Raw genomic sequence first — 57,671 nt, forward strand, 5'->3', positions numbered from 1 at the left:
CGGCGCGACAGCAAGGACGCCTGGGTGACGGGCCTGCTGTTCCTGATGACCGGCCTGGCCATCGTGTTCTACCTCAACCAGCCGCCCCGCGAGCCGCGCGAGCGCGACTACACCTTCACCGGGGCCACGTTTGCCTTTTCCATCTGGATAGGGCTGGGCGTGCTGGGCCTGGCCGAGCTGCTGGGCAAAGTGGTGAAGGCCGACGGCCTGCGCGCCGGCCTGGCCCTGGCGGCGGGCCTGATTATTCCGGGCATCATGGTGGCCCAGGGCTGGGACGACCACAACCGCTCGGGCCGTTACAACTCGGTGGACTCGGCCAAAAACCTGCTCAACTCCTGCGCCCCGAACGCCATCCTGTTCACCAACGGCGACAACGACACCTTCCCACTCTGGTACGCCCAGGAGGTGGAGGGCGTGCGCACCGACGTGCGCGTGGCCGTCCTCAGCTACCTGAACACCGACTGGTACATCCAGCAGATGAAGCGCCGCTCGTACAAGTCGGAGGGCTTCCCCATCAGCATGGGCGACGCGGCCTACGCCCAGGGCACCAACGACATGCTGCCCTTCGCCGCCAACCCGGCCGTGCAGAGCGTGAACCTCAAGGAGTTTATTCAACTGGTGAAGGACGACAACCCGCTCCTGCAGGTGCAGTACCAGGAGGGCGGCCCGGGCATGATGTCGTTTCCGACGCCCAACTTCTACCTGCCCGTCGACACGGCGGCCGTCAAGAAGCTCGGCATCATCCCCAAGGGCCGCGAAAAGCAGCTCGTCGCCCGCATGGACTGGAGCATGGGCAAGCGCGCCATCGAGAAGAAAAACCTGGTGATTCTGGACATGATTGCCACCAACAACTGGCGGCGGCCCATCTATTTCAGCAGCACCGTGGCGCCCAGCGACTACATGAACCTGCAGCCCTACTTCCAGATGGAGGGCATGGCCTACCGCTTGCTGCCGCTGAAAGACCCCAACTACGACCCCCGCAGCGGCGACGACGGCTACGTGGAAAAGGCCATCACCGAGCAGCACCTGCTCCGGGATTTCAGCTACCGCGGGCTCGACAACCCCAATATTTTCTACGACGAAAACAGCCTGCGCTTCCCGGCCAACTACCGCGACAAATTCGCGCGCCTGGCCTCGGCCTACCTCGCCGACGGCAACGTGGCCAAGGCCAAGGAAGTGGCCGATAAATGCCTGGCACTGATGCCCGACAAAGCCATTCCGTACGACGTGTATTCGCCCCAGCTCGTGCCCGCGCTGGTAGCGGGCGGCGAGAAGAAAAAAGCCGACGAAATCCTCGACACCATGACCCGCCGCTCGGAGCAGATGCTGGCCTACTACGCCGGCCGGCCCGACGGCAGCTTGTTCGAGGACGACCAGCGCAATTACCTCGTCAGCCTGCAATACGTGTACCGCGCCGCCGAGCTGAGCGGCGACAAGGCCCGCAGCGAAAAAGCCGTGGGGCTGATGAACCAGTACTACCCGCGGTAGGCGACGGACAAGGAGCCAAGAAAGGGTCGGTCCGCGCACTGCGGGCCGACCCTTTTTCATTCGGGGTCAGGCAGGTTGTCCAAGTCGTTTTGGTCGCGCGGCCGGCCGGCGGCACGCTTGGCTTGCAGCAAGTGCTGGAAGTGAATCAGGCGAACGGTCAGGCTCTCCACCTCCTTATCTGTAGCCCGAGTGTAGGCGTCGGCAAAGTCCAGTCCTTTCAGGCTGGTCATGACATCAATGGCGACTGGGGGACGGCCGAAGGTGAACACGTCGAATTTGGTCTGGTGCAGAAAATTCTCGGCCGTCATGTCGAAGATTGGCATTCCAAACGCTTGGAAGGCTTGTACCAACTGCGCGTAGTTAGCCGACGTTTTGTCCACCCAAATGTCCAGGTCGCCAGTGGTGCGGCTGTAGCCGTGCAGGATGACGGAGTAGCCGCCTACCAATACATAGCGAACATTGTTTTGCTGCAGTGCTGCCAAAAAATCACGAAAGTCCGGGTTGAAGATGTTACCCATCGCGGCGGTGGGCGTGGACCCGGCACGAAAACACGGTGCGGTCCAGACGCGGCGGGTTGTTGAGGTCGTAATTAAACGCCACGCTGTTGAGGTACATGGCCGCGCGCAGGCGTTCGGTGGGCGTGTTGGGCTGGTGCGCGCGGTGGTAGGCTTCGGCTTCCGCGTGGGTACCCGCGTGGAAGGCCGTTCGGTCGAGGCGAAAGGACATGAGGCGAAGGCAATGAAGAAAGCCTTATTTGGCACCAAATTTACGCAAGCGAATGGCCCGCCCTTGAGTTGCCAATTGGCAGCCGACGCGACCTTTCCATATAGTTCGACCCATGAGAGGCATAGCTAAAGTAACTGGAGTAAGCGGTTTGCTGCTGCTGCTGGCCGGCAGCTTCAGTTTCCAGGAGGCCGCCTTCACCCCCCTGGCCCCGCGCCCCGACTACGCCGGCCTCTACCGCGACGGGCCGCGCCTGGCCGTGGACACCCGCCGCGAGGGCGACAGCTTGCGCCTCTACCTGCGCCTGCCCGCCCCCGCCCGCCTGGGCCCGGGCCACAACTTGCGCCTAGCCGTGTGGCCCAGCTACGAAGCCAAGCAGCCGCTGTGGCAGGACAGCGTGCCGCGCCGCCAGCAGCGCCCGCGTCCCGACGGCGACGGCGGCGTGCGGCTCAGCTTCTGCGTGGCGGCGGCCCGGGTGCCCGCCGGCGCCGTGCTGGAGCTGAGCACGGGCCGCGTCGATGCCAAGGAAGATTACCAGGAGCCCACCACCACTGCCTGGCTCCGCCTGACGGAGGCCCACCTGGCCCGGCCGTTCGTGCTTACCGACTCGGTGGGGCAGCCGCTGCTGCGGCGCTACGTGCGGGCCGGTGAAACCTTTGGCGTGGACAGCTACGGCCTCTACCAGCCCGTGCGCTGGAAGCGCTACGCCGTGAACCCTACCCCGGCCCTGCCGCCCATGACCAACCCGGCGGCCCTGCCCGCCGGGCCGCGCGTGCTGCCGGTGCTGGACTCGGCCGAAACCCGGCCCGGCGAGCCCCTGCGCTTCGACGAGCCCGGCCTGTATGCCCTGCGCGTGGGCGGGACCGGTGGCGCCAAGCTGCGCACGCTGGCCGTAATGGTGGCGGCCAATGCCTACCCCGCCCTCACCACCGCGGCCGAGCTCATCGAGCCCCTGCGCTACCTCACCACCAGCCAGGAGCGGCAGAAACTGACCGACGCGCCCGACCCCAAGCGGGCCGTGGACAAGTTTTGGCTCGACATCGCCCAGGGCAACCAGAAGCTGGGTAAGGACTTGATACGGCGCTATTATGGCCGCGTAACGGCGGCCAATGCCCTCTTCGCCGCGCACAAAGCCGGCTGGCTCACCGACCGGGGTTTGCTGTACGTGGTACTGGGGCCGCCGCCCAGCGTGCGGCGGCTGTTCAACGGCGAGGAGCGGTGGTTCTACCCCGAGGGCAGCCAGAGCGGCGGGCCCGTCAGCTACACCTTCCGCCCCCGGCCGAGTACCTTCGCGCCTGACTACTACGAATTGGTGCGCCGGCCCGAGTACGAGCTGCTCTGGTACGCCGCCGTTGAAAAATGGAGACCCCCCCCGACCGCCCTGACCGGCCCGAACGCCCCCAACGACCCGCGCGCCCGGTAGCCGGCCGCCGCTTCTACGACGGCGCCAACCGCCCCGTCACCCCCAAACAGTTCCGCCCCGACCGCAGCGGCAGCGAATTCGACGAGCGCCCCGCCCGCCCCCGGGGCCGCGGCGGTAGCGACAACCGCGACGACGCCCCCACCGACCGCCCCGTGGGCCGCGCGGAGCGCGGCGAGGCCCGCCCGCCCTACCGCGAGCGCAGCGGCGCCAGTGCCGACGACCGGCCGCGCTACGAAAACCGCCCCGCCGCCGACCGCAGCATCGACATGCTCTTCGGCCTGCGTCCCATCCTGGAAGCGTTGAGCGCCGGCCGCACGCTGGAGAAAATCTTCCTGCTGCGCGGCACCAAGAACAGCCTCGTGGCCGACATCTCGGCCGCCGCCCGCGCCGCCGGCATCCCGGTGCAGCAGGTGCCCGCCGAAAAGCTCGACGGCCTCACCCGCAAAAACCACCAGGGCGCGGTGGCCTTCGTCTCGCCCATCGACTACGCGCCGCTCGACAGCATCGTGTCCGGCCTGTTTGAGGAGGGCAAGGTGCCGTTTCTGCTGCTGCTCGACCGCATTACCGACGTGCGCAACTTCGGCGCCATTGCCCGCACGGCCGAGTGCCTGGGCGTGCAGGCCATCGTGGTGCCCGGCCGCGGCGCCGCCCAAATCAACGGTGATGCCCTGAAAACGTCGGCCGGCGCGCTGAATATTCTGCCGGTGTGCCGGGAGAATAGCCTGCACGAAACCATCCGGTTCTTGCAGCAATCGGGCGTGACCGTCGTGGCCTGCACCGAAAAAGCGGAGGAAGCCGTGGGCGCCGCCGACGTGGACTTTACCGGCCCCGTGGCCATCCTCATGGGCTCGGAGGAAGACGGCATCTCACCCGACCTGCTGACCCTGGCCGACGTGAAGCTGAAGGTGCCCATGAGCGGCCAGATTCAAAGCCTGAACGTGAGCGTGGCCGCGGGCATCATGCTGTTTGAAGTGGCCCGGCAGCGGGTTTAAGTTTATTTTATGGGCCAACTCATTGCTACTGCTCATCCTTGGCAGAAGATTGAAGGCACTTACATCAGCCTAAATGAGTATGGTTGGAAACATGACCATATGTTAGCTCTGGTCAGGCACATTCAGGCCACTAATTTATCGAGGCGGCTTTTTGCTGTGACTTCCCTGGACAACCTGGTTGTAAGCGGTTATATTCCTTTTGAGTTTGGTCACGAAACGCTCCATATTAGATTTGACCGCACCAATCAAGCCTTCCTTTTCGATTACTGTCTTCGGCATCTGAGAGAGCCGGAATTCCACCGCGTTTATCCAGCGGAGCTGGGAATCAAAAAGTTTGACCAATTTATCAAATGGATAGGCTGGTAAACCGACAACAAAAAAGCCCGCTCAGTGAGCGGGCTTTTTTGTTGTCGGTTAGTCCGGCTCCCCTCTCTTTTGGAGAGGAGTAGGGGGTGAGGTTACCGCCCTCAATTATACCCGTTGCCCTTCTTGGCCTTCACGTCGGCCACGAAGTCCTTCACGCGCTGCTCTTCGCTGCGCTTGCAGATGAGCAGCACGTTGTCGTACTCGGCCACGATGTAATCCTCCAGGCCCTGCACCACCACCAGGCGCTCGGACGGGGTTTTGATGACGCAACCGCTCGTGTCGTAGAGCAGCACGTCGCCGCTCACCACGTTGCCGTGCTCGTCGTGCCGGCCGATGCGGTGCAGCGAGTCCCAGGTGCCCACGTCGCTCCAGCCGAAGTCGGCGGGCAGCACGTACACGTTGTCGGCCTTTTCCATCACGCCGTAGTCGATGCTGATGTTGCGGCAGCGCGAGTAAGCTTCGCTGATGAAGGCTTCTTCCCGGGGCGTACCCAGCGCGTCGGCGCCTTCGTCAAACACCTCGGCGATGTCGGACAAGTACTGCCGGAAAGCCGCCAGAATCACGTCGGCGCGCCACACGAACAGGCCGGAATTCCAGAGGAAATCGCCGCTGTCGACGAACATGCGGGCCAGCTCCAAATTGGGCTTCTCGGTGAAGGTCTTCACCTTGTGCAACCCGCCGCCGGGCAGCGACTGGTCGTCCATGTACTGAATGTAGCCGTACCCGGTGTCGGGCCGCGAGGGCTGGATGCCGAGGGTGATAAGCACGTCGTTGGCCCGGGCCGCCGCCACGGCGGTGCCGATGAGGCGGCGAAACTCGTCTTCGCGCAGCACGGCGTGGTCGGCCGGCGTCACGATGATGGTGGCCCGGGGGTCGCGCTGGGCGATGCGGTAGCTGGCGTAGGCAATGCACGGCGCGGTGTTGCGGCCAATGGGCTCGCCCAGAATCTGGTCGGCCGGCAGCGTCGGCAGGTGCTCCTGCACCAGGGCCACGTAGTCGCGGTTGGTGACTACAAACACGTTTTCGGGCGGGCACAGCACCGCAAATCGGTCGACGGTGAGCTGAAGCATGGAGCGGCCCACGCCCAGCACGTCGTGAAACTGCTTGGGGTGATGGGTGCGGCTAAACGGCCAGAACCGGCTGCCAATGCCGCCAGCCATGACGATGAGGTAGGTGCTGGTCAAGGGGTGAATGGGTGAATGGGTGAGTGGGTGAATGACCCGGTGGGCCGCTATTCGCCCCGTTCACCTGGTGAAAATCAAGGGGTGGGAATCAGTAACAAAATTGCACGGGAAAATCTGAAGACCCGGCCACCACCCACACCGCAACGGCCGGTAAAATACCCATTCATTCATTCATTCATTCACCCAGCGCCTCTACACCAGACCCTCGCGCAGCAAGTCGTGCAGGTGAATGAAGCCGGCAAACTGCCCGTCTTCCGTGACTACCAGCTGCGTAATGTTGCGCTGCTGCATCCGCGCCAGGGCTTCGGCCGCGAAGTCTTCCACGTCAATGGTGGCCGGCTGCGGGGTGAGGATGTCGCGCGCGCTGAGCCTTTCGAGGTCGGAAAAGCTGCCCAACATGCGGCGCAGGTCGCCGTCGGTGATGATGCCGGCGAGCTGGCCGGCGGCGTCGAGCACGGCCGTGGCGCCGAGGCGCTTGCCGGATATTTCCAGCAGCACGTCCTTGAGGGGCGCGCCTTCGCCTACTTGAGGGCGCTGGTTCTGGCGGCTCAGGTCGCCCACTTTCAGGTAGAGGCGCTTGCCCAGGGTGCCGCCGGGGTGCAGGCGGGCAAAGTCGGCGGCGGTGAACTGCCGGCTTTCGAGCAGGCACACGGCCAGGGCGTCGCCCAGGGCCAGGGCGGCGGTGGTGCTGGTGGTGGGGGCCAGGTTGTTGGGGCAGGCTTCTTTCTGCACCGGGGCGTGCAGCACGTAGGTGGCTTGCTGGGCGAGGTAGGAGTCGGCGTTGCTCACCAGCGCGGCCAGCGGCACGCCCTTGCGGCGCAGCAGCGGCACGAGCACCTTGATTTCGGGCGTGTCGCCGCTCTTGCTGATGGCCACCACGAAGTCCCCGGGCTGAATCATGCCCAGGTCGCCGTGGATGGCGTCGGCGGCGTGCATGAACAGGGCCGGCGTGCCGGTGCTGTTGAGCGTGGCCACGATTTTGCCCGCGATGTGGGCGCTTTTGCCGATGCCCGTGACCACCACCCGGCCCTTGAGCTGCAAAATGGCCCGCACGCAGTTCGCAAAGTCGGGCGTGGCGGCCAGCGCGGCGGCCACGTCGTGCAGGGCGGCGGCTTCTTCGTGCAGCACCTGCCGGCCAATGGCCACCACGTCAATGGTGACCGGAAGGGCTTGGGCGGCAGCGGGCGAGTTGGCGGAATTGACGGGAGCGGGCATGGGAGCAGCAGTGGGTGAGGCCGCAAAATTGGGGCGTAGAAAGTAAGCCGGGGACCGGGAGCACGCGGCGCGAACGGCGCGGGCCCGCCCGGCGTTGCGGCGGCCCGGGCGCGGTTCTCACGTTATTAATCCAATTGGCGGCGCGTGGCCAACCCGCTGTTTCGACGGTCGCGGCATGGCCCGACCGAACCGCAGGCCGGTTCCGGGCTTTGGGGCGGCTCATGCCATGTAAAGAAATTGTTTTCCACAATTCATGAAAAACACCATTTTTCACGCAAAAAAACTGGGCCCATGCTTATCTTCGTTAAGAACCGCGCGTCTGCACGCCGCCCACCTGAGTTATCGTCCTATGTCCCCTGTTGCCATCCAAGAAGCCCCGGCCGTCGTGGCCGATTTGAAACATACGCTAAAAGAAGTATTTGGCTACGGCCAGTTTCGGGGCACGCAGGAGGCTGTTATTCAAAACGTTTTGGCGGGGCACAACACCTTCGTCATCATGCCCACGGGCGCGGGCAAGAGCCTGTGCTACCAACTGCCGGCCTTGGTGATTTCGGGCACGGCCATCGTCATCTCGCCCCTCATCGCCCTGATGAAGAACCAGGTCGACCAGCTCAGCGCCTTTGGGGTGAACGCGCAGGTGTACAATTCGACGCTGACCAAAACAGAGATGAACCGGGTGAAAAAAGACGTCATGAGCGGCGAGGTGCGGCTGCTGTACGTGGCCCCGGAAAGCCTCACCAAGGACGACACTATTGACTTCCTGCTGAAGTCGACCATCAGCTTCGTGGCCATCGACGAGGCCCACTGCATCTCGGAATGGGGCCACGACTTCCGGCCCGAATACCGCAAGATTCGCGGCATCATCGACAACCTGGGCGGCAACGTGCCCATCATTGCCCTCACGGCCACGGCCACGCCCAAGGTGCAGCTCGACATTCAGAAGAACCTGCAGATGGACGACGCCAGCGTGTTCAAAACCAGCTTCAACCGCACCAACCTCTACTACGAGGTGCGGGCCAAACACAACACCAAGAAGCAGCTGATTCAGTACGTGAAGCAGCACAAGGGCAAGGCCGGCATCATCTACTGCCTGAGCCGCAAGAAAGTGGAGGAAATTGCCGAGCTGCTGCGCGTGAACGACGTGCGCGCCCGCCCCTACCACGCCGGCCTCGACCAGCAGGTGCGCATCGACAACCAGGACGCGTTTCTCAACGAGGAGTGCGACGTGATTGTGGCCACCATTGCCTTCGGCATGGGCATCGACAAGCCCGACGTGCGCTTCGTGATTCACTACGACGCGCCCAAGAGCATCGAGGGCTACTACCAGGAAACCGGCCGCGGCGGCCGCGACGGCCTGGAAGGCAACTGCCTGATGTTCTACAGCTACGACGACATTCTGAAGCTGGAGAAGTTCAGCAAGGACAAGCCGGTGACCGAACGCGACAACGCCCACCAGCTGCTGGCCGAAATGACCAACTACGCCGAAAGCGCGGTGTGCCGCCGCCGGCAACTGCTGCACTACTTCGGCGAGGTGCTGGACACGGACTGCGGCTTTTGCGACAACTGCCGCCACCCCAAGGAGCGGTTCGAGGGCGAAGCCGCCGTGGGCCTGGCCCTGCGCGCGGTGGTCCAGACCGAAGCCCGCTTCAACCTCACGCACATCGGGCAGGTGCTGCTGGGGCTGAGCAACCCGCACATCGAGAGCTACGCCCACAACGCGCTGCCGGTATACGGGCAGGGCCAGGCGCTGGGCGACGCGCAATTCTGGCACTCGGTGCTGCGCCAGTGCCTGCTCAACGGCTTTCTGGAAAAGGACATTGATAGCATCGGCCTGGTCCGCATCGCGGACAAGGGCCTTGATTTTATTGAGCATCCGTACTCCATTACCCTCACCAAAGACCACAATTTCGACGCCGAGCAGAAGGCCGACGAGGAAAAAGTGGAGGTGCAGCAGGCCGCCGGGCACGACGAAGCGCTGTTTGTGCAGCTCCGGGAATTGCGCAAGCAGGTGGCCAAGCAAAAGAACCTCCCGCCCTACGTTCTTTTTCAGGACCCGAGCCTGAAGGAGATGGCCACCACCTACCCCACCACGCTGCACGACCTCACGCACGTGTCGGGCGTGGGCCAGGGCAAGGCCCAGAAGTTTGGGGCGCCGTTCGTGGCCGCCATCAGGCAGTACGTGGAGGACAACGACATCGAAACCGCCGAGGACGTGGTGGTGAAGTCGGCCGTGAACCGCTCCAAAATCAAAATCTACATCATCCAGCAAATCGACAAGAAGATGATGCTCGAGGACATTGCCTCGTCCAAGGGCATCGCCATGGCCGAATTGATGGAGGAAATCGAACACATCTGCTACTCCGGCACCCGCCTCAACCTGGGCTACTACCTCGACGAAATGGTGGAGGAAGAGCGCCAGGAAGAAATCTACGACTACTTCATGACGGCCAGCACCGACAACATTGCCGTGGCCATGCAGGAAATGGGCGACGACTTCACCGAGGAAGAGCTGCGCCTAGTGCGCATCAAGTTCATCAGCGAGGTGGCGAACTAGCCCATTTTTCAGGTTCGTGTACACCTTTCACCTTACCCCCAGCCCCTCTCCCGCGGAGAGGGGGGCCAACCGTAGGTCGGGAGCGGCTCCCCTCTCCGCGGGAGAGGGACTGGGGGTGAGGTGAAGTGGAAAGCAGAACGTATAAACTGACCTGGAAACGGCTATAACTTCCCGCGTTTCGTAGCGCCAAAGCCGTGACATTGCGAAAGCCGCTCTCGAGTAGGAGCGGCTTTTTCATTGGCTGCTCGCAAACTGATAAGTTGAACCCTCCCCACCCAACCGCGTATTGGGAAGTACGCCTATGGTGCTGTTTAGCTGATATTTCTGGGGTTATATATGTGGGTTGTTTTTGCTTTGCTGGCGGCGCTGATTTCCGCCGTGGTGGTAACGTTGTCGAAAGCGGGCATCAGGAATGTCCCGCCGAGTCTGGCCTTTGCGGTGCAGGCGGTGCTGATTATTATCGTGTCCTGGGGCACGGTGCTCTGGCAGGGATTATTGCCCGAAATTGGCCGCATTGAACGCAAAACGTGGCTTATTCTGGTTACGGCGGGCATCCTGACGGCTACGTCCTCGCTGCTGGCGTTTCGGGCGCTGTCCATTGGCGATGCCTCGCGGGTGTCGCCGATGACCAACGTGGCGCTGGTGTTTTCGGTGACGCTGGCGGCTATTTTTCTCAAGGAAAAGCTCACGTGGCAGGTGGTGCTGGGCGCAGCCTTGATGGTGAGCGGCGTGCTGCTCATTGTCTTTGCAAAGCCCGCTGAGAAGGCCGAATCGAGTAACAACAAAAATGGCCGCCCCGAAACCGGAACGACCATTCACGAATCCAAGCCGGCGGCTCGGGCTTAGCAATACTCTGCGAAGGCGCCTTGCAGGTTGTTGACGATGCGCATGGCGTCGGAGCCTTCGATGTGGTAGCGCTCAATCATGTGCACCAGCTCGCCGTCTTTGAACAAGGCAATGCAAGGGGACGAGGGCGGGTACGGGAGCAGGTGCTCGCGCATCTTGGCCACGGCGTCGGTTTCCATGCCGGCAAACACGGTCACGAGCTTGCCGGGCTTTTTGTCGGCGCTGGCCAGGGCCATTTTCAGGGCTGGGCGGGCCTTGGCGGCGGCGCAGCCGCACACCGAGTTCACGGCCACCAGCACGGTGCCTTCGTTCGAAGCGAGGGCGGTGTCAACTTCTTCCGGGGTCATCAACTGCTCAAATCCCACTTCGGTCAGGTCTTGGCGGATGGGCGCCACCATGTATTCGGGATAAACTGCCATTGTCGTATGAATGAGTAAAAGCGGCGGGGCCGCGTGCGGCACAAAAGTACAACCGGCTAAAGCAACCCGGCGGCGGGAAAGTTCGGCGCGGCGCGGCGCGCCCCGGATAACTATTTTGCCGCCAACTGCTTTTACCAAACCGCCGCGGCTGCGCGGCCCGTGCTTTTCGTCTACTTTCCCCTTTGTTTCTCATGGACACTACCGTAGCAACTTCTTTCCGCCGAATTTTTCAAGTCATCGATGGCAACAAGAAGGCCGTGGGCGACGGCTTCCAGGTGACGAGTCCCATGCCGGGGCCGCGCATCCGCCAGCTCAGCCCCTTCCTGCTCATCGACCACATTGGCCCGATGGCCATTGCCCCGAGCGAGCAGCCGCTGGGCTCGCCGCCCCATCCCCACCGCGGCTTCGAAACCGTGACCGTCATGTACCAGGGCGTACTCGCGCACCGCGACACGGCCGGCCACGCGGGCAACATTGGCCCCGGCGACGTGCAGTGGATGACGGCCGGCGCCGGCCTCATGCACGAGGAGCTGTACGAGAAGGAGTTCACGCGCAAGGGCGGCACGCTGGAGGTGGTGCAGCTGTGGGTGAACATGCCCAAGAAGGACAAAATGGCGCCGGCCAACTACCAGGACATCCCGTCCTCGGCCATCAAGACGCTGCCCACGGCCGACGGCCAAGGCACCATCCGCGTGATTGCGGGCAGCTACGAAGGCGTGCGCGGCCCGGCCACCACCTTCTCGCCCCTGACCATGCTCGACGTGCACCTGCCCAAAGGCGCCGAACTAACCCTGAGCCTGCCCGCTGCCTACAACGTGGGCCTCTACGTCGTGAAGGGCGCCGTGCTGCTCCACGGCGAGCGCCCCGCCGCCACCAAGCAGTTGGTGGTGCTGGGCTGGAACTCGCCGGACGCCCACCTCACCGCCACCGAGGACAGCATCGTGCTGGTGCTGGCCGGCGCGCCCATCGAAGAGCCCCTGGCTACGTACGGGCCATTCGTGATGAACACCAACGAAGAACTGGTGCAGGCCATTGCCGACTTCGAGAACGGGGCCATGGGCAAGTTTGAGGACCACGACTAGTGGCCGTTTGGGAGTTTCACCCCGGCCCCGGTTCGACTAAGGCGCGCAGCCTAAGGAGCGGGGCGCCGGCAGTTCCTCCTGCCCGCCCTGGCGCCCGGGGCCACGACGCGAGACACGTTTTTTGCTTCCCTGCAAGACGAAAAGAACCGCGGGAAAGAAGCCCGGGGCACCGCCGCGCTGGGCCACCTGCACCACCCGTTGCGCCGGGTCTCTTCCGAAAAATACCCGCCCGCCAGCCTGGCGCTGCTGCAAGAAATTCAACTCGCCGGCGACATTTTCTTTTGGTGCGCTAGCCGCCTTCGACCGCAGAGACGTAGGGTTGGATGTGGCGCGAGGCCCCGCTTCGCGCCACCCGCGCGCGAACCCGAAAACCGCCCTGATTCTCCGCAGCTCCGGGAGCGGCTCCCACGGCTTTGCCCGCCCGCAACACGAATCAGCCGGCGGCCGCTTGTGGAATACTCGTGCCGACGCAAACCTGACTCCCTAGCCCTGGGCCGGCAGCAGCCCTTCCTCGCCGGGCAGCTCGCGCAGCGCCCGCTCCACGGCGAGCAGCAGCAGCTCCACGGCCGGGGTCAGCGCCGCCGGAGCAGGTGCCTCGCCGCCCGCGGTGGCGGCCTGGTGCAGGCGTTCGAGCAGGGCCACGGGTTCCGCGGTGCCCACCACGGCCAGGGCCTGCAGGTTGGGCTTGATGTGGTGCACCAGGCGGGCCACGGCGGGCCAGTCGGCGGCGGCGGCGGCCCCGCGCAGCTGGGCCAGGCTGGTGGGCATATTGGCGAGAAAGGAGCGGAGGATGCGCTCCACGAACACGGGGCGGCCCTGGGCCATGTGGCGCAGTTGGGTAAGGTCGTAGGCCGGGACGGCGGCGGGCAGCAGGGCTTCAATCTTGCGGTACAGCTCTTCCTCCTCGAAGGGCTTGGCCAGGTAGTCGTTGAACCCATTGGCCAGGTAGCCGTCCACGTCGGCCCGAAAGGCATTGGCCGTGAGGGCAATGACCGGGGTGGCCGCCCGCTTGGCATCGGCCATCTGGCGCAGGCGCTGGGTGATTTCCACGCCGTTCATGCCGGGCAGCTGGATGTCCATCAGCACCACGTCGTAGGTCTGTTCGTCGAGCTGGGTCAGGGCGGCCGGGCCGTCGGTGGCCTCGTCGAGGCGCACGCCCCAGGGCTCCAGCATCATCCGGGCCACCAGGCGGTTGATGTCGTTGTCTTCCACCAGCAGCACCCGCGCGCCCACGAGGTGGCCGGTGTCGTACGCGGCCGCCTCGTCCGGCCGCTCGGCCGCCGCCGGGGCTTTGGGCAGGGTGAGGGTGAAGGCGAAGGTGCTGCCCTCGCCCACCGCGCTGGCCAGGGTGAGCTCGCCCCCCATCTGGGCCACCAGCGCCCGCGAAATGCTCAGCCCCAGGCCGGTGCCGCCGTGCCGCCGGGCCGTGTCGGCGTAGGCCTGGGTGAAGCTTTCGAAGATGTGGGCCTGCTTGTCCGGGTCGATGCCGGGGCCGGTGTCCTGCACGCTGAAGCGGACGGTGAGCGAGTCGGCGGTTTCGGCAAGCTGCTCGCCCCGCACCGTGACGCGGCCTTGGGCGGTGAACTTGACCGCGTTGCTGACCAGGTTAATCAGGACCTGGTTGAGGCGGTGGGCGTCGCCCAGCACCCAGGGCATCGGGCAGGTGTCGCGCAGCGACGTGCCCACGAATTCCAGGCCCTTTTCCTGCGCCTGCAGCGCCAGGCCCTGCACGGCGGCGCCCATCGAGTCGCACAGGTTGAAGGCCTGCTCCTCCAGCTCCAGCTGGCCCGCCGTGATTTTGGCCATGTCGAGCACGTCGTTGAGCACGCCCAGCAGGTGCTGGCCCGACTGCTGAATGACGTCCACCAGCTCCTGCTGGCGCGGGTCGAGGCGGGTTTTGGCCAGCTGGGCCGTCATGCCCAGCACCCCGTTCATGGGCGTGCGGATTTCGTGGCTCATGTTGGCCAGGAAGTTCTCGCGGGCGCGGGCGGTGGCCTCGGCTTCGTCGCGGGCCCGCATGGTGGCCTGCTCGGCCTGGATGCGCGCGGTGATGTCCTGGCCGTAGCCGACCACGTGGGTCGTCTGCCCGTTCTCCTGCACGCGGTAGTTGTGGTAGAGCAGGTAGCGGGTTTCGCCGCTGATTGTCTGGACTTGCAGCAAGCCGCTGTGCTCGTCCCGTTGGGCCATCAGGGCCAGGTAGGCCGCCACCTGCGGGCGCAGGGCGGGCGGCACCCCGGCGCTCAGGGGCTGGCCGACCAGCGCCTCGGCCGGGGCGCCCATCATTTGGGCCACGGCCGGGCTCACCGAGAGCATGACGCCGTTCAGGTCGTGGGTGCAAATCAGGGCCTGCGAGTACCGGGCCAGGTCGCGGTACTGCTTCTCGGTGTGGGCCAGGCTGAACTGGGCTTCTTTGGTGGCGGTGATGTCGGTGCTCACGCCCAGCACCAGCCCGCGGCCGTCGGGGCGGGGCAGGGGCCGCTTCACGGTGTGGAACCAGCGCACGTCGTCCGGGCCCAGGGTCAGGCGGTCTTCGGACGTCACTTGCTGGCCCGTGGCCAGCACCCGGGCGTCGGCCCGGGCGTGTTGGGCCATCTCCCAGGCCTCCACGCCGGCGGGGTTGGCGGCGGCCCGCGCCGGCAGGTCCTGCATGTCGGCCGTCAGCGCTTGCATGGCCCGGTTGCTGAAGACGATGGCGCCCGCGTCGTCCCGCACGTAAATAGCGCTGGGCGCGGTGTCGAGCACCAATTGCGTAAACTGCTGCTGCTCGCGCACCTGCCGCTCGGCCGCGTGCCGGGCCGTGATGTCGACGAGGTAGACGTTGACGTAGTCTTCGGCCGGAAAAGGCGCCACAAACACCTGCATGAGCATCTCCCCGGCCTGGACTTCCAGCTCCTGGGGCTCGGCCAGTTGCAGGCTGCGGGCGGCCACGGCGCGCAGGCTGCTGCGCAGCGCCTGCACCTCGGCGGGCGCCAGCCGCTCGGCGAAGCGAAACGTGGCGGGGTTGGCGTACACCCGCTCCCCGGCCCCGTTGAAGCGCATGATGGGGTTGGGGTTTTGCTCGGAGATGCGCGCCAGCAGCCGCAGCTGCGCTTCGCCCGCGTGCTGGGCGGTCACGTCGCGGCAGCTCAGCAGCCAGCCCGTTCCCTCGCCGAGAGGCACCTGCACCACGTCGCGCGCCAGCAGCCGGCCGCTGCGCAGCGGCAGCAGGGCGTTGAGCAGGGAGCCCGGGGCTTCCCGGGCCGTGGCCAGCTCGGCGAGGTAGGCGGCGGGGTCGGCCACGCGCTCCCGCACCAGCGCCACCAGCGCTTCCAGCGGCTGGCCAGTCCAGTGGCTGGCCGGCCCGGGCAGTTCCAGCAACTGGCAGTATTGCTCGTTCACCAGCAGCACCGTGCCGGCCGCGTCGAGCAGCAACAGGCCGTCGCGCAGGTGCTGGGTGAGCGCCTGCAGGTGCGCGTTGGCGATTTGGGATTGGCGCAGGGCGTCTTCCAACGCGCCAACGCGGTCCGGCAAGTTATCGGGAGCAGCAGCAGTTGTGGCCAAGGAATCGGGGGGGTGAGTGAGAAGACCGGCAAGTGGGAAGGGGCTAAATTACACGGCCCCGTGGCCCGCCGCCGGCGTTCACCCCGAACTACCCTCTCCGCTGGACCAATGTCCCCGGGGACTGGTTCAACGCCCCGCCACGCCGGGACCCGGAAAACAACCGGGCCCCGGCGCGTGGTTTTCGCAAGCCAGTAGCTTTTGGCCGCCTACGCCCCCAGCAGAACGAGCCTACCCGACCGGAGTCATTTCTGGAACAATACTGCGGATGGCCACCCCGTTGCCGGCAATGGCCAAATCGTCGGACCCCATCGCCGAAGGTTCTGCCGCGCTGAAGAGGGCACGCCCAAAGCGCGGGTACAGCATGTGGGTCAGCAACTTCCGGGCGAACTGCTGGCTCACTTTTTTGCGACGCCAAGAGTGCATCACCTTCTTTTCCTGGCAAGGGACTTTTGGCGCTGATTCCTATTCAACTAATAACTTCTGGGTCCCCGCCGTGCCGTCGCGGAACTGGACGCGCAGCAGGTAAAGCCCCGGCCCAATCCCGCTCAGTGAGTAGGTTGCTTCTCGCTGCCGCAACGGCACGGCCCTGCCGGTCGCGTTATAGAGGGTCGTCAGCGCCACCGGCTGGTTGGTGCCCAGCCGGAACTCGGTGCGCGCCGGGTTGGGATACACGCTGAGCACCGTCCGGCTGGCCCCCGGGGCCGCGGCCAGCGGCTGGCTGACGCAGGTGCGCACGGTGCCCCGGAAAAACTCGTCCCAGAGGCGGGCAGCGTAGGCGGGCACGAACTGGTGGTTTTGGCCCGCGACTTCCGTGAAGCGCACCGCGCCCCGGCAGTCGGCGCTGGCAAACAGGGTGTCGGCGTAGGTGTAGCCGCCCAGGGTGGGGCGGGTGCTGCGGTCGGCCCCCGGGCCGGTTTGGTTGTAGCTAATCCAGTAACGCTTCTGGTTCTGGTCCGAGACCGAGCGGGTTTCGCTGGTGCCGGGCACCTGCTGGTTTTCCTGCTGCCCCCGCCAAATCCAAACGGGCACCTTGCCGTTGGGCTGGTACGGATTGGCGTAGGGGTTGATGGCCAGCGTGGTCATGAACGAGCCGCTGACCGGGGCCGCCGCCGCCAGCCGGGCCGAGTTGCGGAACAGGTAGGTGTTGACCATGCTGCTGCCGTTGGAAAAGCCCATCAGGTACACCCGGTTGGCGTCGACGCGGTAGCGGCGGCTCACCCGGTTCATCACCGTGTCCAGGTACGCCACGTCGTTGAGGGTCGAATTGTAGAACGAATAAGTGGCGTCCCAGGAGTAGATGTTCCAGACAAAACCGCCCGGTCGCTGCTCAATGCCGCCTTCGGGGAACACCACGATGACGCCGGCCGTGTCGGCAATGGCCGGCCAGCCGCTGGAGCCCGCGAAATTGCGGGCCGTGCCCAGGCCCCCGTGCAAGGCCAGCAGCAGCGGCGCGGCAGTCTGGGTGGCGTAGTTGCGGGGCAATTGGGTGTACCACTTGCGCAGCACCCCCTGCAGCACCGCCGAGTCGGCGACGAGGGGGGCCGGGGCCTGCGCCGCCGCGGGCAGCCACGGCAGCAGCAACAGCAGGAGGGAGAATAGCTTTTTCATGGATATGGGAAGCGTTACTGTTTGAGAAGGGCTTGATGCACGACGGTCCCGTCCGGCAGCTCCAGCCGCAGGAGGTAGTAGCCGGGCCGCACGTCGGCCACGTCGAGAGAGGCCACCGGCCGCGGCCAGTCGCGCACCCGGCGACCCTGGCCGTCGAGCAGTATTGCGCGGGCCACCCCGCCAACCGGCGCATCGAGGCACAGCGTCGTCGTCACGGGGTTGGGGTAAACCTGCGCCGTTGGCACCGGCCCGACCGCGGGCGCGGCGGCCAGCACCCCCGCCGACGCGGGCAGGTAGGCCAGGTAGAAGTCGCCCACCAGCGGCCCACCCGGCGTGGTGGGTTGGGGCTCGCCCGCCAGCGGCAGGGCATCGAAGGTCATATTGCCCGTGAAGGAGCCGACCACGGCCACGTTCTCCTGACCGTCAAGGCCCACGGCAAAGTTGATGACCTGCCCCCCGGTGCCGGGCACCAGCTTGTAGCTCAGCACCTGCCCGGCCGGATTTAATTTCAGCACCAGTTGGTTTTGCGCGTTGCCGGTTACGACCACCCCGTTGGGCAGCGTCGTGACCGCGCCCACGTTGGGGGCCAGCACGATGTTGCCGGTGGTACCGCTGACTTCCAGCTCCGCGCCCTCGTCCACGGGCGAAGGGCCCCCGATTTGCCGCACCCACAACAGCGTGCCGGTGGGCGTGAGCTTGGCGAGGAAGATGTCTTTGCTGCCGGCCGCGGACGTGAGCACGGTGCCGTCGAAGCTGACACTGCCCGTGAACACGCCCGACACGTACACGTTGCCGGCCGCGTCGGCGTCCACGCCGCGGGCGTGGTCGAGGCCCGCCCCGCCCCAGTGCTTGTAAAACTGCACCTGCCCCAAGCTGTCGTAGCGCACCAGGTAGATGTCGCTGCTGCCGCGCGTCTGGAGCGTATCGCCGGCCAGGTACACGGCGGCGTCGAACTCGCCGGTCAGGAGCACGTGGCCGGTGGCGTCCACGCTGATGCCGCGGCCCTCCTCGTGGCCGGTGCCAGGCAGCGCGAAGCCCCGCCGGAAGCGGCCCGTGCGCGAATGGTTGCTTACCCACACCTCGTCGGGGCCGCCGGCTTTCACCACCTGGCTCCCGTTGGGAAACGTGAGCGTGTCGCCCGCGAAGAGGCCCGTCGCCCAAACCTCGCCCGTGGCGGAGGTCACCACTTCGTTGCCCGAGTCGCTGCCCCGGCTGCCGAACGCGGAGGCCCACACGGCCCGGCCCAGCGAGTCGAACTGCGCCACGTAGGCGTCGCGCTGCCCGCGCGGCGTGGGCAGGCTCACGCCGGGGTTCAGGGGTTGGGGGCTAAAGTAGGTGCCCGTGACGTAGGCCGCGCATTCCGGGCCGTAGGTGTCCAGGTCCACGCCGACTTCCGGGCCCAGCGCGCCAAAGGTGCGCACCATCAGCGGCGTACCGTTAGGGCGCAGGCGCACCACGTAGGCGTCGGCTCCGCCCACGGCCTGCACCGGCGTGCCGGCCAGCAGGAAGCTGTTTTTGAAGTCGCCAGTGGCCCACACCGCGCCCCGCTCGTCCAGGGCCACGCCCCGGCAGTAGTCGTCGACGCCGGCCGAGCCGCCCGCCACCGCCCATCGCCAGGCGGCGGGGCCCTGCGCCTGCGCCGGCCGCCCGGCGAACAGGCACGACGCGCCGACGAGCAACACGTTCATTAAAGCCCGGCTCACGGCTGCACGAGCAGTTGGCGGTAGGCCCGGGTGCCATCGGCCAGCGCGATGCGCAGGTAGTAGACGCCCGGCGCCAAGCCGCGCAGGAACAGCGCCGTGTTGGCCAGCACGCGCGTCGGGGGCTGCACCAGCCGGCCGTCGGGCGCGTAGATGCTGACCGTCGCGGGCTGCAGGTTGGGCGTGCTGAAATACACGGCTTCCTGGGCGGGGTTGGGGTAAATCAACACGGCGGCGGCGGCAGCCGTCTCGCGCACGGCGGTAATGGTGCCGCAGCCCCCACCGATGGCGGCCCGAATCAGGTCGATGGCCTGCATGGAGGTGGCGGCGGTGGTGGCGTAGCTGGATTGGGTGACGATGACGCCCGTAATCCCGCGGCAGCGGTCCACCCAGTAGATGGTGCCGAAGGCGCCGGCCCCGCTGATTTGCTCGGTGTACTGGGTGGCGGGGTTGTACACGTCCTGCCAGGCCCCGAACCCGTAGTAAATAATGGGTTGGTTGTAGGGGTTATTGTAGGCGGGGTTGTCCGGGTAGGGCGAGGCCAGCTGGGGCACCCGGTTGGTCTGGTCGCGCCACATTTCCTGCATCCACACCGAGTCGATGACCTGGGTGGTGCCCACCTTGCCGTTGCGCAGGATGAACTGGGTGAAGCGCATCAGGTCGCGGGCGTTGGAGCTGATGCCGCCGGCCAGGCGCGGGTTGGTGGGGCTGCTGAGCTGGTAGGTGGTGCTGCTCAGGCCCAGCGGCTGCTTGAGGCGGGTGGTGAAGAGCGCGTTCCAGTCGGTGCCCGCGGCCACGGCGGCGCACTGGCCGGCCACCTGCATCGAGACGCCGCCGTACCGGAAGGCCGTGCCGGGCCGGTAGAGTTGCGGGTCTTCGCGCAGGATGCTGTCCACGCACTGGGCCAGGCTGAGGGCAGGGCGGGCCAGAAAGTCTTCGCCGCTGGTGCCGGCCCAGCCGCCGGTATGCGAAAAGTTTTGCCGGATGGTGGAATTGCCCTTGCGAAAGAACGTGGCTCGCGGCAGGTAGCGGCCGATGGAGTCATCGAGCCCAATCAGGCCCTCCTGGGCCAGGCGCAGCACCACGGCCCCGGTAATGTTCTTGGTAGCCGAGGCAATGGGCACCACCGACAGGCTGTCGCGACTACCCAGCGCCTTGTAGTACACCACGCGGTTGTTCTGCTTCACGAGGCACACCACGCTGCCATTGTAGCGGCTGAGATTGGTGGTGAACAAGGCGTCGACGGCGCTGAAGTCGGCGGTCTGGGCGCGGGCTCCGAAGAAGGGGCTGCCAACGAGCCCAAGCAAGAGAAAAAGTCGCTTCATGGTGCGTCAGGGGTTGAGTTTAGCCCGTTGGATGGGAGGTGCCGGCAAAAGTTTAAAAGGGGTGAGCGCTCCAAACGCTGCTGAGCCGGGGCGCGGCTCGTCCCCGTTGACAAAAACCGGCGGTTGGTGGGCGGCGGCGAACCGTTGGTTGAATTGTTTTCGCGGGCCTGGGCCGGGCGGGCACCTTTGAAGCAGTTATTCGAGTGAATAGCCATAACCCCCCTTCATCGCCTGCAAAAATGAACGCCTGTACCCCCCGCCCCGCCCTCCTGACTGCCCTGTGCGCCGCGCTGCTGCTGAGCAGCTGCAACCACGCCGACCGCGAAACGCCCGAGCCCAGCGTCGTCGAAGAGCAGCAAACCGCCGCCGACGGCAGCTACGCCCAGGCCGCCTACGACGACGCCCTGCGCCTGGCCGGCGAGGCCGAGCGCAGCGCCCAGGCCAGCGCCACGGCGGGGCCCGTTACGTCCTCCTGCGCCCAGCTCACGCTGGACCGCGCCGCCGGCATCGTCACCCTAGACTTCGGCTCCGCCGGCTGCACCGGCCCCGACGGGCGGGTGCGCAAGGGCAAAATCACGGTGACCTACCAGGGCGGCTACCTCACCCCCGGCTCCCAAACCGTCCTCACCTTCGCCGGCTACTCGGTCGACAACAACGCGGTGGGCGGCACCGTCACGCTCAGCGGCGTGAGCCGCAACGCGGCCGGCAAGCTCCAGTACACCACCACCGTGGCGGGCGGCAGCCTCGCCCTGGCCAACGGCGGCGGCACGCTATTGGCCGACCTGGCCCGCACCACCGAATGGACCACGGGCGAGGGCACCGGCACGGCGCAGGACGACGTGTTTGCCATTGTCACCGCGGGCACCCTCACCTGGCGCAACGGCGTGGCCTATGCCGTCACCACCCCCAGCCCGCTGCTGGTGCAGAGCGCCTGCCTGAGCCAGGGCATCATCTACCCGGCGAGCGGCACGCTGTCGCTCAAAGCCGCGGCGAAGCCCGCCTTCGGGCTCGACTACGGCTCCGGCACCTGCGACAAGACGGCCACGCTCACCGTCGGCCCCACGTCCCGGGTCATTACCCTCCCCTGAAAAGCGCAATTGGCCGGGCCCGTTGGTTGAGGCTCCCGTGATTTCTCACTCTTCATTCTTTCTCCCATGCTTTTTCTAGCCCTCTGTACTCGTTCGATGCAGCTGCTGGCCCTGCCGACGCTGCTGGTGCTGGGCCCCGCCCCCGGGCCGGCGGCGGGGGCGGCAGCTTCGGAGCCGACCATCCAGCAAAGCCTGGCGCAGGGCGCGGCCTACCAGGCCCGCTTCCAGCGCGAGCCGGCCGCTGCGGCCTACGACCGGGTGCTGCGCGTGGCCCCCGACAACTTTGAGGCCCTCTGGAACCGCGCCGTGCTCACCGCCCAGCTGGCGCTGCGGCAGCCCGACCAAGCCGCGCGGCAAACCAGCTTCCGGCAGGCCCGGGCGCTGGCCGACCGCGCCCTGCGCCTGGACTCGGCCCGCCACGAGGCGCACTACGCCGTGGCCCTGGTGGCGGGGGTGGCCCAAATGAGCGGCGCCAGCCACGCCGAGCGGCTGGCGGCCGGCCGCACCGTGCGCTGGCACGCGGGCCGGGCCGTGGCCCTCAACCCCCGCCACGCCGAAAGCTGGGCCCTGCTGGGCGGCTGGCACCTGGGCCTGGCCAACCTGAGCTGGGCCGAGCGAATGGTGGCCGGCCCGGCCGCCGCGGGGGCCAGCAACGAGCGGGCCCTGCACTGCTGCCAGCAAGCCCTGCGCCTGCAGCCCGGCAACTTGAAGTTCTACCTGCTGGCCGCCACCGCCTGCCGGCACCTGGACCGCCCCGGCGAAGCGCAGGCGCTGCTGCGCCGGGCGCTGGCCCTGCCCGACCTGCGGCCCGAAGACCCGCAAGTCCGGCAAAAATGCAGCGCTTTGCTGCGCGAGGTTACCTGACTACGTTTTGAAGCTTTCTGTTTTACTTTTTCACTAGCTTTTTCCCTCATGAACTTCCTCCTGCCCGCCACCCTGAGTCCGGCCGCTGGTTCCGGCCTGGTGCTGGCCAACGTGCTGCTGCGCTACCTGCTGTTTGCCGGCGGGGCCTACCTGTTCTTTTACGTGTGGCGCCGCCGGCAGTGGCTGGCCCGCCGCATTCAGCCCCACTTCCCCACCGACAAGCAGATTCGGCAGGAAGTGGGCTACTCCCTGCTCACGGCCGTGATTTTTGCCGGGATTTTCCTGCTGGTTTTCTGGCTGCGGAAGCTGGGCTACACCCAGATGTACGCCGACGTGCAGACGCACGGCTGGCCCTACCTGGTGCTGAGCGTGGGCCTGCTCATCGGGCTGCACGACACGTACTTCTACTGGTCGCACCGGCTGATGCACCACCGACTGATTTTCCCGCACGTGCACCGGGTGCACCATCTCTCGCACAATCCCTCGCCCTGGGCCGCCTACGCCTTCCACCCGCTGGAAGCCGTGATTGAGGCCGGCATCCTGCCGCTGGCCGTGTTCGTGCTGCCGGTGCACCCGCTGGCGCTGGCCATTTTTGGGGTGTACACGCTCACCTTCAACGTCATTGGCCACCTGGGCTACGAGCTGCTGCCCCCGCGCTTGCACCGCCACTGGTTGGGCCGCTGGCAGAACACCGGCACCCACCACAACCTGCACCACCAACTGGTGAAGGGCAACTACGGCCTGTACTTCAACTTCTGGGACACCTGGATGGGCACCAACCACCGCCTGAACGAGGAGCGGTACGAGCGGGCCACGGCGGGCTGAGCCCGAGTGCTTGTGCAAGAAGGTAAAAAGAACGTCATGCCGAGCGCAGCTGAAGCATCTCGCTCGCATCGTGGGGCGAAATTATTTACTGCTGCACGCGAGTTGCCTCGGCTGCGCTCGGCATGACGTTCTTTTCAGCCGCACCGTTTCCCGGCGCTTCGGCGGAAACCAAGACCAGCCATTTGCCAGCAGCGCGGCGTAGGTGTATTTTCACCGCATCAACCCGTAAAATCCACCGCCCATGGCCCTCGCCGCTCAAACCAGCCGGTTGTTTTACTTCGACTGGCTCCGGGTGCTGGCCTTTGGCCTGCTGGTGCCCTACCACGCGGGGCTGATGTTCGTGGACTGGGGCTTCCACATCCAGAACGCGGGGCTCACCGAGGACCTCAAGCCACCCATGCTGTTCGTGAACCAGTGGCGGCTGCCGCTACTGTTTTTCGTGGCCGGCGTCGGCACCCGCTTTGCCCTGCGCCGCCGCCCGGGGCGGGTGTTTCTGCAGGACCGGCTGCGGCGGCTGGGCATTCCGCTCGTGGCCGGCATTCTGCTCGTCATTCCGCCGCAGACGTACCTGGAGCGCCTCAGCCACGGCGTCAGCTACCCGTCGTACCTGGGGTTTTATCCGCACTTTTTCGAGGCCGGCAACTTCACCTGGAACCACCTGTGGTTCATCGTGTACCTGCTGGCCTACTCGGTGCTGCTGCTGCCGGTGTTCCTGTGGCTGCGCCGGCGCAACGAGGCCGGGAGCCGCGGGGCGGGAGCGGGCTTTTGGACCGGCCACTACCGGCTGCTCGGCTTGGTGGTGCCTTTAGTGCTCATCGAAGTCCTGCTTCGCAGCCGCTGGCCTGACACCCGGAACCTAGTGGCCGACTGGTATAACTTCGCCTTTTACCTCACCTTCCTGCTCTACGGCTTCGTGCTCTCGCTCAGCGAGTGGGTGTGGCCGCAAGTGGAGCAGAACCGCTGGGGCTACCTGGCCGTGGGCGCCGTTTCATCCGCGCTGATTTACGTGGGCTGGCACTCGCCGGGCGAGGGCTTCCTGGAAACCACCACGGCCGGCTGGCTGGCGTTCTGCGTGTTCAAGTGCCTCAATATCTGGGGTTGGATACTGTGCTTCATCGGCTTCGCCCGGCACCACTTGCAGCGGAGCAACGCCTTTCTGGCGTACACCAACGAGGCGGTTTACCCCTTCTATATTCTGCACCAGACCGTGCTTATTATCCTCGGGTACTACGTCCTGCAGTGGTCGGCCGGCATAGCAATTAAGTACGCTGTCATCGTGGCGGGCACCTTCGCGGGCACGGCGTTTTTGTACGAGTTCGTGGTGCGCCGGGTGGGCATCCTGCGCCTGCTGTTCGGCCTCAAGCCGGCGCCGGACCCGGAGGCGGCCCCCGAGCTGCGCCGCGTTAATCCCGGGTAGGCCGCGGCCGGCCAGCGGTGCCTACATTTCGGCGGCCGCGCCCGGCTCTGGTGGCCGGCTTTTTTCACCTTCCGCTCCCCGGCATGAACCTTACTCAGCGGCGAAACTGGTTGCTGCACGTCGCCGTGTGGAGCGCGCTGTTCGTGGCCTACCTGCCGTTTTTCCTTAATAACCACATCGGGCAGCCGCTGGAGCGCGACGCCCTGGGCCTGGGCCTGCTGCTGCTGCTCTACTACGGCAACGCCCGGGTGCTGATGCCGCGGCTGCTGGCCCGGCCCGGCCCGGGGGCCTACCTGCTGGCGGCGCTGGCGCTGGGGGGCGGCGTGTCGGCGCTGCGGCTGGGGCTGGACGCGGCGCTGTTCGGGGCCGACATGGCCACCGGATTTCCGTCGCTGAACCGCTACCGGCTCTACGTGCTGCTGCTGCACGGGCTGGTGCTGGGGGTGAGCTACTTCGTAACGGCGCTGCGCCGCCGCGAGGCCGAGGCCCGGCGCGCCCAGGCCACCATCAGCCAGCAGCAGCAGGCCCAGCTGCTCTACCTGCGCTCCCAGATTAACCCGCACTTTCTCTTCAACACCCTCAACAACCTCTACGCCCTCACGGTGGCCCGCGCCCCCGAAGCGCCCGAAATGGTGCTGCGCCTGGCCGCGCTGCTCCGCTACGCCATCTACAGCACCCGCGAGGCCCGGGTGCCGGTGCTGCAGGAAGTCGAGCACATCCGGGAGCTGCTCTGGCTCTACCAGGTCCGGTTCGAGCACCCGGTGCCCATCACCCTGGCCGTGGACTGCCCCGCGCCGGGGCCCGACATCGAGCCCATGCTGCTGATTCCGCTGGTCGAAAACTGCCTCAAGCACGGCGACCTCGACTACAACCCCGCCGGCTATGTCCGCCTGCGGCTGCAAGTGACGGCCACGGAGCTGGTGTTTGAAACCGAGAACACCAAGGACGCCGCCGATCAGCCCAAAGACGCCGCCCACGGCGTGGGCCTGGACAACATTCGCCAGCGCCTGCGCCTCACCCACGGGGCCGCCCGCGCCGCCCTGCTCACCTTGGCCACGCCCACTACCTTCACCGCTCGCCTGCACTTGCCGCTCTTGCCCCATGCCGAAGATTCGCACCCTGCTCGTTGACGACGAGTACCTGGCCCTGAACCTGCTCGAAGGCTACCTGCAACGCCTCGACGACTTTGAAATCGTGGCCAAAATCCGGGAGCCGCTCGAAGCGCTGGCGCTGCTGGGCCGCGAGCCCGTGGACCTGCTCTTCCTCGACATCCAGATGCCCCGCCTCAGCGGCCTGGAGCTGCTCCGCTCGCTCTCGCGGCGGCCGTTCACCATCTTCACCACCGCCTACAGCGAGCACGCGGTGGAAGCTTTCGGGCTCGACGCGGTGGATTATCTGCCCAAGCCCTACTCTTTCGAGCGGCTGCTCCAGGCCCTGAACAAGGCCCGGCTGGCGCTGGCCGCAGCCGCCCCACTGCCCGCGCCGGGCCCAGGCGCCGGGCTCCCCGCGCCGCCCGCCTTCCTTACCATCAAGGCCGACGGGCAGTACCGCAAGGTGGCGCTGGCCGATATTCTGTTCGTGGAAAGCTGGCAGGAATACGTGCGCATTCACACGCCGGGCGGGGTGCTGGTGGCCCTGGAGCGCCTCAAAAACCTGGAGGCCCAGCTGCCGGCCGGCCAGTTTCTGCGGGTGCACCGCTCCTATTTGGTGGCCGTGGGCCAGGTCACGGCCCTCGACGGCAACGAGCTGCTGCTGGGCAAGCACCGCGTGCCCGTAAGCCGCGACCTGCGCGAGCAGGTACTGATGCAGATTTTCGGGGTGGGGTGAAGCCGGAATACGGCTGCGGCTTGGAGCGTGTCCCACAGAGGGCGTCATGCAGCGCGCAGCCAGAGGGCATCGTGCAGCGCGCAGCGAAGCATCTCGCTCGGGGTAGTAGCTCAATCATTAAGACGAAGCGGGCGAGACGCTTCGCTGCGCGCTGCATGACGGGCTGATTTTGTCAATGCCCCATTTGGCTAGGCTCTTACTGGGGCAGCTCGTCATCATCGGGGCCGGGTGCGCCGGGCAGGGCGGCGCGCTTGCGGCGCAGCAGGTCCTGTTCCGGCCGCGAGGCGGTGAGGGCCAGGGCGCGGTCGAGGTGCCGGGCGGCCGGGGCGGGCTGGCCGGTCTGGGCGTACAGCTCGCCGAGCACGGCGTGGTAGAGGTGGTGCTGGTCGAGGCCGGCCAGGGCCAGCACGGCGGCCAGGGCCGGGGCCGGCCCCACGGCCTGGGCCAGGGCCACGGCGCGGTGCAGCGCCACCACCGGCGTGGGCTTGAGCAGCAGCAGCTGGTCGTAGTAGCGGCCAATGGCGGGCCAGTCGGTGGCGGCGTAAGTCGGGGCGCGGCAGTGCTCCAGCGCAATGGCCGCTTCGAGATGAAACTCGCCGGCCGCCTCGCCCGCCGCCGCTGCCCCCAGATGGCGCAGGCCCTGGGCGATGAGCGGCTGGTGCCAACGGCGGCGGTCCTGGTCGGCGAGCAGCACGATGGCCCCGTCGGCGTCGGTGCGGGCGGCGAAGCGCGAGGTCTGGAAGCAGAGCAGGGCCAGCAGGGCGTGGGTTTCGGGGCGGTTGGTGCGCGGGTGCTGGGTGAGCAGCAGGGCCAGGCGCAGGGCTTCCTCGCACAGCTCGCGGCGGATGAGCTGGTCGGGATGAGCCGAATTATAGCCCTCGTTGAAGAGCAGGTACAGGCTTTTGAGCACGGCGGCCAGCCGGCCGGTGAGCGGCGCCCCGCTGGGCACTTCGAGCGGCCCGGCCACGGCCCGCAGCCGCTCCTTGGCCCGGTAGAGGCGCTTGGTCATGGTATCGGCGGGCACCAGGAAGGCCCCGGCCAGCTCGGCAGCGCTCAGGCCCCCCAGAATTTTCAGGCACAGGGCCAGCTGGGCTTCCGGGGCCAGGGCCGGGTGGCAGCAGGCGAAGAGCATCCGCAGCTGGCTGTCCGTGATTTCCTCGGCCAGAAACAGGGCGGACGCGGGCGGGTCGGGCGTCGTTTCGGGTGCCGGGGCCAGCTGGCCGGCCAGGCGGCGGTAGCGCTGCTCGCGGCGCAGCAGGTCGAGGGTTTTGCGCTGGGCCACGGCGTAGAGCCAGGCGGCGGGCTGCTCGGGCACGCCGCGCACCTTCCACACGGTGAGGGCCTGCAGCAGGGTGTCCTGCACCAGGTCCTCGGCCTCGTCGAGCCGATGCAGGCCCAGCCAGCGCGCCAGCACGGCCTGGAGGCGCCCCGCCTCGTGGCGAAACAGGTGCGCCACGAGGCGCTCAGAAGCATCCGGGACCGCGACAGGCATCACCAAGGGAAAAATCAGGGGTAGTCTTTGCCGAAACAAGGCCGGGCGACGGGGCCCGGCCTTGTTCTGGCAGCAATCAGCAAGTAGACTCGCGCTAGGCCAGCGCCATAATCGGCCGGATTTCCACCGAGCCCTCGTGCTCGAACACGGGGCAGCCCTCGGCCAGCCGGGCGGCCTCGTCGAGGTCGGCGGCCTGCACGAACAGGTAGCCGCCCACGATTTCCTTGCCCTCGGTGTAGGGGCCGTCGGTCACCACGCGCTGGGAGCCGGTCAGGGTTTTGCCGGTGGGCAGCAGAGCCTCGGTGCCGGCCAGCCGGCCCTGGGCGGCGATGCTGCCAATCCAGTGGTTCCACTTTTGCAGCTCGGCCTGCATGGCCTCGGGCGACGGGTTGTTGAACGCCTCGGCCGTGGCCGCGAAGCTGTGGAAGATGAGCATGAATTTTTCCATGATTGAAAAGTAAGTGAGAATGAGAGAAAAAGAGAAAAGAGAGAGAAACTCCTGGGGCTGAAGCGACGCCAGTCAGCGAGCTGCGGCCAGCGCCGGGGCGACGGGGAGCGGACGAGCTGCGGCCAACTGCTCGCAATGCCGACGCAGGTTGGCCAGGCCCCGCTCGTTCACTTGCCGGATGTTGCCGCGCAGGCCCAACAGCGGGGCGAGGGCATTGAGCGGGACGGGCAGCGCGGTCTCGAACCGCTGGGTGACGCGGGTGCCGCCAGGCACGGCCTCGAAGGCGTACTCCACGGTCGGAGCCGAGCGGAACGGCTGCTCGATGCGGCAGGCGATGGCTACCCGCCGCGCCGGCGTCAGGGCCACGATTTGCTGGTAGCCCCGGCCGGGCTCGGCCACGCCCACCCAGCTGAACCGGGCGCCCACGGCCCCGTCGGGCCCGCGCAGGGCAAACCGCTGGCGCGGGTCGGTGTCGCGCCAGGGCGACCAGCGCGGGTACTGCCGGAAGTAGCGCACCTGGTCGTACACCAAGCTGCGCGGGGCCCGCACCACCACGGCGCTCACCACGCGCAGCTGGCGGGGCGCCCCCGCCACCAGCCCCGCCAGGGCCAGCCCCGCGCCGCCCAGCAGCAGGCCCGCGTACAAGAAAAAAGTTTTCATGGGATAAAGAATTAAAGGATGAAACATGAAATTCACTCCTAAGACGAACCACCTTTCCCGAACCGGACCGCACCGCCCAATTATTTTTTTGGCCAGCTACTGCGAGCGTAAAGTCGGGCCCGATGGAATCGGCCCTTGGCTATTGCGCACGGGGCCAAAATCATTTGGGGGCAGGCCGGATGGCTGCGCTGGAGTATCCCTCGAATTCCCTCAAAAAACGACGGCTCGTCCTCCGTTGCAGGACCGCGGGCGGGGTTTAACTTTAAGGCCAAATCAGCCTTGAGCGCCCCGGTGGCGCGGGCTTTTACCGTACTTTAAGCGTGGTGGCGATGCTTCCAATTCAGGGCCGACAGGCGTGGGGGGTGCGGGCCGTAGCCATTCCGGTGCTGGCCGTGTTGGCGGCGCACGTGGTGCTCTACCAGCGCTTCCCCGGCCAGGCCGGCTACCAATTTCCCTGGCCGGCCACCGGGCTGATTGCGGCCATCACGCTGGCCTGCTGGGAAACTAACCTGGCCGCGTACCGCTACCTCGACCGGCGCCTGCCGTTTCAGCGGCGGCCGGTGCGCCGGCTGGGCTGGCAGGCCCTGCTGGGCAGCGCGGCCACGGCCGTCACCTTCGGGGTCATTTTCTTGCTGTTCACCTACTGGCGCTCCGGGAGCTGGCCGGCGGCGGCCGACTTCGGGCTGGGTCTGCTCATTGCCTTCACGCTCTCGGCCCTCATCAACGCTGGCTACGTGGGCCTGTACCTGCTCGGCGCCCTCGCTGCCCAGCGCCGGGCCACGGCCACGGAGCTGGCCGCCCGCCGGGCCGAGCGCCAGGCGCGCCCCGCACCGGCACCCGCCGCGCCGGCCATGGCCGCGGCCCGGCCCGCACCGGCCGGCCTGCTCATCGAGTGCGGCAGCCAGGTGCAGCAGCTGGCCTTCGACGACATTGCCTACTTCTACTCGGCCGGCGGCCTGGTGCGGCTGGTGCGAGCCGACGGCGGCAGCCTCACCACCAGCTATGACTCGCTGGCCGCCCTGACGGACCGGCTGCCGGCCGGTCAGTTCTTCCAAATCAACCGCCAGTATCTGGTGAACCTGCGGGCCGTGCGCACCGTGCAGGACGACGTGAACCGCAAGCTGCGCCTCACCCTGACCCCCGGCCCGCTGGCCGGCCAGCCCACCGAAACCGTGCTCATCAGCCGCTACCGCAGCGCCGAGTTTCGCCGCTGGCTGCAAGGGGCCGCCTAACTACTCGCCACTGCCGCGCGAGTGGTGCAGCGGCTAACCAACCGCCGCCGCATGGCCCGGTCGCTGGAAATCCGCAAGCCCAGCGGCTGCTTCCCGACCAGCGAGGCCAGCCCCGGCTTTCCCCGCGCCTGAGCGGTTCGGGCTACTCTTTCACAAACCGGCCCGTTTTATTGCCGGTCCGAATGAGGTAGAACCCCGGCGACAGGCCGTCAAGGCTTATCCGGTCGGTGGGCCGGCTGTCGGCTTTCACCACAGCCCCCACGCTGTTGAGCAGCTGGTAGCCCTGGTCAGCAGTAACTTGGACGAACGAGCGGGCCGGGTTCGGGAAAACGGCAAGGGCCTGCGGAGCCTGCGCTGGATTGCGGGAGCTGAGCGGGGTGCTGGGGTTGGCAAACCTATCCAGGCTGGTGGTGATGTAGGGTCGGCCGGGCTCGTACACGTGGTCGCGCAGGACGAACACATCAGTCCCCTGGAAGGCAATGGCCCGCGCAAAAACCCGCTCCAGGGTTTGGTCGAACTGGTAGAGCGTGGTCAGGTTGCCGTTAAAATCGTAGAGCACCACCACCATATCGTCGGAGGCGGGCGTGCCCAGGCTGTTGTTGCTGGCCCCGCTGAAGCTGCCGAAGGTGTAGAAAATCACCCCCACGCCGGTTGGGGACAAGGCCAGGGATTCGCCCGACTGCCCTTCGTTGGGGCCCAGCTGCCGCACCCACACCAGGGCCTGCGTGGTGTGGCTGATGCGGGCCGTGTACACCTGCGGCCGTTGCGGGTTGCCAATGCCCGGGGCCAGGGCACTGGTAGTCTGGCCGGTAATGAACACGTCGCCGCTGGCCGGGTCCACGACCAGGTCAAACGCCAGGTCGTTTTCATTAGAGCCGTACTGCGTGTTGCGCACCCGCACCCCGGCCGGCGTCAGCTCGGTGAGGAAAATATCGAAGGAACCCCGCGGGGCGCCCGTGTCACCGATTTGCCCCTCGGTATCGCCAAACAGCAGCACGTTGCCATTGAGCAGAGTGCGGCTGGCAAAAACCCGGTCGTTTTCCGGGGTGCCGTATTGCAGGGTATTCAGCACGCTGCCCGTGGTGGAGACGTGCACCGCGAAGGCGTCCAGCTCCCCGGCGTTGGTAAAGCCCGGAAAGCTGCCCTCCGTGAATCCCGTGGCCATTAGGGACCCGTCGTTCAGGAAGGAGACGCCGTAGCCGTAGTCCCGGCCGTTGGCGGTGCCGAAGGTGGTGCGGGTCTGCAAAGCGCCGGTGGGGCTTAGCTTCACTACCACCACGTTGTCTTGGCTTTTCAGAGCGCCGCCCGCGCTGCCAATGCCCGCGATGCCGTGCGTGGCGTCGCCGGTCAGGGTGCGGATGTACTCGTGGTCGTTGCTCAGCCACGACCACTGCAGCTGGTCGTTCTGGTAGGCGCTGACGATGGTTTTGTTGAGCACGAAGTCGTACACCGCCGTTATCACCTGGTTGCCCACGGTCAGCGCCGCCTCGCCGCCGGTGAAATTAGTCCGGCTGTCCAGTTGAAAATCGAGGCTTCCCACGGCGGCGGCCGGCGGCGTGAGCGGCGAGGAGGCATTGGCGCCGCCGGTGGGGGGCGTGTAAGGGCTAACGCCTTCCACCTGCAGCTGCCCCGCCGACTGCGCCCTGACGAGCACGAAATAGACCCCGCGGGTGGGGGAGCGGAAATCGATGGAGTCGCCCTGCGCCAGCACCCGGCCCTGCGAGGAAAGCAGCGTCAGCTGCGGCGCGGCGCCCGTAAAGTTGATGGGCTTGACTTTGACGCGCTGGCCGCGTAGCAGCTGGTTTATCGGGTGCTGCCGCGCCCCGCTGACCATGGGCACGGTGCCTTCGATTAGCGTCGGGCCCTGCGGAATGGCGGGGATGGTGGCGGTAAAGCTGGTCTGGTTGGAGAGGGTGGCGGTCAGGGTCACGGGCGCGGTGGCCGCGTCGAAAAACACCAGCGGATTGGTGTTAAGCCCCTGGATGGTAGCCCCCGTCCCGGCAATGGACCAGCTCACGCTGACGCCCGGGGGCAATTTCACCGTGGCGTAGTTTTCGGTGGAGTTGGGAAATACGGCTTCCGGTCCGTTGTACAGCACCGCTTGCGCGGCCCCGCGCAGTACCAATCCCATCAGAATGAGGATGGTGAGTAAGGATTTTTTCATGATGGCCTGGGTTTCAAGGAGACGTTTGGTGGTCAGACCTTGAAGAGTCGGCAAGGATTAAAGAGGGGGCTTGCTGAGGCAGTGGTCCCACCGGGCAGGCGACAGCACCGCGGGACCTGTTCGACCAGCTGGTGGCGGGGTAATTCGATTTCCCGAAGACGCCAGACCGCCAGCGGCAGTAACAACAGCCGCACTCAACAATGCCGACAGCCACCGTTTGCTTGCCAAAGCCGTGCGCCTACGGACCAGGACGTTTGGGCCGTACCTCAACAGCCCGAAGTCTCGCTTTTGCCCACGCAAAAGCTGGCCGGCCGCTTTAGCCGGTCCATTCAAAAGAAACAACCTGGCCCCTGAAGCACCCCGGCATTAAACGCTACGGGCTGGCAATGGTCAGAAGGTCGCTGCCCCGATGAACAAGTACGCCCCTCGGCGGCGGGCACCTCACCGGCCAAAACGCTCCACCACCCATGAAAAAAACCCTACTCTACACGCTCACCATGCTGATTTTCTTCGGCCCGGCCCGGGCGCAGTTCATGGTGCAGGACGTGCGCATCGGCGACCCGGCCGCCAGCTACCTGGACTTCGAAATCTGGCAGGCGGGCAACCGGCTCTGCTTTCAGGACGAGAACAACCGCGGCTACGTGGGCCTGCTGGACAGCCAGACGGGCAACCTGGTGTCGGCCAGCGGCAAGGACTACCTGTTCGACGCGGCCCTGACGCCCGTCACCCAGTCCATCAACGGGCCGGAGTGGGGCTACCGGGTGGGCGGGGCCGACGTGTTCTACACCAAGCAAATCGGCACCGCCGACAAGCACATCGGGCAGGCTACCTGGAACGGCACCGGCTACACCGCCACCGACCTGAGCGCCTCGCTGACCGGCCGGCGCTTTGCCACCATCTGCAGCAAGAACCCGACCGACCCGGCGGCGCGGTTGGTGTACGCCCGGGGCAACAACTTACTTAATTTCACCATTCACTGGAGCGTGGCGGCCAATCCGGTGAGCGACACCCCGGTGCCGTACGGCGCCAACAGCTCCAGCGGGCCCCGCTTCATCGAGGGCGAGCAGGCGCTGCTCACCAACGACGTGGTGAACGGCACGACCCAGATTTTCCGCTACGACCTGGCCACGGCGGCGCTGACCCAGCTCACGTTTGACCCCGGCAACAAGATTGACGCCTTCGCGTGGAACGCCCCCGACTACGGCAACGCCCGCCTCCTGTACTGCACCGTGAACGACACCATCCTTCGCCTGTACCGCCAGGTGGGCAGCGCCTTCACGGTCGTGTACGATGTCCGGCTGCCCGACCCGTCGTACGGCTACTACTTCTCCGCCGAGCCGTTCGTGTTTCAGAACAGGTCCTACCTGTTCGTGTGCGCGGCGGCCCAAAAATTCATTCCCGGCTCGCAGAGCAATTCCCTGCCGGCCGACGTGTGGGTGGTGGCCCTGGACCCCGCCCGCCCCTTCTTCCGCAAGGTGAGCGACAGCCGGGTGGCCCTGCGCCTGGACCCCGAGGTGTTCATCACGCCCACCGACGCCTACATCTACTACTACGAGTACAACCAGAACGGCAACGTGCACCCCGTGGCCCTGCACAAATGCAGCGCGGGCCTGGCCAGCTTTCCGCTGAAAGCGAAGGCCGCGGCGGCGCCCGCGGTTTCTGTGGCGGTCTTTCCCAACCCGGCCCAGAACGCCCTCACGGTCACCTCCGACAAGGTTTTGCACCAGGTCAGCCTGTACGATGCCGTGGGCCGAAACGTGCTGAGCGTAAGGCCGGAGCAGAAAGGCGCTACGCTTGATGTGGGCGGCCTGGCCAACGGCCTCTACTTTCTCAAAGCCGACGCAGACCGGCGCACCACCCAGAAAGTGCTGATTCAGCGCTAGCTCGCGCTTCACAACCCTTGCGCCCCCCTCGCCCGGATGATTTCCAACCAGATGACCATGAAAAAGGCCTTACTCATTCTCTTCGCTTGGCTGACCAGCGTCGCGGTGCAGGCGCAAACAGTGCCGTACAACGGCCCGGAGTCGCTGCTGCCCAACGCGGCCGGGCAGTATTCCAGCGTTGCGCTGCCGCCGGGGGTAACCGTGAGCTGGTCGATTTCCGCCAACGGCCAGCTGCTGGGCCCCACCACCAATTCCATCGTGCGGTACGACGTCGGGACGACGCCCATCACCCTCACCGCGGCCTTGTCCAACGGCACCAGCGTGGTGCGAACCATTCCCATCACCCCGCAGGGGCCGACTCTGTCGACCGGCACCTTTCCGATGGCACCCGGCACCCGGCAGCATCTAATTAACCAGGTGCTGCGGGGCGAACGAATCAAAATCAAGCCCATCAATTACAGCGGGCCCGCTCCGGTCCTCAAACTATTGGATTTTCAGGGTCGGTTTCTGGCCCAGGGCGATTCCATCGACCTCAACACGCCCATCCGGGGCAGCTACTACGTGGTGGTCAATTCGGCGTCCGGCGGGCAGCTAAAAGTGGAAGGCATCATGCCGTTCGTCCCGGATTTCGCCCCCCAGAGCGCCTCGGCCCTCACGCAGCCCGCCTGTACGGTGGGCACCATCAGCGCCACCCTCGACGCTTCGCTGAACCACACGGGCGGGGAGGCGATGACCACTCTGGGCAATAAAATCGTGGTGGCATTTTACGATTTCACGCTGAATAAAACGGTGGTAAAAGCCTACCAGAACGGGGCGCTGGCCTGGACCTGGCTGAGCAATCCCAACGAGTACATCCGCACCCTCACCGCGCACCCGCTCTACGGCATTGCCGGAATCGGCAGCTCCGGCGGGGCATTGGAAAGCCAGGACGAGGTGTTCGTCGTCAAGCTCAACAGCAGCGGCATTTGGCAGCAGACGACTACTTTCGGCACGGCCGACGGCAAGGATTTCGGGTACGGCATCTCCTTCCTGAACGACGGCTCGCTGATGGCTACCGGCTTCAGCAGCGGCACCTTCACCCAGGCCAACGCGGGCGGGGTCGACGCCATCGCGGCGCATATATCCCCGGCGGGTGTCGTGTTGGAAAAGCTGCAGTTTGGCACCCCCGAAAACGACCGGGTTTTTGGCAGCCAGACCCTGAATAGCGGGAACGTGATTCTGTTTGGCGACACCCGGGGGCAGGTCGGGGACACGGGCACTCCCCGGGGGGCCTACGACCTGTTTATCACGGAAATATCACCAGCCGGCGTGAAAATCAAGAGCACGCAGTACGGCTCGCCCGAAAACGACCTGGCCTACGCCCTGGTAGTGGACCCCGGCAGCGGCGACATTTTTCTGAACGGCCTGACCTCGGGCGCGATAGTCCCGGGCTTTGGCAATCCGCAACTCCAGCAGGTGTACACCGCCCGCATCGACCACACAACGCACGGCGTGGTCTGGCTAAAACAACTGGGCCCAACCGAAGGCCAGGGCGCGGACGGCATCGCGCTGTCGGGCACCGGCGTGGGGGTAATATTCTACACGAACGGCAGCTTCAGCGGGGCCACCAACAACAGCCTGGGCTTTATCACGAGCGAGGACATGGTCCTGGCACTGTACGATTTCAACGGCAACCTGCTGCGCCTGAATCAGTTTGACCAAACGACGGAGCGCGTCTGGGCCCGCGCCCTTGCGTTTGACGGCCCGGACATTTACGTCCTGCGAGACCACGCCTACGAGCCCGGCAAGCCCTTCGTCACCACCAGCGTCGATAAGCTGAGCAGCCAGCTACTGAGCGTGACCACCGCGACCAGCCGGCCCGGAACCCTGCAAATTTACCCCAACCCGGCCCGGGCCGCCCTCACGGTGGTGGGTGCGAAGGCCGGGGCCCCGGTGACCATCTGCGATGCCTTGGGCCGGGCAGTGGCCACCGCCCCAGCCGATGCCACCGGCACGACCCGACTGACGCTGCCGACCGGCCTATCTGCCGGCGTGTATCTGGTGCGCAGCGGTTCGTCGACGCAACGCCTTGCCGTGGAATAAGGGCCAGCTCGTCGCACCGCGCCGGGGCAGGCCCCGGCCGACCTGGCCCTAGCCCTGCCGCTGGGGCGGGCACGTCGTCAGCAATGAATTGAACCGCCGCCGCGAGGGCAAGCGGCCCAACGCCTGCATTCATCTTTTACTAATTGTCCCCATCCTTTTATTCCCATGAAAAAGCTTTTCTCCGCCCTATTGCTGGCAATTTCACTGAACAGCTACGGCCAGCAATACCAGCTCACGGTCGGCGACGGCGACGGCAGCGGCGCGTATGCCGCCGGCGACACGGCCTTCGTGCTGGCCAATCCCACGCCGGCCGGCTTCGTGTTTGACTACTGGCAGACCACGGCGGCCCTGCGCGACACCTTTGCCGTGCCCACGCGCCTGGCCATGCCCGCCCAACCAGTCACACTCAGCCCCGTGTACCGCGCGGCCCCAGCTTGGACGCCCGTTTTTGAAGTGCGGCCCAACGGCAGCAACCTGTACTACCACTTCCCAGCCCCGGCCGCGCGGCTCAAGGGCATCATCTCGTTTCACCACGGGGCCACCGGCAACGCCTCGGGTTGGGTGAGCAAGCTCGAAAACCGCACCTTCCTCAACTACGCCGTGGCCCACGGCTACGCGGTATTTGCCACCGAAAGCGTGGACCGCCTCACCAACCCGGCCGCCGGCAAGCAGTGGAGCAACGGCAGCACCGTGGCCACTAACCCCGACGTGCAGAACATCCAGGCCATCCTGGCCTCGTTCCAGGCCCGGGGCTTCACCACGGCCAGCACCCGGGTGTTCGGGGTGGGCTTTTCGCAGGGCAGCGGGTTCACCTCCATCGTCTCGGCCCTGCTGAACTTCCGGGCCAATAGCCTCGGGGCCACGCCCGGCCTCACGGCCGCCATCAACGTTACGTCCTCGCCCACCTACTGGATGGCCTCGCGCAACGACACGCTGGAGGACCGCCAGCGCCTGCAAAAATGCCTCAGCAACTACCAGTTGCTTCAGAGTCGCGGCATTCCGGTCCGGCTGAAAATCCACGAGCCCTTCCCGGTCACGCCCAACCGCTTCCGGCGCATCGCGGGCGTGGACTCGGCCACGTCGGCCGACATCTTCAACCGGCTGCGCACCGGCGGCTTCCTCGACGCGCGCAACTTCCTCAACTTCAACCCCCGCGCCGCCTCGCCCTGGCGCGCCGCGATGCCGGCCGCCTACGCGCCCTTCCTCGACGATGTGGACGACCAGCTCTACATCTGCTTCACCGAGCACAAGTTCCACAGCGACCAGGAGTACGACGTCATCCGCTTCTTCGACCGGTTCGCGGCGCCCGTCGTCACGGCCGCGACGCCGGCTGCCTCCGTGGCCCCGGCCTTGCGGGCTTACCCCAACCCCACCCTCGGCTGGGTGACGCTGGCCAACGACCAACGCGAGCCCCAGGCCGTGGAGGTACTCAACGCCCTGGGCCAGCGCCTGTTCGAGCTGCCCCTGGAAGCCGGCGCCACCCGCCGCTACGACCTGAGCGACCTGCTGCCCGGCACATACTTCCTGCGCTCGGCCACGGGTACCACCCGGCTGGTGCGGCAGTAGCAGCGGCGCAGGCCGGCGGCGGGTTCGCAACGCACCGGCGCCGACCTTGTTGGAGACCTGCACGGCTCGTTTTTCGCCACGCCGACCGTGCCGAATGGCCGGGGTTTCGCCGCGTGGCTTATTTCTTCTTGACTCGATGTTTCTCCTCCAAAGCCAGCGGCTGTAGGGGCCCGCGGGCATTCCGGGGCTGGCCGTGCGGGCGGCGCCCGTGGTGCGGTACCGGCGCGCCGTGCGCACCGTGCAGGACGACGTGAACCGCAAGCTGCGCCTCACCCTGGCCCCCGGCCCGCTGGCCGGCCAAGCCACCGAAACCGTCCTCATCAGCCGCTACCGCAGCGCCGAGTTCCGCCGCTGGCTGCAAGGGGCCGGGTAGGGCCGCCCGCCGCCGGTACCACTCGTGCCGACGGGGTGTACCATTCGTGGGGTTTGGCCCGAAAACCTTTGCGGATGGCTTGTGGAGGGCGGTTTCTTTGGGACATCGGTGCCCGGCGAGCGGGGGCCGCCCACCACCGTTTTTCACCCAAAGCCATGAAAAAACTACTGTTGTACTTGCTGGTCGCCGGGCTGGCGGCCACCGCCCAGGCCCGGCCGGGCGCCTCCCCTGATGCGCCGACGGGCGCCCTCAGCGCCGAGGAGCGGGCGGCGGCCGTAGCCCTGCTCACCCAAACCCGGGCCGACATTCTGCAATCGGTGCGGGGCCTGTCGGCGGCGCAGCTGGCCTACCGGACGGCGCCCGCGCGCTGGTCCATCGCCGAGTGCCTGGAGCACATCGCGCTGGCCGAAACCGGCATTTTCCAGATGCAGCAGACGGCCATGCAGGCCCCCGCCGACCCGGCCCGCCGCGCCGACATCAAGGTGACGGACACGCAGGTGGTGCAGCGGCTGACCAACCGCCGCGGCACGGCGCAGTCGCCCGAAATCCTCAAGCCCACCGGCCGCTTCCCCACCAGCGAGGCGGCCCTGGAGTTCTTCGGTGCTGAGCGCGACAAAACCCTCGCCTACGTGCGCACCGTGTCCGACGACCTGCGCGTCCACTACTGGCAGCACCCCGCCACCGGCCCCATCGACGCCTACCAAACCCTGCTGCTGCTGGCCGCCCACAGCGAACGGCACCGCCTCCAGATTGAGGAGGTGAAGGCCAGCCCTGGCTTTCCCAAGGCGTAGCCGCCTTCCTGACCACCGCTTTAGCCATCCCATTCTCCCGGCCTTGCGGCGGATGGGCGGACCATTATTTGACTTCAATCAAGCAGCCCGGCATGTCGGAAATTCACATCGAGCACCACAAATCCAAACACGCCCGCGCCGCGTTGGAAGGGCGGAAGTCGCCGTGGGGCGTACTGCGGGAATTGGTGGTGGACATGGTGCCGGTCATCCTGGGCATCCTCATTGCCCTCTCGTTCAATAGCCTGAAGGAAGCGTGGAAGGAGCGCCGGGAAGAAGAGTACTACCTGCGCGGCCTGCGCAAGGACCTCACCGAAGACCTCGCCGAATTGAAATCGGACGTGGCGCAGTACCGCGTCAAAAAAAAGGCCGCCGCCTACCTGCTGCGCTACGACCTGGCGCGCAACCCAGCATCCGACAGCGCCTACTACTATTTCCGCCTGCTGCCCGGCCAAACGGCGCCTAACATCACCAACGCCACCTTCGTCACGCTGCAAAGCAGCGGCCGGCTGGGCCTGATGAAGAACAAAGCCGTTGCCGGGCAGCTGGTGCTGCTCTATACCGACGTGGTGAAGGGCCTGACGAACATTACCGCCAGCTTCAACGACTTCAAGCAAACCTACTTGTTCGACGTGTGGGTTACGGAATTTGACTACGCGCAAATCGACCGCACGCACGACATCCGCCCCGTGCTGCAAAACCGCACGGTGCGCAATGCCCTGCACCTGCTCTGGTTCGACGAGGTGATTGGGCGCTACCAGCAAGCCATTGCGGCGCACGAGCGAATCATTGCTCAACTCCAGCAGGAGCTGCCCTGATATGCGCCTGGTCCTACTATTTTTTTATCGGCGGCTTATGCGTGCTGGGCGCCGGCTAGCGCTCAGAACCCAACACCTGCCACGTTCCACACCCGGCCCGGCGCGGCGCGGCTGCTGACCACCGACGTGGCCGCGTTCTGGCGCATGTACCACCGCCTGCCGGCCTGCGCCACCCGGGCCGACAGCCTGGCCCTGATTCAGGGCGAGTACCTGGACCGGGCCAGCCCGGCCCTGCGCCAGCTGATGGGCAAAAAAAACTACGCGTTCGGCGCGGCCGACGTGTACCGGGCTTTGCGGGCTTACCCGCGCTACTGGGCCAGCATCGAGCAGTCGTCGGGGCAGATTGAGCGCTACCGTGGCCAAATCTACGCGGCGTTTCGGGCCCTGAAGCGGCGGTACCCGGCGGCGGTGTTTCCCGATTTTACTTTCGCCATGGGCGTGTTCGGCTCGGGCGGCACCGGCGTGCCGGCGGGCATGTTCATCGGGGCCGAAATCGAGGCGGCTGCCCCCGGTTCGCCCCTCGACGGCCTGCCGGCCTACCTGCAAACGGGGGTGAAGACGGTGGACAAAATTGCCCTCATCTGCGCCCACGAGCTGACGCACTTTCAGCAGCGCGACCATCCGGTTGACCTGCTGGGCGCGGCCATCCACGAGGGAGTCTGCGACTTCATCGGCGAGCTAATCGCCGGCGGGCAGATTAACGAGGCCCAACACGCCTACGGCGCGCAGCACGAGACGGCGCTGTGGACGCAGTTTCGCCGGGAGATGACGGGTCAGGATTACTCCAACTGGCTCTACAACGGCGGCCGGGCGCGGGCCCTGCCGGCCGACATGGGCTATTACGTGGGCTACCGCATTTGCCAGGCCTACTACCAGCGGGCCCGCGATAAGCGGCAGGCCATCCGGGACATCCTCACGATTTCCGATTACGCCCAGTTTCTGGCGCAAAGCGGTTACGGCCAGCGGTTCGCGGCCCAAGTTCCCGCCGTGTCGGCGGAGCGCTACGACCTCCGCGTGGACCTGAACGTGCCGACGAAAACCATCCGCGTCGAGGCGAAAATATCCGTGAGCACCCGCGCGGGCTTGCCCGACACGGTGCGGCTGCTGCTGCACAAAGGCGCGGCCGTTCAGACCGTTACCGTCAACGGCCGGCCGTGCCGTTTTGGGTGGCAGGCCAGCCCCCAACCGGCCAACCGCTACCTGCCGGAATCGCGCTACCTGCTGCTGTTTCCGGCGCGCGACCCGGCCCCGCGGGCCGTGCTGACCCTGCGCTACACGGCCGACTTGTCGGAGCTGGCCCATAACACCAGTTCCTTCACCCCCGACTGGGTGTCGCTGGCCTCCTACAGCGCCTGGTACCCGGTGGATTACGCCTGGGGAAACTACGCCTACGATGTTTCCGTGGGCGTGCCGCGGGGCTACCGGCTGAGCGGGACGGGCGCGGTCTCGCGCCGCCGCGGCCGCTGGCACCTGACGCAGGCCCGCAAAACCTTCGACATGGTGCTGGTGGCCTCCCGGCGGCTGCAAACCAAGTCGTTTCGGGACGAGGGCGTGGCCCTGCGCCTCGACTACATCGACTACCCACCCGCGAAAGCCGACTCGCTGCTCGCCACCACCCGGCAGACCTACGCACTTTACAAAACCTGGTTCGGGCCGCTGGCGGCGGCTTCGGCCCTCACCATCGCGGCCACGCCCAACAAGGGCAACTCGGCCTACGCCCGGTCCGGCTTCATTGCCTTGCAAACGCGCGGGCAAAGCTCCTTCGCCACCGCCAAAACCATCAGCCACGAGGCGGCGCACCTGTGGTGGAGCCACGCCGGCAGCGACGACTGGCACGACTGGCTCAACGAGGGCTTTGCCGAGTTCAGCACCCTCTGCTCTTCCTCCGCGAAACCGCCGGCCTGGCCGCCTACCAGCGCGAAGTGGCGGCCTACCGCGAAGCGGCCCGCACGCTGCCGCCGGTGTGGGAGCTGGACCGCGCCGCCGCTAACGCCTCGGCCGTGCTCTACCGCAAAGCGCCCGTGCTGCTGGTCGATTTCATGGCCCTGATGGGCGAGCCGCGGTTTTTTGCCCTGCTCAAAGCGACGCACCAGCAGCGCGTCGCCACCACCGCCGACCTCCTGAGCCTGGTGGAAACCACGGTTTCGGCCGGGGCCCGGCAGCAACTGGAAACCCTGCTGAAGCAGTAGCGGCGGCTTTGCCGGTGGCGCCTGAGAAGCCAGCTCCGCGGGCTGGGTTACAGAATTTGGGGCGGTACCGTGCGGGAGCTGCTTCCTTCAGAAATTCTCCACTGGACAGCGCCTCGCCAGAATTTCATGCACGTAAAAAAACCGGACCACCTTTTTCAAACGGCACCACTTGTTCCGACCGGGCATCTTGTTTACGGCCTATTCAAATAGGCCGCAAGGAGCACGGTCATACTGAGCTTGTCGAAGCATCTCTGCGAACGAATGGCGCCATTAACAATAACATTTTCAATGAAAATTCTCGTAATCAGCTGGTTCGTTCTACTTATTCCGGCCCGCTCGTATGGCCAACAACTGCCGACGCTGACAAAAGCGCAAATGCGGGCCGACTTCGACACGCTGGCGGCCGCGCTCATCCGCATCAACCCGCACGATTTCGTGCGGCGGCGCGTCAACCGGTATTCCCAAACCGACAGTATCCTGGCCCTGCGGCCGGCCATCGACACGATTACCAGCACGCCGTCGTTCTTCTGGCTGGTGGACAAGGCCCTCACCTTCTGCCAGGACGGGCACACCTCCGTGGTGGACAAGCGGTTCTACCCGTTCCTGGACAGCACGGACCGGGCCCGAACGAACGCCGCGGCCCCGGACACGGCCATTGTGCAGGCCTACGCCCGGCTCTACGCCGCCCGGCTGGCCGCCTACAAGCTAAAGCTGCCGCTCAAATACATCGCCGGCAAGTACGTGGTGCTGAAAAACTTCACCTACCGCGGCACCACCATTCCGGCGAAGTACGTGCTGACTGCCTGCGACAAAACCACGATTCACGCTTACGTCCGCCGCAACATTGGCAACCTGAAGGACCTGCACTGGGATTTTGCGAACCAGCGGTTTTACACCGAAAACTTCACCCAGTCGCTCGGCCGCCGGCCCATCGACCGCCTCGGGCTCACGTTCGTGGGCGGCGGCCGAAGCATCACCCGGGCCTTCCGGCTAAACGAGGGCGTGACGCTGACGGCCCCCCTGAAATACGCGCAGCCGCGGGTGCCGGCGGTGCGGTACCTGGCCCGGTACGAGGCCCTGTACCTGCGGATGCCCGTGATGCGCGACGCCGCGTACTACCTGCCCAAAATCGACTCGCTCACCCGCGGCAGGCCGCTGAAAAAGGTCATCCTCGACGTGCGCGACAACCCCGGCGGCAGCGACCCCGAATGGCAGGCCATCCTGCGCCACCTCATCGACCGGCCCATCGTGCTGCGCATCACCAGCTGCGCTAACCGGCAGAACCCCCGGCCCGACCGGCTGGGCACCCCGGCCGCGCCCGCGGCGTATCAAAACAAGTTCTTCGACACGGCCGGCGCCTACCAGCTCGTGGCGCGCGCGCCGGATACCCTGACGGTGGACGCCGGGTCCATTCACTTCAAGGGGCCGATTCACGTTCTGCAAAACGAGAACTGCTTTTCTTCCGCCGGCTCGTTGATTTCCACCTGCCAGTTCTCGGACCAGCTTATCAACGTCGGCAATTCCACTGGCTGGTTCGCGGGCTTCGGCTCGATGCCGTGGGTGGGGCTGCTGCCCAATTCCCGAATCCTGTACTGGACCGAACCCTACCTGGACTTTACGAACGCGCGGCAGCCGGCCGACCTGTTTCACAACGACGTAAAAATCCCCGTGCCGCTGTCCGCCGAAGAATACGCGGCGAAATATTCGTACGCGGGGGACTGGTACTCGCCGGAGTATCTGCTGAAGTACGACAAGGTTTTCCGGCACGTGCTGGGCCTGAAATAGCGGCCGCGCCTACAAGGGCCGCGGGGCCGCCGGGGGTGGCTGGGCCAGCGGCTTCTCCAGCACCAGCAGCGTGAGCGGCTGCTGCGGGATGCCGAAGCGCGGGTCGGCGGGAAAGGGCTTGGTGGCGCCGGTGGGCCGGTAGCCGCGCCGCTCGTAGTAGGCAATGAGCTCAGGCCGCAGGGAAATGACGAGCATTTTGCTCACGGTGCAACCGTGCTGGCGGCCGTAATCCTCGGCGGCTTGGAGCAGGAACTTGCCCACTCCCTGGCCCTGGCCGGCCGGCGCCACCGCCAGCATGGCCAGGTGCAGCCGCTCGGCCTCGGCCTGCACGTGGAAGGAGCCCAGCAGCTCGCCGGCCGCACCCAGGCAGAGCAGAATAGCGGCGTTGGGCGCGGCCAGCATCTCCAGCAGCCCGGCTTCGTCGATGCGCTCGCCGCCTTCGAGCAGGGTGGCCTCGGTGGTCCAGCCCCGGCGGGAATCCTCGCCGCGAAAGGCGGTGTTCACAAAGCGGGTGAGGCGGGCAGCATCGGCCGGGGTGGCGGTGGCGAGGGTCATGGGGCGAAGTAAGTTCGCACGGAGTTAGGGGGGAAAAGGAGTTTCATGGAGCTGATGCCTCCTCCTTCAAACTCCTCTTTTCCTCCCCTAACTCCGTGCAAAAATCTCTAACGCAAATACTCTCCCAGATTCGACACCGTCGCAATGCTCAGTTCATGATAGGCCGGCACCGAACCCAGTTGGGAGGTATCCGGCATTTAAACGGTCAGGTCAATTTCCTGCTGAAGCTCTTCGCCTCGGCGTAGAAGTTGGGCGCAGGCAAACAGTAGAACGCCCATGAACATATACAAGAAGCCCGTGGGCTGGATATCGAGGTAAAACAACGAATGCGTTCGCGCTTCGAAGAGCTGCGTGATACCCGTGTTAAAAAGCATCTTGATGACATGCGTTATCATGGTACATAAACCAACCGTGGTGAAGGCCTGACTAAGACGGGTCGAAAACTCGTGTCCTGCGCGTAACCTAAGCAGAACCCGGCACAGGAAAAGACCAACTGCGAAAGCGAATAGCACATCCACAATGGTGATGCTACCAATATTGTAAAAAAGCAACTGGTCTCCGAAGGAATCAGCCCGGTAGAGCAAGGTGCCTTGCGAGCCCGTGGAGTACGCACCCACCGGCGAGTCAATGAACCGGGAAAGCGGCGGCCGGCCGTTGGCTATTTCGTGTGCCTGAACTTTCAACAGCAGGGTTCGTCCCCCCCACCAGAAATTGTGCGCGGCGTAAATCAGAAAAAGCAGCAGCTGCGCAGTGCCCAAATACGCCAATACGAAAGCCTGTCGGCGAACGGAAGCTAATGTGAAGGATGGTTGCATTTGGAATACTCTGCGAAAGAGCGGATGAACTCAAATATACACACTATTTATTGATAAGCAACAAATTTTTATCAATAATCGACACTACTGATTAAGCGTTCTTAGATGGTCACTCGCGTCATTTGGCTAGATATCCACCCAAATCCGACACGGTGCTGATGCCCAGCCGCTGCGCCTGCCGCTGCCGCATTAGCAGGGCGTAGGTGTTGTTGAAGCCCAGCGGGGCCAGCCACTCCAGGCCGTAGCGGCGACGAAACTCGGCCCGCACGTAGCCGAGCACCGCCGCCGGCCGCCCGCCCAGCGAATCGACCACGGCGGGCGTGGGTTGCAGCAGCACCAGCAGGCCGGTGCCGGTGTACTCGGGGTAGAGGTCGATGGCGCCGCTGCGCAGGGCCTCGAAGCAGATGGTGGTGCCGCCGAGGCCGGTTTTGGTTTGTACGGCCAGGTCGGTGTTGCCGCGGATGAGGGCGGCGTACAGCTCGGCCAGAATGTACTGCTCGGCAAAAATCTTGGAGCCCAGCCGCACCACCGGCGCGCCCGCCCGGGCCGGCCGCGGGGCATGCCACAGCCCGCGCCGCCGCAAAAACGCCTCGGCAATGGCCCGGGGGTCCTGGTGCAGGTAGTCGGCCCGGTAGTTCAGGTTGGTCATCACCGAGTCGGCAATCTGGCCGTCGAGCTGGGCCAGCACGGCGGTTAGCTCGGGGTGCGCGCGCAGCAGGGCGGGGCGCACCACCGGCACGGCGTAGTAGGGCGGGAACACGCGGCGGTCGTCGCGCAGCACGCGCAGGCCGTAGGCCCGGATGCGGCCGTCGGTGCTGTAGCCGTCGATGACGTCCACGTCGGCGTGGCGGGCGGCCTCGTACACCAGCGCGGGGGCCAGCACCACGCTGGGCAGGTGGGTGAGGCCGTAGGCGCGGGTGAGGCCGGGCAGTCCGTCGGCCCGGCCCACGAACTCGGGGCTGAAGCCGGCCAGCAGCTTGCCCGCGGCGCGGGGCAGCAGGTAGCCCGCACCCAGCAGCGGCAGCGCCACCAGCAGGGCCACGCCCGCCCGGCCCAGACGCCGGGCGCTCAGCCGCTGCACCCCACCCAGCGCCGCATCGAACGCCAGGGCCAGGCCGGCGGCGGGCAGGGCGCCGGCCAGTATCATCACCGGGTTGTTGAGGGCAATGCCGCCGAAGATGAACTCGCCCAGCCCGCCGGCCGCCACGTAGGCCGCCAGCGTGGCCACGCCCACGTTTATCACCGTGGCCGTGCGGATGCCGGCCATGAGCACCGGCAGGGCCAGCGGCAGCTCCACCCGGCGCAGCACCTGCCCGTCGGTGAGGCCCAGGCCGCGGGCGGCTTCCACCACGGCCGCCGGCACGCCCTGAATGCCCGCCAGCGTGTTGCGGATGATGGGCAGCAACGAGTACAGAAACAGCGCGAAGATGGCCGGCTTGGGCCCGATGCCCAGCAGCGGAATCAGGAAGCCCAGCAGGGCGATGCTGGGCACGGTCTGGAGCACGCCGGCCAGGCCCAGCACGGCCGGGGCCCAGCGCGGCCGCCGCGACAAAAGCAGCCCCAGCGGCACGCCCAGCAGCACCGCCAGCAGCAACGAGGCCGCCGTGAGCCCGATGTGCTGCAGGGTTTGCTCGCCCAGCTTGCCGGCCTGCTCGCGCCAGAAAAGCAGCAGCGCGCTCAGCGTTTCCATGCGTCCTCCTCTCGTTGCAGGGCCGCGCCAAACGCCGCCATGAGCTGCGGCAGCGTGAACGGCCGGGCCGCTGCCGGCCCAGCGGCGGTGAGGGCCTCCAGCGCATCGTGCACGGTGGTGCGGGCGGTGAAAGGGGGCTTCGGAATCCCGGGGTCGGGGTCATTCACCCCAAAGGCGAGGGCTCTAAGTTTGGGGTCGGGGTTATTCACCCGAAAGTTGGGGTCTACAGGTCTGGGGTCAGGGTCATTCACCCGAAAGGCAGAGTTTCCAAGTTTGGGGTCAGGGTCATTCACCCCAAAGGCGGGGTCCCCAAGTCTGGGGTCGGGGTTATTGTCTCCAAAGTCGGGGCCTGGAACTGCAAAGTCGGGGTTCAGAAGCCCGCCATCCCCAAAAACGTCGCCCAGCGTGAGCGTGCGCAGCTGCAAGGCCAGCCGCTCGGCGGCGAAGAAGCGGCGCACGAAATCGTTGGCGGGCCGGAACAGCAGCTCGCGCGGGGTGCCCAGTTGCTGCACCCGGCCGGCGTCGAGCAGCAGAATCCGGTCGGCCAGTTCGAAGGCTTCGGTCACGTCGTGGGTCACGAGGACCACCGTTTTGCGCCGCAGCTCCTCCAGCTCCCGGAATTCGCGCCGGATGCTGGCCCGGGTCAGCGGGTCGAGGGCACCGAAGGGCTCGTCCAGCAGGACGATGGGCGGGTCGGCGGCCAGGGCACGGGCCAGGCCCACGCGCTGCTGCTGCCCGCCCGAGAGCTGGTGCGGGTACTGCCCGGCGTAGCGCGCGGGCGGTAGGTGCAGGCGGGTGAGCAGCGCCGTGGTGCGGGCCTCGATGGCGGCCGGCGCGTGGCCTAGCAGGCGCGGCACCACGGCCACGTTTTCGGCCACGGTGTAGTGCGGCAGCAGCCCCACCTGCTGAATGACGTAGCCAATGCCGCGCCGCAGGGCCTCCACGGGCTGCTGGCGGGCGTCGCGGCCGTTGATTTCCACGGTGCCGCCGTCGGGCTCAATCAGGCGGTTGAGCAGCTTGAGCAGGGTGGTTTTGCCGCAGCCGCTGGGCCCCAGCAGCACCATCGTCTCGCCGGCCGCTACCGCAAACGACACGTCCTGCACCCCGGCATGGGCGCCGAACTGCTTGTGGAGGTGGGAAGCGCGGATGACGGGCGGCTGGGCGGTGGGCATGGCGGTGGGGCAAGGTAAACCCAACCGGCGCAGCGAAGTTGCGCCCGCCGCCTGCCGGGTAGTGCCCGGGCCCGTTCATTGAAAAGCGCCTATTGCCGCGGCGGCCGCGCTGGCGGGCTCCGCTGGCGCCTCACCAAAGCCGGATGTCGGTGATGCCCGTCGGGATTGGGGGCTGGTCGCTAAAGCCGAGCACGCACCAGTTGGGCTCGATGCCGAATACGCCGCCCTGGAGCACGTAGCTCACCCAACGGGTGATGGTTTGGCCGGTTTCCTGCTCGCTCTCGGGCTCGAACTCGTGGAGCAGCAGCACGTCGCCGACCTGAAAGTTGCGGTCGTTTTCGCGCACGTCGAAGGGCTTGTTGCCGGCCTTGACGGCGGCGAAGCAGGAGGGCCAGATTTTCAAGTCGTGGGTCTGGTGCTGGGCCGGGTTCAGGATTTGGAACTGCGGGATGATTTGCTCAGGTAATGCCAGGTTGGTGGTCATAAGAAGGGTCATTGAAGGAGAAAGCCGGCCGCGGGGCGGGGCACCGCCTAAAGGGCGGACAGTGGCCAAGGGCGGAGACCAGCGCTATACGAAAGCTATTCAGTTGAAGATAGCAAAAATACAGGTAATAATACGGAACAAGATGACTTAACAATAAGAAAATCAGAGTAGTTCAGCCAAACAAAAATTGGTGCTGCCTCGCCAAAACCATATTTCTTAGCCGCCGCTGAGTCGGCCCCAATCGATTTTGCAACGCGCCTTGCGGCTTTTGGGCGCTGGGCTACCCGCGCAATCTACCAGAATGGCTGGAAGGGCGCGGCCGCTGAGTTGGGGTGGCTGGCCTCCGGCCCCTCCTACTACGGTGCCACGCCCCCCGTGCCCGCCGTCCCTGCTCCCGCCGGGCGCTCTTCCGGCCACCGGCTGGCTGGCTGGGGGTCGGTTTAGCCCTACCTCGCCCTTCATCGACTCGAACAGCTTGGCCGGGTCGAAGCCCACGCCGTCTTCAAAGACGATTTCCATCCAGCGCACCTGCTGCTTGTCGCGCTCCGGCTCGCGGCCCGGGTAAGCGGCGCCGTTCAGGGTGCTGATTTTGATGGCCTGCCCCGCCCGCCGTAGCGCCGGCTCCAACCGTCGCTAAATAAGGCGCGCCCGCCCTGAGAAAGAGGGCCGCGCCGACACGGAAATGCGTGCGCGCAAACGCAGGAAGGGCCGCCCGATGTATTCAGTTCATTCTGAGCATAATACTAAAATAGTGGGCGATGCCCGGTGGGGCGGCGCTCGATGGGGCGCGGGGCGGGCCGTGTGCAAAAAAATAATGACCAGTCGGGCAATTTTCTACGTGTTTTTTAGCCGTCGAAGGGGGCAGGTGTTTCCGACAACGATTGCGGAGATATTTTGCTCAAACGGGCAGATTATGCATGTGCTGTAAGTGTATAAGCCCGCCATCGGCCCGCTTGGCAAGGGCCTGGCTGGGAGCCGCGAAGGCCTTGTGGTGCCAGCAGAAAGGCAGACATTTGATTACCTCAGTCTCGTGGCAGGGCCCGTTTGGCTGCTGCTTGCGAGCTGCTCCGGGCACTCCGGCCGGGTTCCTGGCCGGTCGCTTTTTCCATCCACTTTTCCCAATTCCCACGCTATGAAATCAACTCTTCTTTCGATGCTCGGCGCGGCGGCTTTGCTGCTGCTCGGCCCGCCGGCCGCCCGGGCGCAGACCTACCAGCAAGTCTGGGCCGACGAGTTTACCAACGGCATCGGCTCCGGCTGGCAGTTTGAGAACGGCGGCGGCGGCTGGGGCAACAACGAGCAGCAGTACTACCAGCCCGCCAACGCCACGGTGGTAAACGGCGAGCTGCAAATCACGGCGCGCAAGCAGGCCGTGGGCGGCTATTCCTACACCTCGACCCGCATGAAAACGCAGGGCCTGCGCGAGTTCACCTACGGCAAAATTGAAGCGCGCATCCGGCGGCCCCTGGGGCAGGGGCTGTGGCCGGCGTTCTGGATGCTGGGCGGCAACATCGGCTCGGTGGGCTGGCCCCGGTGCGGCGAGATTGACGTGATGGAGCACATCAACACCGACAACCGCGCGTTCGGCACCGTGCACTGGGACAACAACGGCCACGCCGAGTACGGCGGCAACGTGCCCGTCGGCGACGGCTACCACGTCTACAGCGTGGAGTGGACGCCCGGCTACATCCGCTGGTTCGTGGACGGCGCGAAGTACCACGAAATCAACATCGCCAACAACGCGGGCGGCACCGAGGAGTTTCAGCGGCCGTTTTTCCTGCTGCTGAACCTGGCCGTGGCCGGCAACTGGCCCGGCCAGGCCGTGGACGAAAGCCGGCTGCCCGCCACCATGTTCGTCGACTACGTGCGGGTGTACCAGCTCACGAATACGCCCCCGCCGCCGTCTAATTTCTCCGTGACCCTGCAAGCCGAAGCGGCCGGCGTGAACAACGGCATGGTGGTGGAAGGCTGCGCCGACGCGGGCGGCGGCCAGGACATGGGCTACGTCGACGCCGGCGACTACCTGGTATGGAACAACGTGAACTTCCCCAGCGCGGGCACCTACCTCATCGAGTACCGGGTGGCCAGCGGGGCCGGCGGCGGCACCGTGTCGTCGGATTTGAGCGCGGGCTCGGTGCAGTTCGGCAACACGGCCATTCCGGCCACCGGCGGCTGGCAGAACTGGACCACCGTCTCGAAGTCGGTGACCGTCAATGCCGGCACCTACAACTTCGGCGTGTACGCCCAGACCGGCGGCTGGAACCTCAACTGGGTCCGCATCAGTAAGACCGGCGGGCGCGCCGCCCTGGCCAGCACGGCCGCCGACAACCAGCAAGTGGTGAGCGTGTACCCCAACCCGGTCCTCGACCGGCTGACGCTGGACGCGGCCCCGGCATTTGTGGGCGGCGAGGTCAGCATTCTGAGCGTGGAGGGCCGCGTGGTGTGGCGCGGCACCTACGGCGGCCGGCCCGTGGACGTGTCGGCCCTGAAGCCGGGCCTCTACACCCTGGCGCTGTACGCCAAAGGCCAACCAAAACTGGTGAGCCGCTTCAGCAAGCAATAAGAGCAATAAGCGAATCCGGGGAGCGAGCCCAACGACTTGTTCCCCGGATTCGCTTACTCCTTGCTGAAGCGGCCGGGTCACCTTCATCCTTTTATTCAAACAAACCCTATGAAAGCATTCTATACTTGCGGGCTGGGCGCGGCCCTGCTGCTCCCGGGGCTCAACGCCCAGGCCCAGGACCAACGGCTGGCGGGCCCTGCTTACCCCCTCGGCACCAGCCAGGCGCTGGTGCAGCAGTTCGAAGCCCAAGCCGCGAAAAGTACGGCCCAGCGCACCGCGCCCACGGTGACGCTGCGCGTGTCGGCAACCCAAGCCTTTGCCGGGCGGGTAAACTACCGCGAGGACTTGTCGGCGACCGGCGAGTACGTTATCGGCGAAATTCAGGGGGTGGCGGGTTCCTCCTTCATGGTGCGCATCGAAGGCCCGCGGGTGGAGGGGCACATTATTTTGCGCGCCACCAAGCAGGCCTACCGCTACTCCGCCGACGCCCGCGGCAATGTTATCGTGCAGGAAGTGGACATCAACAAGGTCATCTGCGTTGATTTGCCCGTGGGCTACCAGGCGCCGGCCCCGGCCAAAGACGCCGCCAGCCGGGCCGCGGTGGTATTGCTGCAAAGCTTTCCGGGAGCCAAGGGCTGCATCATGCTCGACTTCGACGGACAATACGTGGCGGGCACGCTCTGGAACAACGGCAACCCCATCAACGCCGCGCCTTCGCCCCTGGACGACGCGGGCATTCGGGAGTTCTGGGAAATCGTGAGCGAGGACTTCCGCCCGTTCAACCTCAACGTCACGACCGACGAGGCGGTGTTCAATACTTACCCCAAAACCCTGCGGCGGCGCTGCATCGTGACGCCCACCAACACGGCCGCGCCGGGCGCGGGCGGCGTGGCCTACGTGGGCTCGTTTCGGCGGAATGACGACCTGCCCTGCTGGGTGTTTCAGGGGGGCGGCAAGTTTGGGGGCGAGGCGGCTTCGCACGAGATGGGCCACACGCTGGGCCTGAGCCACGACGGCCGCAACAACCCTGCCCAGAGCTACTACAGCGGCCAGGACCACATTGCCTGGGCCCCCATCATGGGCACGGGGTACTCCAAGCCGGTGACGCAGTGGAGCCGGGGCGAGTACAACCGGGCCAACAACCTGGAAGACGACCTGGCCATCATGAGTGGCCCCACCTATAACCTGGGCTACCGCAACGACGACCACAGCAACGCCATTGCCGGGGCCACGGCCCTGGCCCGCACCGGTAACAGCGTATCGGGCGGGGGCCTCATCGAGCGGACACTGGACCAGGACTACTTTGCCTTCACGACCGGGGGCGGGGCCGTGAGCCTGAACGTGAACACCGTGGGCCGCCACGGCAACCTCGACATCGTGGCCCGGCTCTTCGACGGCGGCGGCGCCCTAATCGGCACTTTCGACACACCCGGCGGCGGCCAGTTGAACGTCGCGCTCAACGCGAGCCTGGGCGCGGGCACCTACTACCTCCAGATTGACGGCACCAGCGCCGGCAACCCGGCCACCGACGGCTACTCGGACTACGGCTCGCTGGGCACCTTCAGCATATCCGGCACGGCCCCCACCGGCACCACTCCCCCACCGGCCCCAACCGTGGCGACGCTGTACAAGGACTGCCCGTTCGCGGGCGCGGCCACGGCGTTGCCCGTGGGCGACTACACCCTGGCCGCGCTGCAGGCGCGCGGCATCCTCAACGAGGACCTTTCCTCGGTGCGCATCAACGGCGGCTACCAGGTCGTGCTCTTCGAAAACGACAACTTCGGCGGCGCCTCGCTGACCCTGACGAGCGAGAACAGCTGCCTGACGGGCAATGCGCTGGGCACGGGCAGCTGGAACGACAAGGTCAGCTCGCTGCGGGTGCAGCCGGCCAGCAGCGTGGCCAGCCAGCTCATCCAGGCCGAGAGCCACAGCGTGAACAACGGCATGGTGGTGGAAGGCTGCGCCGACGCGGGCGGCGGCCAGAACATGGGCTACGTCGACGCCGGCGACTACCTGGTGTTCAACGGCATTAACTTCCCGACTTCGGGCACCTACACCCTGGAGTACCGGGTGGCCAGCCTCAGCGGCGGCACCGTGTCGTCGGACCTGAGCGCGGGCTCGGTGCAGTTCGGCAACACGGCCATTCCGGCCACCGGCGGCTGGCAGAACTGGACCACCGTGTCGAAGTCGGTGACCGTCAATGCCGGCACCTACAACTTCGGCGTGTACGCCCAGACCGGCGGCTGGAACCTCAACTGGGTCCGCATCAGCAAGACCAGCGGGCGCGCCGCCCTGGCCGCTTCGAATGAGCCCCAGGCGCCTGATAAGCTGGCGCTTTACCCCAACCCCGTCGCCACCCGCCTCTCCCTCACCGTAGCCCCGGAGTTCGGGGGCGGGCAGGTGCGCATCCTCAACTTCAACGGCTTGGAAGTGTGGCACGGGACGTACAACGGTGCCGCCGTGGACGTGGCGGGCCTGAAACCCGGGCTCTACACCCTGGTCGTGTCCAACGCCGGGCGAAAGCTGGTGAGCCGCTTCAGCAAGGAGTGAGCGGCTGACTACCGGGCCACGCCGCACGTCGTGCGGCGCGCAGGCGAAGCCTGACGCGCGACGTGGCCAAAAGCTCTTGACCGCCGCGAAACCACCCCTTTGTCTTTCTGAGCTACCATGAAAACAACCCTTCTTTCCCTCCTTGGCGCGGCCGCGCTCGGCACCGCGCAGGCCCAGCCGGCCCGGGTGCCCAAAACCAACCCGCAGCCGGTGTACATGCACTACATGCCGTGGTTTGACTCCCCCCAGACGTCCGGCAACGGGCGCTGGGGCATCCACTGGACGATGGACAACCGCAACCCCGACGTGGTGGACGGCAGCGGCAAGCGGCAGATTGCCTCCCACTTCTACCCCCTCATCGGCCCCTACGCCAGCGCCGACCCCGACGTGGTGGAGTACCACCTGCTGCTGATGAAGCTGGCCGGCATCGACGGGGTGCTGGTGGACTGGTACGGCGCGGCCGGCACCAACGGCGACCTGGGCAACCTGCTGCGCAACTCCAACGCCCTCATCGACCGGACCGACGACACGGGCCTGAAGTTCGGGCTGATTCTGGAGGACCGGTTCTCGGCCAACGTGGCCAACGGCCGCACCAACTTCGCCTACGCCCGCGACAACTACTTCCGCCGCCCCGAATACATCCGCTACGGTCCCGGCAACGACCCGCTGGTGGGCGTCTTCGGCCCCATCACCTTCAACCAGCCCGGCCAGTGGACCGATATTCTTTCGTCCGCGGGGGAGGACGTGGAGCTGCTCACGCTCTGGGATAACGACAACGCCGGCAGCAACGCCGACGGGCAGTACGTGTGGCCCTACGAGGATGAAAACCTCGACAACTACTACCCCTACATGGAAGCCTACTACCGCGACCGGGCCCCCGGCAAGAAGACGGTGATGGGCGTGGTGTACCCGGGCTTCAAGGATTTCTACGCCCAGGGCGAAAACAACGGCCGGAGCTACTTCGACATTCCGCACAACGGCACCCAGACCCTCAACCAGATTCTGGGCCTCGTGACGCAGTACCGCAGCAACATCGACCTGCTGCAGCTGGCCACCTGGAACGACTTCGGCGAAGGCACCATCTTCGAGCCCACCCAGGAATTTGGCTTCTCGTTTCTGACCCGGATTCAGCAGTACACCGGCGTGTCGTACACCGAAGCCGACCTGCGCCAGGTGCTGCGCCTGTATAACCTGCGCAAGCAATTCGCCGGCAACACTACCAAGCAGAACCAGCTGAATCAGGCCTTCGGCCACTTCGTGGCGCTGCGCCTCTCCGACGCCGTGGCCACGCTTAATGCCGCGGAGGGCATCGGCAACCCGCCGCCCCCGGCGCAGGCGATACCGGGCAAGATTGAGGGCGAAAGCTACGCGGCCATGCAGGGCGTGCAAACCGAGCCGACGACCGACACCGGCGGCGGGCGCAACGTGAACGACTTCACGACCAACGAGTGGGTCGACTACAACGTGAACGTCCAAACCGCCGGCGCCTACACCGTCGGCTTCCGGGTGGCCAGTGCCAACGGCGGGGCCACGCTGCAGCTACGCAATGCCGGCGGAGCCGCGCTGGGCAGCGTGAACGTAAGCAACACCGGCGGCTGGCAGAATTGGCAGACGGTGAATGCCACCGTGAGCTTGCCGGCGGGCGGGCAGACGCTGCGCGTGTTCGCCGCCGCCTCCACCGGCTGCAACCTCAATTGGCTCAACTTTACCAGCACCGCGCCCACCTCCTCCGTCTTCCTTCAGGCCGAGGCCTACAGCGCCATGAACGGCGTGCAGGTAGAGCCGACCACCGACGCAGGCGGCGGCCAGAACGTGGGCTACCTTAACCCCGGCGACTGGCTGGCCTACGACGGCATCAATTTCCCCACGTCGGGCACCTACCTCGTCGAGTACCGGGTGGCTTGCGGCACGGGCGGCGGCCGGTTTGCAGCCGAGCTGAACGGGGGCGCCATTCAACTGGGCACGGTGAACGTGCCCGGCACCGGCGGCTGGCAAAACTGGACCACCATTTCGCAGAACGTGACCATAACCGCGGGCACCTACAGCTTCGGCCTCAACGTGCAGGTGGGCGACTGGAACCTGAACTGGCTGCGCATCAGCAAGGCCGGCAGCGCCCGCGCCGCGCCGCCCGGCCCGACCGTGGCCGCAGCTGGTGCCCAGGCCGTCCGCCTGTACCCGAACCCAGTGACGGACCGGCTGCAACTGCAGGTGGACCAGGCGCAAGCCGGCAGCTCGTACCAGATTCTGGACGCCTACGGCAAAGTCCAACGCGCCGGCACCCTCGACCGCGACGAGCTGGACGTGTCTTCGCTGCGGGCAGGCGTGTACCACCTGCTGATTGTGACCAAGGAGCGGCGGAAAATCACCCGCCGGTTCGTCAAGCAGTAGCGGGGCGCCAGCGCCCCGGGCGGCCCGGCCATGCCCCAAACCCTGGGCGAGGCCGGGCCGGCGGCGGCTTTCAGAGCGGTTCCTGGTTCGTGCGCACTTCTCACCCCATGTGCCCCGTCCACGGGCTTGGGAACCGCTGCCCGCTGCCGCCGAATGGGCAACTCTGCCCCGACTGGCGGCCGGTTTTGGCGCGCAGCCGCAACGCCGCAACAACTCAAATTTCTCACTTCTCTTTTTCAAGCTATGAAACAACCTAACGCTCTTTCGCCCAGGCCAAAGAATAGCCTTTTCGCCCGTGTGAGTCCGGTCCGGCGCCTGGCTTATTTCCTGGGCTTGCTGCTGCTGGTGCTGCCGGAGCTCCTGCTCGCCCAGGTCAGCCCCCCGGTACCCAAGAAACGCACCGACCACACCAAGCAGCTCATCGGTTACATCACGCAGTGGGGGCCGTGGAAGAATATTCCGGGCCTCATCCCGAAGGGCAGCCTCAACCAGCTGAACATTGACTACTCGCAGTACACCATTCTGAACTTCTCCTTTTTCGGGGTGGCCGTGGATGGCTCGCTGCACAGCGGCGACTACCGCAACGCCAACATCAACCAGCCGGGCGTGGACCAGCAGCCGGCCGCGCTGCTCAACAAGGACACGTACAGCAGTTGGGATTTGTACCTGCTGCAAGGCGAGCTCGACCTCGTGCAGTACGTCTCGGACGGCAGCTACCCCTACTCGCTGGGCTACCGCAACGCGACGAGCGGCTGGTCGAACGTGAACACCGGCGAAACCGGCGCGTTTCCGCTGGCCATTCATAAGCAGGGCGGGCGGCTGGGCTTGTTGGAGCTGGCGCACCAGCAGGGCGTGAAGGCCCTGGCCTCGGTTGGGGGCTGGAGCATGAGCAAGCACTTCGGCGACATGGCGGCCGCGCCGGCCAAGCGGGCCCGCTTCGTGGCCGACTGTCAGAAGCTGATTGCGCTGGGCTTCGACGGCATCGATTTGGACTGGGAATACCCTGGCCAGGCCGGCATGAACTTCACGGGCCAGCCGCAGGACTACACCAATTTCGCCCTTCTGGTGGAGGAAATTCGGGCCGCCGTGGGCCCCGGCAAGCTGATTACGGCGGCTTTTAGCGCGGTGCCGGCCAAGTTCACGCAGTTCGACTGGGCCCGGCTCAGCCGCACGATGGACTACTTCAACTTCATGACCTACGACTACAACGGCGGCTGGTCGAACAAGGCCGGCCACAACTCGCCGCTCTACGACTACCCCAACGCCGAATACCCCAGCTTCTCGCTGAATGCCACCACGCTGGGCATCAAGGCCGCGGGCATTCCGCTGAACAAGGTCAACCTGGGGGTGGCCTTTTACGGCCGCGGCGTGGTGACCAGCGGCCCCGCCGCCCTGAACGCACCGACGGTGAAAAGACAGGAAACGGTGAGCCCCGACGGCGCGGTGTCGACCTGCGCCGACTTTGCCAACTGGCCCAAGGACGTGTGG

Annotated in this window: 46 protein-coding genes (2 of these 46 cut by a window edge); 27 read left to right on the forward strand and 19 right to left on the reverse strand. The window is 66.2% G+C overall.

The window, feature by feature from the left end; all coding sequences use genetic code 11:
- Positions 1-1,488, forward strand: partial view of a DUF2723 domain-containing protein gene (locus RMO51_RS11005; protein WP_310394597.1) — the final stretch only. It extends 1,524 nt beyond the left edge of the window; the window shows 1,488 of its 3,012 coding nt (coding positions 1,525-3,012); the start codon falls outside the window, past its left edge; the stop codon is at positions 1,486-1,488.
- Between the two features lie 56 nt (positions 1,489-1,544).
- Here RMO51_RS11005 and RMO51_RS11010 read toward each other — a convergent pair whose 3' ends face one another.
- A complete protein-coding gene (locus RMO51_RS11010; RefSeq protein ID WP_310394598.1) occupies positions 1,545-2,006 on the reverse strand; it encodes a DUF6036 family nucleotidyltransferase in 462 nt (153 codons plus the stop codon).
- Complete coding sequence (locus tag RMO51_RS11015; RefSeq protein ID WP_310394600.1) at positions 1,999-2,214, reverse strand: hypothetical protein; 216 nt, start codon at positions 2,212-2,214, stop codon at positions 1,999-2,001. Before RMO51_RS11015 ends, RMO51_RS11010 begins: the two co-directional genes overlap by 8 nt.
- A 112-nt stretch (positions 2,215-2,326) precedes the next feature.
- Between RMO51_RS11015 and RMO51_RS11020 the strand changes: the two genes are divergently transcribed.
- Genes RMO51_RS11020 through RMO51_RS11030 form a run of 3 tightly spaced genes read left to right on the forward strand, consistent with a single transcriptional unit; the run spans position 2,327 to position 4,992 of the window.
- Positions 2,327-3,634, forward strand: coding sequence for a GWxTD domain-containing protein (locus RMO51_RS11020; protein WP_310394602.1), 1,308 nt, complete (start codon positions 2,327-2,329; stop codon positions 3,632-3,634).
- Positions 3,571-4,626, forward strand: coding sequence for a 23S rRNA (guanosine(2251)-2'-O)-methyltransferase RlmB (gene rlmB, locus RMO51_RS11025; protein ID WP_310394603.1), 1,056 nt, complete (start codon positions 3,571-3,573; stop codon positions 4,624-4,626). Before RMO51_RS11020 ends, rlmB begins: the two co-directional genes overlap by 64 nt.
- 9 nt (positions 4,627-4,635) lie before the next feature.
- Entirely contained in the window at positions 4,636-4,992 is a 357-nt protein-coding gene (locus tag RMO51_RS11030; RefSeq protein WP_310394605.1) for a hypothetical protein, read from the forward strand.
- 101 nt (positions 4,993-5,093) lie between these two features.
- On the opposite strand, the gene RMO51_RS11035 is transcribed toward RMO51_RS11030, so the two are convergent.
- Both RMO51_RS11035 and RMO51_RS11040 read right to left on the reverse strand, forming a co-directional pair.
- Positions 5,094-6,176, reverse strand: a complete 1,083-nt coding sequence (locus tag RMO51_RS11035; protein WP_310394607.1) for a mannose-1-phosphate guanylyltransferase — start codon at positions 6,174-6,176, stop codon at positions 5,094-5,096.
- A gap of 192 nt (positions 6,177-6,368) precedes the next feature.
- On the reverse strand, positions 6,369-7,391 hold the full coding sequence (locus RMO51_RS11040) for a KpsF/GutQ family sugar-phosphate isomerase (RefSeq protein ID WP_310394609.1): 1,023 nt from the start codon (positions 7,389-7,391) through the stop codon (positions 6,369-6,371).
- A 349-nt stretch (positions 7,392-7,740) separates the two neighbouring features.
- Here RMO51_RS11040 and recQ point away from each other — a divergent pair, with 349 nt between their 5' ends.
- Positions 7,741-9,945 carry a DNA helicase RecQ gene (recQ, locus tag RMO51_RS11045; protein WP_310394610.1) on the forward strand — a complete coding sequence of 735 codons (2,205 nt, stop codon included), beginning with the start codon at positions 7,741-7,743 and terminating at the stop codon, positions 9,943-9,945.
- A 336-nt stretch (positions 9,946-10,281) separates the two neighbouring features.
- A complete protein-coding gene (locus RMO51_RS11050; RefSeq protein WP_310394612.1) occupies positions 10,282-10,791 on the forward strand; it encodes an EamA family transporter in 510 nt (169 codons plus the stop codon).
- On the opposite strand, the gene RMO51_RS11055 is transcribed toward RMO51_RS11050, so the two are convergent.
- On the reverse strand, positions 10,788-11,210 hold the full coding sequence (locus RMO51_RS11055; RefSeq protein WP_310394614.1) for a BrxA/BrxB family bacilliredoxin: 423 nt from the start codon (positions 11,208-11,210) through the stop codon (positions 10,788-10,790). The genes RMO51_RS11050 and RMO51_RS11055 overlap by 4 nt on opposite strands.
- 191 nt (positions 11,211-11,401) lie before the next feature.
- Between RMO51_RS11055 and RMO51_RS11060 the strand changes: the two genes are divergently transcribed.
- On the forward strand, positions 11,402-12,292 hold the full coding sequence (locus RMO51_RS11060) for a pirin family protein (RefSeq protein WP_310394616.1): 891 nt from the start codon (positions 11,402-11,404) through the stop codon (positions 12,290-12,292).
- Between the two features lie 483 nt (positions 12,293-12,775).
- Here RMO51_RS11060 and RMO51_RS11065 read toward each other — a convergent pair whose 3' ends face one another.
- The 4 genes from RMO51_RS11065 to RMO51_RS11080 all read right to left on the reverse strand — a co-directional run bounded on the left by RMO51_RS11065 (position 12,776) and on the right by RMO51_RS11080 (position 20,465).
- The gene (locus RMO51_RS11065; protein ID WP_310394617.1) at positions 12,776-15,832 is read right to left on the reverse strand and encodes a PAS domain S-box protein; all 3,057 of its coding nucleotides are present in this window, start codon (positions 15,830-15,832) and stop codon (positions 12,776-12,778) included.
- Positions 15,833-16,294: 462 nt separating this feature from the next.
- The gene (locus RMO51_RS11070) at positions 16,295-17,440 is read right to left on the reverse strand and encodes a T9SS type A sorting domain-containing protein (RefSeq protein WP_310394619.1); all 1,146 of its coding nucleotides are present in this window, start codon (positions 17,438-17,440) and stop codon (positions 16,295-16,297) included.
- Between the two features lie 14 nt (positions 17,441-17,454).
- The gene (locus tag RMO51_RS11075; RefSeq protein ID WP_310394621.1) at positions 17,455-19,143 is read right to left on the reverse strand and encodes a hypothetical protein; all 1,689 of its coding nucleotides are present in this window, start codon (positions 19,141-19,143) and stop codon (positions 17,455-17,457) included.
- Positions 19,140-20,465: a serine hydrolase gene (locus tag RMO51_RS11080; RefSeq protein ID WP_310394623.1), complete on the reverse strand. Its 1,326-nt coding sequence runs from the start codon at positions 20,463-20,465 to the stop codon at positions 19,140-19,142. Before RMO51_RS11080 ends, RMO51_RS11075 begins: the two co-directional genes overlap by 4 nt.
- A gap of 239 nt (positions 20,466-20,704) precedes the next feature.
- On the opposite strand from RMO51_RS11080, the gene RMO51_RS11085 reads away from it, so the two are divergent.
- From RMO51_RS11085 to RMO51_RS11110, 6 genes are all read left to right on the forward strand, one after another.
- The gene (locus tag RMO51_RS11085; protein ID WP_310394625.1) at positions 20,705-21,553 is read left to right on the forward strand and encodes a hypothetical protein; all 849 of its coding nucleotides are present in this window, start codon (positions 20,705-20,707) and stop codon (positions 21,551-21,553) included.
- Between the two features lie 66 nt (positions 21,554-21,619).
- The gene (locus RMO51_RS11090; RefSeq protein WP_310394626.1) at positions 21,620-22,417 is read left to right on the forward strand and encodes a hypothetical protein; all 798 of its coding nucleotides are present in this window, start codon (positions 21,620-21,622) and stop codon (positions 22,415-22,417) included.
- A gap of 48 nt (positions 22,418-22,465) precedes the next feature.
- Positions 22,466-23,242, forward strand: a complete 777-nt coding sequence (locus tag RMO51_RS11095) for a sterol desaturase family protein (RefSeq protein ID WP_310394628.1) — start codon at positions 22,466-22,468, stop codon at positions 23,240-23,242.
- 241 nt (positions 23,243-23,483) lie between these two features.
- Positions 23,484-24,659 carry an acyltransferase family protein gene (locus RMO51_RS11100; protein ID WP_310394629.1) on the forward strand — a complete coding sequence of 392 codons (1,176 nt, stop codon included), beginning with the start codon at positions 23,484-23,486 and terminating at the stop codon, positions 24,657-24,659.
- A gap of 83 nt (positions 24,660-24,742) precedes the next feature.
- Positions 24,743-25,789: a histidine kinase gene (locus tag RMO51_RS11105; protein ID WP_310394630.1), complete on the forward strand. Its 1,047-nt coding sequence runs from the start codon at positions 24,743-24,745 to the stop codon at positions 25,787-25,789.
- Complete coding sequence (locus RMO51_RS11110) at positions 25,761-26,486, forward strand: LytTR family DNA-binding domain-containing protein (protein ID WP_310394631.1); 726 nt, start codon at positions 25,761-25,763, stop codon at positions 26,484-26,486. Before RMO51_RS11105 ends, RMO51_RS11110 begins: the two co-directional genes overlap by 29 nt.
- A gap of 196 nt (positions 26,487-26,682) precedes the next feature.
- Here the strand turns inward: RMO51_RS11110 and RMO51_RS11115 are convergent, their stop codons facing one another.
- The 3 genes from RMO51_RS11115 to RMO51_RS11125 form a co-directional block, all read right to left on the reverse strand.
- Positions 26,683-27,978 carry a sigma-70 family RNA polymerase sigma factor gene (locus RMO51_RS11115; protein ID WP_310394633.1) on the reverse strand — a complete coding sequence of 432 codons (1,296 nt, stop codon included), beginning with the start codon at positions 27,976-27,978 and terminating at the stop codon, positions 26,683-26,685.
- Between the two features lie 94 nt (positions 27,979-28,072).
- Complete coding sequence (locus tag RMO51_RS11120) at positions 28,073-28,426, reverse strand: YciI family protein (protein WP_310394635.1); 354 nt, start codon at positions 28,424-28,426, stop codon at positions 28,073-28,075.
- 72 nt (positions 28,427-28,498) lie between these two features.
- Complete coding sequence (locus tag RMO51_RS11125; protein WP_310394636.1) at positions 28,499-29,086, reverse strand: SRPBCC family protein; 588 nt, start codon at positions 29,084-29,086, stop codon at positions 28,499-28,501.
- Positions 29,087-29,415: 329 nt separating this feature from the next.
- On the opposite strand from RMO51_RS11125, the gene RMO51_RS11130 reads away from it, so the two are divergent.
- The gene (locus tag RMO51_RS11130; RefSeq protein ID WP_310394638.1) at positions 29,416-30,318 is read left to right on the forward strand and encodes a LytTR family DNA-binding domain-containing protein; all 903 of its coding nucleotides are present in this window, start codon (positions 29,416-29,418) and stop codon (positions 30,316-30,318) included.
- A gap of 142 nt (positions 30,319-30,460) precedes the next feature.
- On the opposite strand, the gene RMO51_RS11135 is transcribed toward RMO51_RS11130, so the two are convergent.
- Positions 30,461-32,482, reverse strand: coding sequence for a T9SS type A sorting domain-containing protein (locus RMO51_RS11135; protein WP_310394640.1), 2,022 nt, complete (start codon positions 32,480-32,482; stop codon positions 30,461-30,463).
- A 467-nt stretch (positions 32,483-32,949) separates the two neighbouring features.
- Here RMO51_RS11135 and RMO51_RS11140 point away from each other — a divergent pair, with 467 nt between their 5' ends.
- The 9 genes from RMO51_RS11140 to RMO51_RS11180 all read left to right on the forward strand — a co-directional run bounded on the left by RMO51_RS11140 (position 32,950) and on the right by RMO51_RS11180 (position 43,966).
- Positions 32,950-34,365, forward strand: a complete 1,416-nt coding sequence (locus RMO51_RS11140) for a T9SS type A sorting domain-containing protein (protein WP_310394642.1) — start codon at positions 32,950-32,952, stop codon at positions 34,363-34,365.
- Positions 34,366-34,422: 57 nt separating this feature from the next.
- Positions 34,423-36,447 (forward strand): T9SS type A sorting domain-containing protein, encoded by a 2,025-nt coding sequence (locus RMO51_RS11145; protein ID WP_310394644.1) that lies wholly within the window; start codon positions 34,423-34,425, stop codon positions 36,445-36,447.
- Positions 36,448-36,612: 165 nt separating this feature from the next.
- Positions 36,613-38,013: a T9SS type A sorting domain-containing protein gene (locus RMO51_RS11150; RefSeq protein ID WP_310394645.1), complete on the forward strand. Its 1,401-nt coding sequence runs from the start codon at positions 36,613-36,615 to the stop codon at positions 38,011-38,013.
- 193 nt (positions 38,014-38,206) lie between these two features.
- Positions 38,207-38,386 (forward strand): hypothetical protein, encoded by a 180-nt coding sequence (locus RMO51_RS11155; protein ID WP_310394647.1) that lies wholly within the window; start codon positions 38,207-38,209, stop codon positions 38,384-38,386.
- A 155-nt stretch (positions 38,387-38,541) separates the two neighbouring features.
- On the forward strand, positions 38,542-39,177 hold the full coding sequence (locus RMO51_RS11160; protein ID WP_310394649.1) for a DinB family protein: 636 nt from the start codon (positions 38,542-38,544) through the stop codon (positions 39,175-39,177).
- Between the two features lie 92 nt (positions 39,178-39,269).
- Positions 39,270-39,992 carry a DUF6090 family protein gene (locus tag RMO51_RS11165; RefSeq protein WP_310394650.1) on the forward strand — a complete coding sequence of 241 codons (723 nt, stop codon included), beginning with the start codon at positions 39,270-39,272 and terminating at the stop codon, positions 39,990-39,992.
- Between the two features lie 126 nt (positions 39,993-40,118).
- Positions 40,119-42,041: a DUF2268 domain-containing putative Zn-dependent protease gene (locus RMO51_RS11170; protein WP_310394652.1), complete on the forward strand. Its 1,923-nt coding sequence runs from the start codon at positions 40,119-40,121 to the stop codon at positions 42,039-42,041.
- Complete coding sequence (locus RMO51_RS11175) at positions 41,993-42,181, forward strand: hypothetical protein (protein ID WP_310394653.1); 189 nt, start codon at positions 41,993-41,995, stop codon at positions 42,179-42,181. The genes RMO51_RS11170 and RMO51_RS11175 overlap by 49 nt, the downstream gene beginning before the upstream one ends.
- Positions 42,182-42,469: 288 nt before the next feature.
- Positions 42,470-43,966, forward strand: coding sequence for a S41 family peptidase (locus tag RMO51_RS11180; RefSeq protein ID WP_310394654.1), 1,497 nt, complete (start codon positions 42,470-42,472; stop codon positions 43,964-43,966).
- Positions 43,967-43,975: 9 nt separating this feature from the next.
- On the opposite strand, the gene RMO51_RS11185 is transcribed toward RMO51_RS11180, so the two are convergent.
- From RMO51_RS11185 to RMO51_RS11210, 6 genes are all read right to left on the reverse strand, one after another.
- Positions 43,976-44,521, reverse strand: coding sequence for a GNAT family N-acetyltransferase (locus RMO51_RS11185; RefSeq protein WP_310394656.1), 546 nt, complete (start codon positions 44,519-44,521; stop codon positions 43,976-43,978).
- Between the two features lie 197 nt (positions 44,522-44,718).
- Positions 44,719-45,336, reverse strand: a complete 618-nt coding sequence (locus tag RMO51_RS11190; RefSeq protein ID WP_310394657.1) for a DUF2975 domain-containing protein — start codon at positions 45,334-45,336, stop codon at positions 44,719-44,721.
- Between the two features lie 118 nt (positions 45,337-45,454).
- Positions 45,455-47,026: an ABC transporter permease/substrate-binding protein gene (locus RMO51_RS11195; RefSeq protein ID WP_310394659.1), complete on the reverse strand. Its 1,572-nt coding sequence runs from the start codon at positions 47,024-47,026 to the stop codon at positions 45,455-45,457.
- On the reverse strand, positions 47,014-48,198 hold the full coding sequence (locus tag RMO51_RS11200; RefSeq protein ID WP_310394660.1) for an ATP-binding cassette domain-containing protein: 1,185 nt from the start codon (positions 48,196-48,198) through the stop codon (positions 47,014-47,016). Before RMO51_RS11200 ends, RMO51_RS11195 begins: the two co-directional genes overlap by 13 nt.
- Before the next feature lie 130 nt (positions 48,199-48,328).
- Complete coding sequence (locus tag RMO51_RS11205; RefSeq protein WP_310394662.1) at positions 48,329-48,682, reverse strand: ASCH/PUA domain-containing protein; 354 nt, start codon at positions 48,680-48,682, stop codon at positions 48,329-48,331.
- Between the two features lie 216 nt (positions 48,683-48,898).
- Positions 48,899-49,309: a hypothetical protein gene (locus RMO51_RS11210; protein WP_310394663.1), complete on the reverse strand. Its 411-nt coding sequence runs from the start codon at positions 49,307-49,309 to the stop codon at positions 48,899-48,901.
- Positions 49,310-49,814: 505 nt separating this feature from the next.
- Here RMO51_RS11210 and RMO51_RS11215 point away from each other — a divergent pair.
- From RMO51_RS11215 to RMO51_RS11230, 4 genes are all read left to right on the forward strand, one after another.
- Positions 49,815-51,245: a carbohydrate-binding protein gene (locus RMO51_RS11215; RefSeq protein WP_310394664.1), complete on the forward strand. Its 1,431-nt coding sequence runs from the start codon at positions 49,815-49,817 to the stop codon at positions 51,243-51,245.
- Between the two features lie 108 nt (positions 51,246-51,353).
- The gene (locus RMO51_RS11220) at positions 51,354-53,795 is read left to right on the forward strand and encodes a carbohydrate-binding protein (RefSeq protein ID WP_310394666.1); all 2,442 of its coding nucleotides are present in this window, start codon (positions 51,354-51,356) and stop codon (positions 53,793-53,795) included.
- Positions 53,796-53,912: 117 nt separating this feature from the next.
- Positions 53,913-56,183 (forward strand): carbohydrate-binding protein, encoded by a 2,271-nt coding sequence (locus RMO51_RS11225; protein WP_310394667.1) that lies wholly within the window; start codon positions 53,913-53,915, stop codon positions 56,181-56,183.
- A gap of 297 nt (positions 56,184-56,480) precedes the next feature.
- Positions 56,481-57,671, forward strand: the beginning of a protein-coding gene (locus tag RMO51_RS11230) for a glycosyl hydrolase family 18 protein (protein ID WP_310394669.1). The gene runs 4,392 nt beyond the window's last position; only the first 1,191 of its 5,583 coding nucleotides appear in the window; its start codon is at positions 56,481-56,483; its stop codon lies beyond the right edge, outside the window.

The organism is Hymenobacter sp., assembly GCF_031398885.1.
GTDB lineage: Bacteria > Bacteroidota > Bacteroidia > Cytophagales > Hymenobacteraceae > Hymenobacter.

Coding starts and splice junctions, on each gene's coding strand:
- RMO51_RS11010 (WP_310394598.1), bottom strand. CDS start 2,006: ATGGGTAACATCTTCAACCCGGACTTTCGTGATTTTTTGGCAGCACTG.
- RMO51_RS11015 (WP_310394600.1), bottom strand. CDS start 2,214: ATGTCCTTTCGCCTCGACCGAACGGCCTTCCACGCGGGTACCCACGCG.
- RMO51_RS11020 (WP_310394602.1), top strand. CDS start 2,327: ATGAGAGGCATAGCTAAAGTAACTGGAGTAAGCGGTTTGCTGCTGCTG.
- rlmB (WP_310394603.1), top strand. CDS start 3,571: ATGGAGACCCCCCCCGACCGCCCTGACCGGCCCGAACGCCCCCAACGA.
- RMO51_RS11030 (WP_310394605.1), top strand. CDS start 4,636: ATGGGCCAACTCATTGCTACTGCTCATCCTTGGCAGAAGATTGAAGGC.
- RMO51_RS11040 (WP_310394609.1), bottom strand. CDS start 7,391: ATGCCCGCTCCCGTCAATTCCGCCAACTCGCCCGCTGCCGCCCAAGCC.
- recQ (WP_310394610.1), top strand. CDS start 7,741: ATGTCCCCTGTTGCCATCCAAGAAGCCCCGGCCGTCGTGGCCGATTTG.
- RMO51_RS11050 (WP_310394612.1), top strand. CDS start 10,282: ATGTGGGTTGTTTTTGCTTTGCTGGCGGCGCTGATTTCCGCCGTGGTG.
- RMO51_RS11055 (WP_310394614.1), bottom strand. CDS start 11,210: ATGGCAGTTTATCCCGAATACATGGTGGCGCCCATCCGCCAAGACCTG.
- RMO51_RS11060 (WP_310394616.1), top strand. CDS start 11,402: ATGGACACTACCGTAGCAACTTCTTTCCGCCGAATTTTTCAAGTCATC.
- RMO51_RS11070 (WP_310394619.1), bottom strand. CDS start 17,440: ATGAAAAAGCTATTCTCCCTCCTGCTGTTGCTGCTGCCGTGGCTGCCC.
- RMO51_RS11080 (WP_310394623.1), bottom strand. CDS start 20,465: ATGAAGCGACTTTTTCTCTTGCTTGGGCTCGTTGGCAGCCCCTTCTTC.
- RMO51_RS11085 (WP_310394625.1), top strand. CDS start 20,705: ATGAACGCCTGTACCCCCCGCCCCGCCCTCCTGACTGCCCTGTGCGCC.
- RMO51_RS11090 (WP_310394626.1), top strand. CDS start 21,620: ATGCTTTTTCTAGCCCTCTGTACTCGTTCGATGCAGCTGCTGGCCCTG.
- RMO51_RS11095 (WP_310394628.1), top strand. CDS start 22,466: ATGAACTTCCTCCTGCCCGCCACCCTGAGTCCGGCCGCTGGTTCCGGC.
- RMO51_RS11100 (WP_310394629.1), top strand. CDS start 23,484: ATGGCCCTCGCCGCTCAAACCAGCCGGTTGTTTTACTTCGACTGGCTC.
- RMO51_RS11105 (WP_310394630.1), top strand. CDS start 24,743: ATGAACCTTACTCAGCGGCGAAACTGGTTGCTGCACGTCGCCGTGTGG.
- RMO51_RS11110 (WP_310394631.1), top strand. CDS start 25,761: ATGCCGAAGATTCGCACCCTGCTCGTTGACGACGAGTACCTGGCCCTG.
- RMO51_RS11115 (WP_310394633.1), bottom strand. CDS start 27,978: ATGCCTGTCGCGGTCCCGGATGCTTCTGAGCGCCTCGTGGCGCACCTG.
- RMO51_RS11120 (WP_310394635.1), bottom strand. CDS start 28,426: ATGGAAAAATTCATGCTCATCTTCCACAGCTTCGCGGCCACGGCCGAG.
- RMO51_RS11125 (WP_310394636.1), bottom strand. CDS start 29,086: ATGAAAACTTTTTTCTTGTACGCGGGCCTGCTGCTGGGCGGCGCGGGG.
- RMO51_RS11130 (WP_310394638.1), top strand. CDS start 29,416: ATGCTTCCAATTCAGGGCCGACAGGCGTGGGGGGTGCGGGCCGTAGCC.
- RMO51_RS11135 (WP_310394640.1), bottom strand. CDS start 32,482: ATGAAAAAATCCTTACTCACCATCCTCATTCTGATGGGATTGGTACTG.
- RMO51_RS11140 (WP_310394642.1), top strand. CDS start 32,950: ATGAAAAAAACCCTACTCTACACGCTCACCATGCTGATTTTCTTCGGC.
- RMO51_RS11145 (WP_310394644.1), top strand. CDS start 34,423: ATGAAAAAGGCCTTACTCATTCTCTTCGCTTGGCTGACCAGCGTCGCG.
- RMO51_RS11150 (WP_310394645.1), top strand. CDS start 36,613: ATGAAAAAGCTTTTCTCCGCCCTATTGCTGGCAATTTCACTGAACAGC.
- RMO51_RS11160 (WP_310394649.1), top strand. CDS start 38,542: ATGAAAAAACTACTGTTGTACTTGCTGGTCGCCGGGCTGGCGGCCACC.
- RMO51_RS11165 (WP_310394650.1), top strand. CDS start 39,270: ATGTCGGAAATTCACATCGAGCACCACAAATCCAAACACGCCCGCGCC.
- RMO51_RS11180 (WP_310394654.1), top strand. CDS start 42,470: ATGAAAATTCTCGTAATCAGCTGGTTCGTTCTACTTATTCCGGCCCGC.
- RMO51_RS11185 (WP_310394656.1), bottom strand. CDS start 44,521: ATGACCCTCGCCACCGCCACCCCGGCCGATGCTGCCCGCCTCACCCGC.
- RMO51_RS11190 (WP_310394657.1), bottom strand. CDS start 45,336: ATGCAACCATCCTTCACATTAGCTTCCGTTCGCCGACAGGCTTTCGTA.
- RMO51_RS11195 (WP_310394659.1), bottom strand. CDS start 47,026: ATGGAAACGCTGAGCGCGCTGCTGCTTTTCTGGCGCGAGCAGGCCGGC.
- RMO51_RS11200 (WP_310394660.1), bottom strand. CDS start 48,198: ATGCCCACCGCCCAGCCGCCCGTCATCCGCGCTTCCCACCTCCACAAG.
- RMO51_RS11205 (WP_310394662.1), bottom strand. CDS start 48,682: ATGACCACCAACCTGGCATTACCTGAGCAAATCATCCCGCAGTTCCAA.
- RMO51_RS11215 (WP_310394664.1), top strand. CDS start 49,815: ATGAAATCAACTCTTCTTTCGATGCTCGGCGCGGCGGCTTTGCTGCTG.
- RMO51_RS11220 (WP_310394666.1), top strand. CDS start 51,354: ATGAAAGCATTCTATACTTGCGGGCTGGGCGCGGCCCTGCTGCTCCCG.
- RMO51_RS11225 (WP_310394667.1), top strand. CDS start 53,913: ATGAAAACAACCCTTCTTTCCCTCCTTGGCGCGGCCGCGCTCGGCACC.